54 protein-coding genes and 1 pseudogene (1 of these 55 running past the window's edge) are annotated in these 56,282 nt (G+C 64.4%); 31 read left to right on the top strand and 24 right to left on the bottom strand.

Going from position 1 to position 56,282, the window contains the following annotated elements:
* Together GRI89_RS15165 and GRI89_RS15160 are read left to right on the top strand one after the other, a co-directional pair.
* Window positions 1–971, top strand: partial view of a phosphoenolpyruvate carboxylase gene (locus GRI89_RS15165; RefSeq protein WP_159797447.1) — the 3' portion only. The gene continues 1,798 nt to the left of window position 1, outside the view; 971 of the gene's 2,769 nt are visible here — the last part of the coding sequence; its start codon lies off the left edge, out of view; it ends in the stop codon at window positions 969–971.
* 212 nt (window positions 972–1,183) lie between these two features.
* The gene (locus GRI89_RS15160; protein ID WP_159797445.1) at window positions 1,184–1,888 is read left to right on the top strand and encodes a L,D-transpeptidase family protein; all 705 of its coding nucleotides are present in this window, start codon (window positions 1,184–1,186) and stop codon (window positions 1,886–1,888) included.
* On the opposite strand, the gene tilS is transcribed toward GRI89_RS15160, so the two are convergent.
* The 5 genes from tilS to GRI89_RS15135 form a co-directional block, all read right to left on the bottom strand.
* Entirely contained in the window at window positions 1,885–2,865 is a 981-nt protein-coding gene (gene tilS, locus GRI89_RS15155) for a tRNA lysidine(34) synthetase TilS (RefSeq protein WP_159797443.1), read from the bottom strand. The genes GRI89_RS15160 and tilS overlap by 4 nt on opposite strands.
* Window positions 2,831–3,811 carry a tetratricopeptide repeat protein gene (locus GRI89_RS15150; RefSeq protein WP_159797441.1) on the bottom strand — a complete coding sequence of 327 codons (981 nt, stop codon included), beginning with the start codon at window positions 3,809–3,811 and terminating at the stop codon, window positions 2,831–2,833. Before GRI89_RS15150 ends, tilS begins: the two co-directional genes overlap by 35 nt.
* A 117-nt stretch (window positions 3,812–3,928) precedes the next feature.
* On the bottom strand, window positions 3,929–4,756 hold the full coding sequence (locus tag GRI89_RS15145; protein ID WP_159797439.1) for a helix-turn-helix domain-containing protein: 828 nt from the start codon (window positions 4,754–4,756) through the stop codon (window positions 3,929–3,931).
* A gap of 100 nt (window positions 4,757–4,856) precedes the next feature.
* Window positions 4,857–7,127 (bottom strand): phosphoenolpyruvate--protein phosphotransferase, encoded by a 2,271-nt coding sequence (ptsP, locus tag GRI89_RS15140; RefSeq protein ID WP_159797437.1) that lies wholly within the window; start codon window positions 7,125–7,127, stop codon window positions 4,857–4,859.
* A 65-nt stretch (window positions 7,128–7,192) separates the two neighbouring features.
* Window positions 7,193–7,351, bottom strand: a complete 159-nt coding sequence (locus GRI89_RS15135; RefSeq protein WP_159797435.1) for a YdcH family protein — start codon at window positions 7,349–7,351, stop codon at window positions 7,193–7,195.
* 200 nt (window positions 7,352–7,551) lie between these two features.
* On the opposite strand from GRI89_RS15135, the gene GRI89_RS15130 reads away from it, so the two are divergent.
* On the top strand, window positions 7,552–7,734 hold the full coding sequence (locus tag GRI89_RS15130) for a YdcH family protein (RefSeq protein ID WP_159797794.1): 183 nt from the start codon (window positions 7,552–7,554) through the stop codon (window positions 7,732–7,734).
* Between the two features lie 98 nt (window positions 7,735–7,832).
* Window positions 7,833–8,300, top strand: coding sequence for a DUF1465 family protein (locus tag GRI89_RS15125; RefSeq protein ID WP_159797433.1), 468 nt, complete (start codon window positions 7,833–7,835; stop codon window positions 8,298–8,300).
* Here GRI89_RS15125 and GRI89_RS15120 read toward each other — a convergent pair.
* On the bottom strand, window positions 8,297–9,760 hold the full coding sequence (locus GRI89_RS15120) for a glycerol kinase (RefSeq protein ID WP_159797431.1): 1,464 nt from the start codon (window positions 9,758–9,760) through the stop codon (window positions 8,297–8,299). The genes GRI89_RS15125 and GRI89_RS15120 overlap by 4 nt on opposite strands.
* 25 nt (window positions 9,761–9,785) lie before the next feature.
* Here GRI89_RS15120 and GRI89_RS15115 point away from each other — a divergent pair, with 25 nt between their 5' ends.
* The 5 genes from GRI89_RS15115 (at window position 9,786) to nadA (ending at window position 13,883) form a co-directional block, all read left to right on the top strand.
* Window positions 9,786–10,667, top strand: a complete 882-nt coding sequence (locus GRI89_RS15115) for an MBL fold metallo-hydrolase (protein ID WP_407924985.1) — start codon at window positions 9,786–9,788, stop codon at window positions 10,665–10,667.
* Window positions 10,649–11,314 carry a DUF4230 domain-containing protein gene (locus tag GRI89_RS15110; protein WP_159797427.1) on the top strand — a complete coding sequence of 222 codons (666 nt, stop codon included), beginning with the start codon at window positions 10,649–10,651 and terminating at the stop codon, window positions 11,312–11,314. Before GRI89_RS15115 ends, GRI89_RS15110 begins: the two co-directional genes overlap by 19 nt.
* Before the next feature lie 83 nt (window positions 11,315–11,397).
* Window positions 11,398–12,117, top strand: coding sequence for a hypothetical protein (locus tag GRI89_RS15105; RefSeq protein WP_159797425.1), 720 nt, complete (start codon window positions 11,398–11,400; stop codon window positions 12,115–12,117).
* Window positions 12,118–12,131: 14 nt separating this feature from the next.
* Window positions 12,132–12,848 (top strand): hypothetical protein, encoded by a 717-nt coding sequence (locus GRI89_RS15100; protein ID WP_159797423.1) that lies wholly within the window; start codon window positions 12,132–12,134, stop codon window positions 12,846–12,848.
* A 48-nt stretch (window positions 12,849–12,896) separates the two neighbouring features.
* The gene (gene nadA, locus GRI89_RS15095; RefSeq protein ID WP_159797421.1) at window positions 12,897–13,883 is read left to right on the top strand and encodes a quinolinate synthase NadA; all 987 of its coding nucleotides are present in this window, start codon (window positions 12,897–12,899) and stop codon (window positions 13,881–13,883) included.
* A 94-nt stretch (window positions 13,884–13,977) separates the two neighbouring features.
* Here the strand turns inward: nadA and GRI89_RS15090 are convergent, their stop codons facing one another.
* From GRI89_RS15090 to GRI89_RS15075, 4 genes are all read right to left on the bottom strand, one after another.
* On the bottom strand, window positions 13,978–15,564 hold the full coding sequence (locus GRI89_RS15090; protein ID WP_159797419.1) for a M10 family metallopeptidase C-terminal domain-containing protein: 1,587 nt from the start codon (window positions 15,562–15,564) through the stop codon (window positions 13,978–13,980).
* Window positions 15,565–15,868: 304 nt separating this feature from the next.
* Window positions 15,869–17,647 carry a DUF885 domain-containing protein gene (locus GRI89_RS15085; RefSeq protein ID WP_159797417.1) on the bottom strand — a complete coding sequence of 593 codons (1,779 nt, stop codon included), beginning with the start codon at window positions 17,645–17,647 and terminating at the stop codon, window positions 15,869–15,871.
* A 64-nt stretch (window positions 17,648–17,711) separates the two neighbouring features.
* Window positions 17,712–18,944, bottom strand: a complete 1,233-nt coding sequence (locus tag GRI89_RS15080) for an MFS transporter (RefSeq protein ID WP_159797415.1) — start codon at window positions 18,942–18,944, stop codon at window positions 17,712–17,714.
* Between the two features lie 27 nt (window positions 18,945–18,971).
* Window positions 18,972–19,901, bottom strand: a complete 930-nt coding sequence (locus GRI89_RS15075) for a DMT family transporter (protein ID WP_328598295.1) — start codon at window positions 19,899–19,901, stop codon at window positions 18,972–18,974.
* 61 nt (window positions 19,902–19,962) lie between these two features.
* Here GRI89_RS15075 and GRI89_RS15070 point away from each other — a divergent pair, with 61 nt between their 5' ends.
* On the top strand, window positions 19,963–20,829 hold the full coding sequence (locus GRI89_RS15070; RefSeq protein ID WP_201290950.1) for an HpcH/HpaI aldolase/citrate lyase family protein: 867 nt from the start codon (window positions 19,963–19,965) through the stop codon (window positions 20,827–20,829).
* 3 nt (window positions 20,830–20,832) lie between these two features.
* Here the strand turns inward: GRI89_RS15070 and GRI89_RS15065 are convergent, their stop codons facing one another.
* A complete protein-coding gene (locus GRI89_RS15065) occupies window positions 20,833–21,126 on the bottom strand; it encodes a hypothetical protein (protein WP_159797413.1) in 294 nt (97 codons plus the stop codon).
* The gene (lipB, locus tag GRI89_RS15060) at window positions 21,114–21,782 is read right to left on the bottom strand and encodes a lipoyl(octanoyl) transferase LipB (protein ID WP_159797411.1); all 669 of its coding nucleotides are present in this window, start codon (window positions 21,780–21,782) and stop codon (window positions 21,114–21,116) included. Before lipB ends, GRI89_RS15065 begins: the two co-directional genes overlap by 13 nt.
* Before the next feature lie 10 nt (window positions 21,783–21,792).
* Here lipB and GRI89_RS15055 point away from each other — a divergent pair, with 10 nt between their 5' ends.
* The gene (locus tag GRI89_RS15055) at window positions 21,793–22,674 is read left to right on the top strand and encodes a hypothetical protein (RefSeq protein ID WP_159797409.1); all 882 of its coding nucleotides are present in this window, start codon (window positions 21,793–21,795) and stop codon (window positions 22,672–22,674) included.
* Between the two features lie 12 nt (window positions 22,675–22,686).
* Here the strand turns inward: GRI89_RS15055 and GRI89_RS15050 are convergent, their stop codons facing one another.
* Both GRI89_RS15050 and arsC read right to left on the bottom strand, forming a co-directional pair.
* Window positions 22,687–23,316, bottom strand: coding sequence for a class I SAM-dependent methyltransferase (locus GRI89_RS15050; RefSeq protein WP_159797407.1), 630 nt, complete (start codon window positions 23,314–23,316; stop codon window positions 22,687–22,689).
* 99 nt (window positions 23,317–23,415) lie between these two features.
* Window positions 23,416–23,760 (bottom strand): arsenate reductase (glutaredoxin), encoded by a 345-nt coding sequence (gene arsC, locus GRI89_RS15045; RefSeq protein WP_159797405.1) that lies wholly within the window; start codon window positions 23,758–23,760, stop codon window positions 23,416–23,418.
* A 148-nt stretch (window positions 23,761–23,908) separates the two neighbouring features.
* Between arsC and GRI89_RS15040 the strand changes: the two genes are divergently transcribed.
* Window positions 23,909–25,999: a TonB-dependent receptor gene (locus GRI89_RS15040; protein ID WP_328598294.1), complete on the top strand. Its 2,091-nt coding sequence runs from the start codon at window positions 23,909–23,911 to the stop codon at window positions 25,997–25,999.
* On the opposite strand, the gene GRI89_RS15035 is transcribed toward GRI89_RS15040, so the two are convergent.
* Window positions 25,996–26,550 carry a (2Fe-2S)-binding protein gene (locus tag GRI89_RS15035; protein ID WP_159797403.1) on the bottom strand — a complete coding sequence of 185 codons (555 nt, stop codon included), beginning with the start codon at window positions 26,548–26,550 and terminating at the stop codon, window positions 25,996–25,998. The two genes, GRI89_RS15040 and GRI89_RS15035, sit on opposite strands and share 4 nt — an antisense overlap.
* 238 nt (window positions 26,551–26,788) lie before the next feature.
* Complete coding sequence (locus GRI89_RS15030) at window positions 26,789–27,547, bottom strand: class II aldolase/adducin family protein (RefSeq protein WP_159797401.1); 759 nt, start codon at window positions 27,545–27,547, stop codon at window positions 26,789–26,791.
* Between the two features lie 81 nt (window positions 27,548–27,628).
* Between GRI89_RS15030 and GRI89_RS15025 the strand changes: the two genes are divergently transcribed.
* From GRI89_RS15025 to GRI89_RS15000, 6 genes are all read left to right on the top strand, one after another.
* Window positions 27,629–28,174: a VOC family protein gene (locus GRI89_RS15025; protein WP_159797399.1), complete on the top strand. Its 546-nt coding sequence runs from the start codon at window positions 27,629–27,631 to the stop codon at window positions 28,172–28,174.
* 97 nt (window positions 28,175–28,271) lie between these two features.
* A complete protein-coding gene (locus tag GRI89_RS15020; protein ID WP_159797397.1) occupies window positions 28,272–28,817 on the top strand; it encodes a VOC family protein in 546 nt (181 codons plus the stop codon).
* Between the two features lie 31 nt (window positions 28,818–28,848).
* Window positions 28,849–30,126: an MFS transporter gene (locus GRI89_RS15015; protein ID WP_235913441.1), complete on the top strand. Its 1,278-nt coding sequence runs from the start codon at window positions 28,849–28,851 to the stop codon at window positions 30,124–30,126.
* A 78-nt stretch (window positions 30,127–30,204) separates the two neighbouring features.
* Window positions 30,205–30,750 (top strand): 2,4'-dihydroxyacetophenone dioxygenase family protein, encoded by a 546-nt coding sequence (locus GRI89_RS15010; protein ID WP_159797395.1) that lies wholly within the window; start codon window positions 30,205–30,207, stop codon window positions 30,748–30,750.
* 16 nt (window positions 30,751–30,766) lie between these two features.
* Window positions 30,767–31,309 carry a 2,4'-dihydroxyacetophenone dioxygenase family protein gene (locus GRI89_RS15005; RefSeq protein WP_159797393.1) on the top strand — a complete coding sequence of 181 codons (543 nt, stop codon included), beginning with the start codon at window positions 30,767–30,769 and terminating at the stop codon, window positions 31,307–31,309.
* The gene (locus GRI89_RS15000; protein WP_328598293.1) at window positions 31,306–32,166 is read left to right on the top strand and encodes an SDR family NAD(P)-dependent oxidoreductase; all 861 of its coding nucleotides are present in this window, start codon (window positions 31,306–31,308) and stop codon (window positions 32,164–32,166) included. Before GRI89_RS15005 ends, GRI89_RS15000 begins: the two co-directional genes overlap by 4 nt.
* Before the next feature lie 9 nt (window positions 32,167–32,175).
* Here GRI89_RS15000 and GRI89_RS14995 read toward each other — a convergent pair whose 3' ends face one another.
* Window positions 32,176–33,165: a molybdopterin-dependent oxidoreductase gene (locus tag GRI89_RS14995; protein WP_159797389.1), complete on the bottom strand. Its 990-nt coding sequence runs from the start codon at window positions 33,163–33,165 to the stop codon at window positions 32,176–32,178.
* Between the two features lie 74 nt (window positions 33,166–33,239).
* Here GRI89_RS14995 and GRI89_RS14990 point away from each other — a divergent pair, with 74 nt between their 5' ends.
* A complete protein-coding gene (locus GRI89_RS14990; RefSeq protein ID WP_159797387.1) occupies window positions 33,240–34,241 on the top strand; it encodes an alcohol dehydrogenase catalytic domain-containing protein in 1,002 nt (333 codons plus the stop codon).
* Window positions 34,242–34,277: 36 nt separating this feature from the next.
* Window positions 34,278–35,765, top strand: a complete 1,488-nt coding sequence (locus GRI89_RS14985; RefSeq protein ID WP_328598292.1) for an NAD-dependent succinate-semialdehyde dehydrogenase — start codon at window positions 34,278–34,280, stop codon at window positions 35,763–35,765.
* On the opposite strand, the gene GRI89_RS14980 is transcribed toward GRI89_RS14985, so the two are convergent.
* Window positions 35,746–36,039, bottom strand: a complete 294-nt coding sequence (locus tag GRI89_RS14980) for a winged helix-turn-helix domain-containing protein (RefSeq protein WP_159797782.1) — start codon at window positions 36,037–36,039, stop codon at window positions 35,746–35,748. The two genes, GRI89_RS14985 and GRI89_RS14980, sit on opposite strands and share 20 nt — an antisense overlap.
* Before the next feature lie 105 nt (window positions 36,040–36,144).
* Between GRI89_RS14980 and modA the strand changes: the two genes are divergently transcribed.
* The 5 genes from modA to GRI89_RS14955 all read left to right on the top strand — a co-directional run bounded on the left by modA (window position 36,145) and on the right by GRI89_RS14955 (window position 41,532).
* Window positions 36,145–36,909: a molybdate ABC transporter substrate-binding protein gene (gene modA / locus GRI89_RS14975; RefSeq protein ID WP_328598291.1), complete on the top strand. Its 765-nt coding sequence runs from the start codon at window positions 36,145–36,147 to the stop codon at window positions 36,907–36,909.
* Window positions 36,906–37,607, top strand: coding sequence for a molybdate ABC transporter permease subunit (gene modB, locus GRI89_RS14970; protein WP_328598290.1), 702 nt, complete (start codon window positions 36,906–36,908; stop codon window positions 37,605–37,607). The genes modA and modB overlap by 4 nt, the downstream gene beginning before the upstream one ends.
* On the top strand, window positions 37,597–38,208 hold the full coding sequence (locus tag GRI89_RS14965) for an ATP-binding cassette domain-containing protein (RefSeq protein WP_159797385.1): 612 nt from the start codon (window positions 37,597–37,599) through the stop codon (window positions 38,206–38,208). The genes modB and GRI89_RS14965 overlap by 11 nt, the downstream gene beginning before the upstream one ends.
* Before the next feature lie 667 nt (window positions 38,209–38,875).
* On the top strand, window positions 38,876–39,748 hold the full coding sequence (locus GRI89_RS14960) for a TIR domain-containing protein (protein WP_159797383.1): 873 nt from the start codon (window positions 38,876–38,878) through the stop codon (window positions 39,746–39,748).
* Window positions 39,748–41,532 carry a hypothetical protein gene (locus tag GRI89_RS14955; RefSeq protein ID WP_159797381.1) on the top strand — a complete coding sequence of 595 codons (1,785 nt, stop codon included), beginning with the start codon at window positions 39,748–39,750 and terminating at the stop codon, window positions 41,530–41,532. Before GRI89_RS14960 ends, GRI89_RS14955 begins: the two co-directional genes overlap by 1 nt.
* Window positions 41,533–41,535: 3 nt before the next feature.
* Here GRI89_RS14955 and GRI89_RS14950 read toward each other — a convergent pair whose 3' ends face one another.
* Window positions 41,536–43,824 carry a serine/threonine protein kinase gene (locus tag GRI89_RS14950; protein WP_159797379.1) on the bottom strand — a complete coding sequence of 763 codons (2,289 nt, stop codon included), beginning with the start codon at window positions 43,822–43,824 and terminating at the stop codon, window positions 41,536–41,538.
* Between the two features lie 91 nt (window positions 43,825–43,915).
* Between GRI89_RS14950 and GRI89_RS14945 the strand changes: the two genes are divergently transcribed.
* The gene (locus tag GRI89_RS14945) at window positions 43,916–44,629 is read left to right on the top strand and encodes a PP2C family protein-serine/threonine phosphatase (RefSeq protein WP_159797377.1); all 714 of its coding nucleotides are present in this window, start codon (window positions 43,916–43,918) and stop codon (window positions 44,627–44,629) included.
* A gap of 802 nt (window positions 44,630–45,431) precedes the next feature.
* Here GRI89_RS14945 and GRI89_RS14940 read toward each other — a convergent pair.
* From GRI89_RS14940 to GRI89_RS14925, 4 genes are read right to left on the bottom strand one after another with little or no spacing between them, the layout of a single operon-like run.
* Window positions 45,432–47,006: an alpha-N-arabinofuranosidase gene (locus tag GRI89_RS14940; protein ID WP_159797375.1), complete on the bottom strand. Its 1,575-nt coding sequence runs from the start codon at window positions 47,004–47,006 to the stop codon at window positions 45,432–45,434.
* 18 nt (window positions 47,007–47,024) lie between these two features.
* On the bottom strand, window positions 47,025–47,648 hold the full coding sequence (locus GRI89_RS14935) for a 2-dehydro-3-deoxy-6-phosphogalactonate aldolase (RefSeq protein ID WP_159797373.1): 624 nt from the start codon (window positions 47,646–47,648) through the stop codon (window positions 47,025–47,027).
* Window positions 47,638–48,507: a 2-dehydro-3-deoxygalactonokinase gene (locus tag GRI89_RS14930; RefSeq protein WP_328598289.1), complete on the bottom strand. Its 870-nt coding sequence runs from the start codon at window positions 48,505–48,507 to the stop codon at window positions 47,638–47,640. The genes GRI89_RS14935 and GRI89_RS14930 overlap by 11 nt, the downstream gene beginning before the upstream one ends.
* Complete coding sequence (locus GRI89_RS14925) at window positions 48,504–49,793, bottom strand: sugar MFS transporter (RefSeq protein ID WP_328598288.1); 1,290 nt, start codon at window positions 49,791–49,793, stop codon at window positions 48,504–48,506. The genes GRI89_RS14930 and GRI89_RS14925 overlap by 4 nt, the downstream gene beginning before the upstream one ends.
* Window positions 49,794–49,846: 53 nt before the next feature.
* Here GRI89_RS14925 and GRI89_RS14920 point away from each other — a divergent pair, with 53 nt between their 5' ends.
* The 5 genes from GRI89_RS14920 to GRI89_RS14900 are packed head-to-tail and all read left to right on the top strand — an operon-like array spanning window position 49,847 to window position 55,430.
* Complete coding sequence (locus GRI89_RS14920) at window positions 49,847–51,643, top strand: IlvD/Edd family dehydratase (protein ID WP_159797371.1); 1,797 nt, start codon at window positions 49,847–49,849, stop codon at window positions 51,641–51,643.
* A 19-nt stretch (window positions 51,644–51,662) separates the two neighbouring features.
* Entirely contained in the window at window positions 51,663–52,637 is a 975-nt protein-coding gene (araD1, locus tag GRI89_RS14915) for an AraD1 family protein (RefSeq protein WP_159797369.1), read from the top strand.
* A complete protein-coding gene (locus GRI89_RS14910) occupies window positions 52,634–53,566 on the top strand; it encodes a Gfo/Idh/MocA family protein (protein WP_328598287.1) in 933 nt (310 codons plus the stop codon). The genes araD1 and GRI89_RS14910 overlap by 4 nt, the downstream gene beginning before the upstream one ends.
* Before the next feature lie 2 nt (window positions 53,567–53,568).
* A complete protein-coding gene (locus GRI89_RS14905; protein ID WP_159797770.1) occupies window positions 53,569–54,303 on the top strand; it encodes a FadR/GntR family transcriptional regulator in 735 nt (244 codons plus the stop codon).
* Window positions 54,300–55,430 carry an aldose epimerase family protein gene (locus GRI89_RS14900; protein WP_159797367.1) on the top strand — a complete coding sequence of 377 codons (1,131 nt, stop codon included), beginning with the start codon at window positions 54,300–54,302 and terminating at the stop codon, window positions 55,428–55,430. Before GRI89_RS14905 ends, GRI89_RS14900 begins: the two co-directional genes overlap by 4 nt.
* A gap of 292 nt (window positions 55,431–55,722) precedes the next feature.
* Here GRI89_RS14900 and GRI89_RS18425 read toward each other — a convergent pair.
* Window positions 55,723–56,282: pseudogene (locus tag GRI89_RS18425) on the bottom strand (IS6 family transposase); the annotation flags it as partial.

Here is a 56,282-nt window from a genome sequence, read left to right as displayed (position 1 = left end):
TGTTCTACCGCCGCACCGACCTCAGCCTCGACTTCTACCGCGCGATCAAGGACCACCAGCGCCAGCACCTCGAAAGCCGGACCTACAGCCGCGCCATCACCGCCTTCGGGCTCGGCATGCTCAACCCGACCGGCAGCCGCGTTTCGCGCCGCCAGTCGGACCTGTCGGCCGATCGCGAGATGAGCCTGCGGCAGATCCGCGCCATCCCGCACAACGCCATCCTGCAGCAGCTCGGCTACCCGGTGAACGTCATCGCCGGGGTCGGCAGCGCGGCGGAGGGCAACTACGAGGAACTGGCAGCGCTGCTCGCCGAGAGCCCGCGCGGACGCCAGCTGATGCGGCTGGTGCGTGCCGCCGACGCGCTGGCCAGCGTCAAGACCGTCGCCGCCTTCGGCGAGCTGTTCAACTCGGCCTATTGGGCGAGCCGCCCCTATCGCGGCACCGAGAGCCACCTCGCCCGGCCGTGCGAGGCGCTGGCCGAATACCTCGTCAAGGACGACCGCAACGGCGTGTTCCGGCGCCTCGCCAGCCGGCTGCGCGTCGATGCGCTCAAGCTGCACCGGCTCTACGAGCTTATCCCGCCCGAGATCGTCCGCGAGGACCGCGAGGACGTGCGGCGGATGATCGGCGTACTCCAGGCGCTGCGCCTCGCGCTGTTCCAGCACATGTTCATCTGCGCGGTCTCGATCCCGGCTTTCAGCCGCGCCAACGACATCAGCCGCGACGACGTGCTGGAGATGGTCTTCACGCTGCGTATCGAGGAGGCGCTCGAACAGCTCAGGCGCACGTTTCCGACCGAGTTCCCGCGCCTGCGCGATTTCTCGGTCAGCGAGCCGAGCGACTACCCCGACAGCGGCGAGGAAGGCTACGGGGCGCTGCGCAGCCGCTTCATCGACCCGATCGAAGGCGCCTACGGCCTCTCGCTGCGCATCACCCGGGCCATCGCCAACCTGTTCGGCGCCCACGGCTGACAGGAGGCCGGCGCCGCAGGCGACTGACGAAGGGGATTCTCCTCACGGGACGGCGGCGCTTGCCGGGAGTCCCCTCCACCACACTGCGTGCGGTCCCCCTCCCCGTGCCTGGGAGGATCTTTCGTGTTAACCTTTGCCGCGCCCGAGTCCCGCAACGGGACGCGCCCGTGTGCGGGCTGGCAATCCGGCGGGCATGCGGCAAGGAAACCGGCATGGACAGGGCAGTCAAATGGATCGGGGGCGCAACGGGCGCCGTGGTGCTGGCACTGGGCGCGGCGGTCTTCGCCGGGCAGTCGCTCGAAGCGCAGGATACCGGCACCTCGACCTGGCTGACCTCGGAGGACGTGTTGTACGCCGATAACGGCGACACCACTACGGGGGCGCCTGCCGCGCTCGCCGCTCCCGAGCCTGAAGTCCAGCCGAGCCCGGGCGCACTGGTTCAGGACAACCCCTTCGTCATCAAGCGCGTGCTGCCGATCAGCGGCCCGATCAAGTACGGCGAGTGGTTCTGGGACGACACCGGCGTGCCCGACGGGCCGCTTGTCATTACCGTCGACCTCGACGCGCGCGTCATCAGCGCGTTCCGGGGCGGCTACGAAATCGGCGCCACCGCGGCGCTGCTCGGCACCGAGGAATACCCGACCCCGACCGGCACCTTCCCGATCCTCGGCAAGGAACGCCACAACGTCTCGGAGAAGTACGGCAACGCGCCGATGCCGTGGACCCTGCGCCTGACCGGCGACGGCGTCGCCATCCACGGCGGCCATTCGGTCCAGAACGGCTATGCCAGCCACGGCTGCATCAGCGTTCCCGACGAATTCGCCAGCCGCCTCTTCGCCATCGCCAGAACCGGCGACCAGGTCATCATCACCCGCGGCAAGAGCGCCGCCGTCGGCGACGCGCTGATCTCCGGCTAACCGGACCTGCGCGGCGGTTCGGGCCGGAAGGTCCAGCCGCCCGCCTCGACCCGCGCAACCACGCCGCCGAGCGTCCCCGCCTCACCGGCAGCCAGCGCATCGACCAGCCGCGCGACCTCTCCGCCGCGAGGGCTTGCGCCGAACCCGGCGAGGATCCGCTGCACCACCCGCAATGCGATGGCCCGGGGCGCCGACGGTTCATACCGGACACCGCCGGATGCAATCTCTACACACTCGTTCCACTCGCGTTCGAAGGCCCAATCGAGCGCTTCATTCGCATCGGCTAGGTACGCCGCGGACTGCGCGACCGCCGCGACATCGAGCCAGTCCGCATGGGCCAATGCACTGCGCATCCGCACCCGGTCGTAGCGCGGATCGGCATTGCTCGGATCGCTCACCGCCTCGATCCCCGCCGCGGAAACGATCTCGGCCAATTCAGCCCGGCGCCAGTCGAGCAGCGGGCGCAGCACCGGCAGCGTGCCGCCCGGCGCCGTCCCGCGCGCCCGCACCCCGCTGAGCCCGGCGAGCCCGCTGCCCCGGTTGAGACGCATCAGCACGGTCTCGGCCTGGTCGTCAGCATGGTGCGCCGTTGCCAGCGCGGCGAGACCGCGGTCCTTCGCCCAATCGGCAAGCGCAGCGTAGCGCGCCAGCCGCGCCTCTTCCTGCACGTTCCCGGCGGCCACTTCGACCCGCAACACTTCGTGGGCAATGCCGAGTGCGGCACAGGTTTGCGCGACGAACTCGGCCTCGGCTTTGGCTTCAGGACGTAGCCCGTGATCGACCGTCGCCACTTCGAAACCGCCTGGCATGGCGGCCCGGGCGAGAAGGAGCATCGCCAGCGAATCCGGTCCGCCCGACACCGCCAGGCCGATCTTCCAGCCTTCGGGCCACAGCCTGCCGATGGCTGCGGCAAAGCGCGCCGATTGCGCCGCGCTTACCGCGTCAGCTGCATTTGACGGCTTTGCGGTTCCGGTCATACTGTTCCTGAAGACGCCCGGTGGCGAGCGCCGGGAAGTTTTCGCCGAACGTGGCCAGGGCCCGGCACGCGCGCGGAGTATCCTTCAGCGCGATCATCGAATCGGCAAGGAACAGCAGGCTGTCGGCCCCGCGCGCGCCGTCGGGGTGCTCGGTGTAGTTCTTGTAGAAGTACGTCGCCGCGGTGCGCGGCTGGCCGTCGTCGAGATAGGCGCGGCCGAGCAGGTTGAGGCCGAAGCTGATGCGCGAATGGTTCGGGTACTTGTCGACGAACAACTGCAGCTGCTGCGCCGCCTCGGGGTAGAACTTGGCGTCCCACAGGCGGAAGCCGTAGACGTATTCGTCGTCGCCCGGATCGTCGGTCATGGGCTTCTCGATCGCCTTGACCGCCGCGACCCGCGCTGCCGACGGGGCCGAAGCGGCCGGCGTCGGCTTCGGTGCGGGTGTCGGAGCGGGGGTCGGCTTCGGCGCGGGGGTCTGCTGGCTCGGACGCGAGGCGGTCGATGTCGCCGGTTGTGCGGCGACCAGCGTGGCACCCTCGGGCGCCGGGTTTGCGGCGACAGCAGTGGCCGGCCCCATCGCATCGAGACGCGCCTGCAGTTCGGAGATCTTGTTGGCGTTCTCCTCGCTGCGCGCGGTCAGCCGCTGGAGCTGAGCTTCGAGCGCATCGAGACGGGCGAGGATATCGGTCACCGCGGTTTCGGACGGACTGCCGACCGCATTGTTCGCCGGTTGCGCTCCGTTCGGGGTAATGACTTCGGGCGTGAAGAAACGCCCGTCGCCGTTGGGGAACACGGTGCGCTGCAGGGCGCGCACTTCGGCCTCGATCTTGCGCAGGCGCGCTTCGTCGGTCGACTGCGCCGATGCAGGTGCAGAAAGCGCCAGCGCCCCGGCGAGGGCGACGCCCGCCAGCGCAATGCGCGAAACCGTGCAAAGGGTGGATTTCATCGGGATTGCTCCGTCCTTATGTTTTGCGCGGAAATGACCCGCCGCCCGCTATCCGCGGCAAATTATGCCCGCCGGTTGTGCCAAGGCGGGACTCGCTTGTCGAGTAAGGGAGGGCGCTCAGCCCGCCGGTGCGGCGGTGTTTTCCCCGGCCGGTTGGACCGGAGCGGGAGGCCGGGCCAATAGCGCCTCGGCGGTGACCGGCACGTCCTTCATGACCCGCTCACCCTCGGCCAGCTTGGGCACGGCGCGCCCGCCGATGGTGATGCCGAAGGCATCGGGACGTCCGGTCCAGACCTGCGGCCCGGTGGCGTCCTGCGGAACGGTGTAGGTTTCGCCCAGCGCCATCTGTTTCTGCATCAGCTGGCGGTTGTTGGCGTCGTAGAATTTGACCCAGATTCCTTCCTCGAGCGCCGTGAAGACGACGGCCCCGGACGGGTCGATCGCCGCGGGCTTTGCAGCAGCCTTCTGCTGCGGAGCCGGGGTGGCTTCCTTTTCGGCTACCAACGACGGCAGCTCACCGGCAGGGGTGAACATCGCGCGGAAGAAGAAGAACCCGCCGACGATCAGCAGGCCCAACGCGAAGATCGCGAACCAGCCGAGGCTGCGCGAGGGCACGCGCGCCGGATCGCCTGGCTCGAAGGTTTCCGGCGCACGAAAGTCGCGGTCGTAGTTCTGTTCGTCGAGTTCGGCCCGGACCTGCGAGACCAGGTCTTCGGGGTCGAGGTTGACCGTCTTGGCATAAGTCCGCGCGAAGCCGACCGCGTAGGTTCGGCCCGGCAGGTCGGAATACTCTCCGGCCTCGATAGTCTTCAGGTGCCGCTGCGGAATTCGCGTCTGCGCGGCGACCTGTTCGAGCGTCAAGCCCAAGGTCTCGCGCGCCGCGCGGAGCCGCGGCCCGGCCTTCTGCGGCAAATCCATTACCTCTCTCACGTCAGTATCGTCCATGTCCGCCCCTGTTGCGGTTCATGGTTCAATTGCGAACCCGTTATGCCGTAAAGAGACGGGTCCGCGCGGCACAAGTCAAGAGCGCTTCTCAGACGCATCGTCAATCCACATCGATTTCGTGGTCCGCCGCCCATAGCGCGAGCGTTTCGCGCATGTTCGGCGGCGGGCTGGCCAGCCAGCCCTGCATCGCCGCGCCGATTTCCGCGGTGTCGATGCGCCGCACCAGTTCCTTGATCGGACCGACCGAGGCCGGGGTGATCGAAAGGCGCCGGATGCCAAGGCCGATCAGAGCCAGCGCCTCGAGCCGCCGCCCGCCCATTTCGCCGCACACCCCCAGATCGATGGCGTGACCTTTCGTCCCCTGCACCACGCGGGCGAGGAAGCGCAGGATCGATGGGCTTATCCAGTCGTAGCGCTCCGCCAGCTTGGGATTGGCGCGGTCGGCCGCGAACAGGAACTGCGTCAGGTCGTTTGTGCCGATCGAGACGAACTTGAGCTTCGGGACCAGCACGTCGAGCATCTCGGCGATCGAGGGCACTTCGAGCATGACACCGTAGTTGATCGCCTCGGGCAGCGTGCGCTTGAGCCCGCGCAGGTATTCAAGCTGGCGGTCGAAGACGAGTTTGGCGGCGTCGAATTCCCACGGCTCGGAGACCATCGGGAACATGACATTGAGCGTCTTGCCGGCTGCCGCTTCGAGGAGCGCCCGGGCCTGGCCCATGAGCAGCCCTTCGCGTTCGAGCGCGAGGCGCAACGCGCGCCAGCCCATCGCCGGGTTCTCGTCCTCGTTGCCGCTATCGGTAACCGTGTAGGGCAGCGCCTTGTCGCCGCCGATGTCGACGGTTCGGAAGATGACGGGCCGCTCACCGGCCGCGTCTAGCACGTCCTTGTAGAGCCGCTTTTGCATGTCGCGCGAGGGCAGTTGTGCGGAGACGAGGAACTGGAACTCGGTGCGGAACAGCCCGATGCCGTCGGCGCCGGTCAGGTTGAGCATCGCGATGTCGTCGCGCAGGCCGGCGTTCATCATCACCTGCACGCGCTGCCCGTCGCGGGTGAACGGCTCGACGTCGCGCAGCTTGGCGTAGCCGGCCTGGCGCTCGCGGCTGCGCAGCAGGCGGCCTTCGAAGGCGTCGAGCACGCCCTGCGCCGGGCGAATCGTCAGCGTCGCCGCGTCGCCGTCGACGAGCAGGGTGTCGCCTTCGCGGATCAGACCTCGCGCGTTGCGCAGGCGGCCAATCACCGGTACGCCCATCGCCCGGGCGACAATCACCACATGCGCGGTGAGGCTGCCTTCCTCGAGGATAACGCCCTTAAGGCGGCGCTTGTCGTATTCGAGCAGCTCGGCAGGACCGAGGTTCTTGGCGATCAGGATGGAATCGTGGCGCAGCCCCTGGCTCGCCGCGGTGCCGAGCTGGCCGGATACGATGCGCAGCAGGCGATTGGCCAGGTCTTCAAGGTCGTGCATCCGGTCGGCGAGCAGCGGATCGTCGATCTCGCGCATGCGCATGCGGGTGCGTTGCTGGACGCGCTCGATCGCCGCCTCGGCGGTGAGCCCGGAATCGATCGCCTCATTGATGCGCCGGCTCCAGCCTTCGTCGTAGGCGAACATCTTGTAGGTCTGCAGGACCTCTTCCTGCTCGCCGCCGACGCCGAATTCGGCCTGCCCGGTCATGTGGTCGATCTGCTCGCGCATCTTGTCGAAGGCGAGGTAGACCCGCTGGCGTTCGGCCTCGGTGTCCTCGGCGACGGTCTGCTCGATGGTGATGCGCGGCTGGTGGAACACCGCCCGGCCGAGTGCGAGGCCCTTGACCAGTTGCAATCCGCGCAGGACTTCCTGCCCGGTCTGCGCGCCTGACGGCCCGCCGCTCGATTCCACATCGACCAGACCGGCGTTGTGCAGCAGTTCGGCCAGCACCATGGCGACCGTCTGCAGCGCCTCGATCTCGACATCCTCGTAGCGCCGCGGCTCGACATGCTGCACGGTGAGAACGCCGATTGCGCGTTCGCGCCGCACGATTGGCACGCCGGCGAAGCTATGGAACTTTTCCTCGCCAGTTTCGGGGCGGTACTGGAATTCCGGGTGGCTGGTCGCCTCGGCGAGGTTGAGCGTCTCGATGTTCGCGGCGATCGTGCCGGTGAGACCGGCGCCGACCGCGAGCTTGGTCACGTGGACCGCGCTCTGCTCGAGGCCGCGGGTGGCGAACAGCTCAAGCATTCCCTCGCGCAGGAGGTAGATCGAACAGACCTCGCTGTTGAGCGCCTCACCGATGATGTCGACCACCTGGTTGAGCTTGCCCTGCGCGGAAATCCGCGAGGCCATCAGCTCGTGCAGCTGGGTCAGGATCGAACGGGCGGCGGCGACAGCGGACATTACGCCGCGCCTATCGCATGGGACAGGTTTTGAACAGGTTTCCGCGGAGCCTACGCACCGCGGCGTCAATGCACTCCGACGATTTCCTGCTTGATGAGGAGCTTCTGCTTCTTGAGAGACTGTACAATCGCATCGTCGGGAGCCGGCCGACTGAGTTCATCGCGCAAGCGGCGATCGAGCCCCTGATGTTTCGCCTGAAGGGCGGCGACATGCGAATTGTCCATAGTGTTCTCCTGATCGAACAGGCGGGCCAGGAACCAAGCGGTTGGCTCGCCGGAAGGCGACTCAGGCTTTTTCGGCCGGAGCCGCGATTGTCATCAAAACACACAATCGTTAATTCGCCAAACCCAACCACGCCAAAACGGGCGGGAGGTTCGATACGTCGAGAAAGGCGCAGGGTGTGACTGGGGTAAGCGATGATGAGATGCGCCGGCGGCTGGCGTTGCTTCGCACTGAGCATCGCGACCTCGACGCTGCGATCTATGCCCTGACGGAAGCGGGCAGCCAGGACCAGTTGCAAATCGCCCGACTTAAGAAGCGCAAGCTCCTCCTCAAGGACCAGATCGCCGCGATCGAGGACCACCTGACGCCCGACATCATCGCCTGACGATTGATGTGCAAAGGCGGGACAATTACCATTGTACCCAAATTTCTATGGTTAAGGAACTGTTATCTTGGCGACGCGAGGAGTAGCCATGGGGCAGGATGTCAGAACCGGCCGATCTCAGTCCGACGATCATCGAAGCGCTCTACGACGAAGCGCTGGTGCTCGCCGACGAGGTGCGCTCGGCATTCGACCTATCCGGCCGGCTCGACCTTGCCGGGCGGAATGAGGACTTGGCACGGATCGTGCTGTCGTGCGAGGCGCTGCGCACCACCACGCGGATGATGCATGGCATCGCCTGGCTGCTAAACCAGCGGGCCTATTTCGCCGGCGAGCTAAGCGAATTCCAGTTGCGCCACCACGGCCGCCTGCCGCCGGGCCAGGCGACGGCCGACGAAGCTCAACTGGTGATGCTCGGTTCCGACCTCGTCGCGCTGATACGCCACACCGAGCGCTTCCATGCCCGCATTGCCCGGCTTGATGCCGCCTGGCGTGACCGTTTCGCGATGTATCCGAGCGCAATTCACCGGCTGCGCGACCGGCTCGGTAACGAGATGGCCGCACGCTAGAGCCTGGCCAGCGCCGCCCGCCAGTTGGCGAGGCGCGTGCTCCTGACACCTTCATCCATCGCCGGCTCGAACCTTTCGCCAGAGACGATCATCGCCGCAGCAGCGCTCTCCAGCGAGTGATGGAGTCCGGCTCCGACCGCAGCGAGCATCGCCGCGCCGAGCGCTGTCGTTTCGACGAAATCGGGCCGCACGACCGGCACTTGCAGCAGTCCAGCGAGGTCCTGCGCCAGCCAGTTGTTGGCGCTCATCCCACCGTCGATTTTCAGGCTGGTCCACGCCGCCCCGTCGGCGGCGAAGGCGGCGGCGAGGTCCTGCGTCTGGTGGCTGATCGCTTCGAGCGCCGCGCGCACGACATGGGCGCGGGTCGCGGCGAAGCTCAGGCCGGTGATCGCCGCACGCGCGTCGGCCCGCCAGTGCGGTGCGCCGAGGCCGGAAAGCGCAGGGATGACCACCACACCCGCGCTGTCCGGGACCGAACGCGCCAGCTCGTCGCTTTCCGCCGCGGTCACGATCATATTCAGTGAATCGCGTAACCACTGGAACAGGCTCCCGGCGACGAACACCGAACCTTCGAGCGCGTAGTGCCGCTTGCCACCAAGTTGGTGCAGCACGGTCCCGAGCAGCCGGTGCTCGGAACGCGGGACTTCCGCACCCATGTTGGCAAGTACGAAGGCTCCGGTCCCGAACGTCGCCTTGGTCTCTCCGGGAGAATTGCAGCCCTGCCCGATCGTCGCCGCTTGCTGGTCGCCGGCAATCCCGGTGACCGGGATCGGCGCGCCGAAGAGCGAGCTGGTGCCGAAGTCCCCGGCACTGTCGGTGACCCGCGGCAAAGCGGCGGTGGGGACGCCGAAAAGTTCGCACAGCCCCTCGTCCCAGCTTTCCCCTGCAAGCGGAAGCAGCAAGGTCCGGCTGGCGTTGCCCGCCTCGGTCAAAAGGTTGCCGGTCAGCTTGAAGGTCAACCAGGCATCGATGGTGCCAAACGCCAGTGTCCCGCGCTGCGCTGCGCCGCGCACGGCATCGTCGTTGTCGAGGAGCCAGCGCATCTTGGTAGCCGAAAAGTAGGGGTCGAGCAGCAACCCGGTCGCATCGCGCACCGCCGCCTCGTGACCGCCTGCACGCAGATCCCCGCAGAAACCTGCCGTGCGGCGATCCTGCCAGACGATGGCGCGGGCGAGCGGCTCGCCGCTGTTGCGGTCCCATGCCACCACGGTCTCACGCTGGTTGGTCACCCCAATGCATGCAATGCGGTCCGGACCGCTTGCCGCGGCGACCATCTCCTGAGCGCAAGCCAGGGTGCGGTCCCAAATTTCGCCAGCGTCGTGTTCCACCCAGCCGGGGCGCGGATAGTGCTGGTTCAGTTCGCGCTGGGCGGTCCCGCGCGGCACACCCGCGGCGTTGAACAGCATGGCGCGGGTCGAGGTCGTGCCTTCGTCCAGGATCAGGAACAGCGGCTCGGTCATTTCAATCCTCTCCCTAAGGGACCATATGCCGGGGATGGCGATACCTCCGCAACCCTGGCCGACCGGCAAAGTCGAACGGCTCGAGCCGCTGGTGCGCCGGGTGCTCGCCGCGAACGCCTCGCCGTTCACGTTTACCGGCACCCAAACCTACATTGTCGGCGGGGATGAAGGGCTGGCGGTGATCGACCCGGGACCGGTCGATGAGGACCACCTTGTCGCACTCGAACAGGCGATCGGCAATGCGCCGATTGTTGCCGTCATGTGCACTCACACCCACCGCGACCATTCACCCGGCGCCCGTCCGCTGGCGGAGCGAACCGGGGCGCCGATCGTCGGCTGCGCCCCGTTGGCGCTCGAAACGCTGGGCCCCCGCGCAGATGCGCCTTTCGACAAGGACTATGCCCCCGACCGTGTGCTGTCCGAAGGCGAGCAGGTCTCCGGCCCCGGCTGGACGCTGACCGCGCTCGCCACCCCCGGCCACACCTCGAACCACCTGTGCTTCGCGCTCGAAGGAACCGGCGCGCTGTTCACTGGCGACCATGTGATGGGCTGGTCGACCACCGTTGTTGCCCCGCCCGACGGCGACATGGCCGACTACATGGCGAGCCTCGACAAGCTGCAGGCGCGCGACGACCGCACCTATTACCCGGCGCACGGCCCGGCGATCGGCAACCCGAAGCAACTGGTGCGCGGAATGATCGGCCATCGCCGCCAGCGCGAGAAGCAGATCCTGCGCCTGCTCGGCAAGGCCGCGCAAGAGGTTGGAGAGCTCGTGCCACAGATGTACAAGGGCGTGCCGGAGTTTCTCTGGCCCGCGGCGGCCATGTCGGTGACCGCGCATTTGAACGATTTGGAACGCCGCGGCATCGTCGCTCGTTCGGGTGAGACATGGCAGACGACCAACTGAAGGAACGACCCGAACGTTCGCTTGCCGCGCAGCAAGCGGTGCCGTGGCTCGTCGTCATCGTCCTGCTCGCCGCGGTCGGCTTCCTGACGTGGAAGGCCTACTTTGAACATGAAGAAGGCGATCCGGTGGCCAGCGCCATGCTCGCCTTCGAGAAGCAGAACAGCCTGACAGTATTTTCCAGCCGCTTCGAGGTCCTTGCCGAAAGCACCGACGAGCGCGGGGTCATGGGTGTGCCGATCCTCAAGTCGCGCCAGGCGATGATTGTGCCCGCCACGGTCGAATACCGCGTCGACCTGAGCCGGGTCGGCCCGGACCGGATGCAGTGGGACGATGGCAAGGACACGCTGACCGTCGTCCTTCCGCCCTTGCAGACCAGCATCCCCAATCTCGACGAAAAGGACGCCCGCCTCTTCACCGACGGCAATTTCGTCATCGGCGCGGCGGCGGAGGATATGCTCAAGAACAATTCCGCGCAGGCCGAACGCAAGGCTTCCGAATTCGCCCGGACGCCGGAAATCCTCACCATGGCACGCAACGCGGCCAAGGCGGCGATTCGCCAGAACCTCGCCATCCCGCTGCAGATCGCCGGGTATGAGAACGCGAAGGTCGAAGTGCGCTTCGACGGAGAGCTGGCACCGAAAAAATAGCGCCGGGCTCGTCTCCGATTGACTCGGTTCGCGACCTGAGGCTCTTTGCCGCGGGAAGACGGGCTTATCGGGGGATCGAGCCTATGGCGACTCTAGTATCCGAGTACACTGGGATAGTGACGCGCGAGCGGCGGTGGTTCCTTTTCATGGCCCTGCTGCTGGTCGCCAACGCTGTCGTCGGCTTCGGCTATTTCAAGTACGCCGGCATCTCGACCTTCGCCTCGCCGTGGTGGGTTCACGTCCATGCGCTGACCATGGTCGGCTGGCTCGGCTTCTTCGTGCTGCAGAACACGCTGGTGGTGCGCGGTGACATCGCGGCGCACCGGCGGCTCGGCATGCTCGGCGCGCTCTATGCCTGCTGGATTGTCGCGGTCGGGATGTTCGTCGGCTGGTACGAAGTCGTCACGGAGCGAAACCGTCCGTTCGACCGGCCGGAATCGCTCGCACTCAACTGGATGAACATTCTCGCCTTCGCGGTGCTGTTCCTCGCTGCGTTCCGCCTGCGCAAGCGCAGCGACTGGCACAAGCGGCTGATGATGTGCGCGACGATCTGCCTCGCCGCGCCGGCTTATGGCCGCACGCTGATCATGTTCGGTGCGCGCACCAACACCACCTTCACGCTCTACATCATGGCCGTCATCGCGATTGCAATGACGGGCGATTACGCGATCCACCGGCGCGTCCATCCGGCCTGGCTCTTCGGTCTCGTCGCGGCGGCCCTGATGGGCTCCCTGATCGGCACGCTGCCACTTCTTGCCCCGTTCGCCGCTTTCGCGAACGGCCTTGCCCCGGCCCCCCGATAGACGGTCCGTTTCCCATGGCCACTGCAGCGATCGAGACCCCACCCATCCAGCGCGAGCGGGCGTTCTATTTCTACATGTCGCTGGCGATCCTGATGACCTGCGTGGCCGGGTTCGGGTTCTTCTTCGCCATCGGCGCTTCGAGCTTCGCCTCGCCGTGGTGGGTCCACGTCCATGCGGTCTCGATGTCGACCTGGGTCGCGCTCTACGTGGCGCAGAACTATCTCGTCTATCGCGGCGCCCTGGCCGGGCATCGCCAGCTCGGGGTGCTGGCCGCGGCGTGGAGCGTATGGATTGTCGTGGTCGGGCTGGTGGTGACGATCTGGGTCATCGCTGCGCACCGCCTGCCGCCGTTCTTCACCCCGAACTTTTTCCTGGTGATGGACTGGTTCAACATCGTTGCCTTCGCCGGCCTTGCGTGGAACGCGTTACGATTGCGCGCCCGGTCCGACTGGCACAAAAGGCTGATGTTCGGAGCGATGGTCCAGCTGATCGCGGTCGCCTGGGGCCGTCTGGTGCTGCCGATTCTGTTCGATCAGCGCGGCATGTGGCTGATTCTCGTCATCCTGCTGTGCTACATCGGCGCCGCCATGGCCTTCGACAAGCGCGTACACGGCAAGGTCCACCCGGCGCATTACTGGAGCGCGGGAACGCTGGTCGGGTGGGTCGTGCTGGCCTTCGCCGCCGCCAACCTTCCGCCCGTCGTCGCTTACGCCAACGCGCTTTCGGGTTGATTGCCGGCCTTCGCGGAGCCATCTGGGCCGCGGAAGGTTGGTAGAGTCATGAGCATCGAGACGAAGAACCCCACCGGCACCGAGCTGCGCGCCGAGATCGACCGGCTGCGCAAGGAGCGCAACGCCGTCATCCTGGCGCATTACTACCAGAAACCGGAGCTGCAGGACCTCGCCGATTTCGTCGGCGACAGTCTCGAACTGAGCCGGAAGGCGGCCGATACCGACGCCGATGTCATCGCCTTCTGCGGGGTCAAGTTCATGGCCGATACGGCGAAGATCCTCTCCCCAGAGAAGATCGTCGTGCTGCCCGACATGGACGCCGGCTGCAGCCTCGAGGACTCATGCCCGCCGCAGAAGTTCAAGGCCTTCCGCGAGGCGCATCCCGACCACGTCGCGCTGACCTACATCAACTGTTCGACCGAGGTGAAAGCCCTGTCGGATATCATCGTCACCAGCTCCAGCGCCGAGACGATCATCAGCCAGATTCCAAAAGACCAGCCGATCATTTTCGGCCCCGACCGTCACCTTGGCGGCTATCTCAACCGCAAGTTCGGGCGCGACATGCTGCTCTGGCCGGGCGTGTGCATCGTCCACGAGGCGTTCAGCGAGAAGGAGCTGCTCAAGCTCAAGGCGCAAAATCCAGGCGCTCCCGTGGCCGCGCACCCGGAATGCCCGCCGACGATCATCGACCACGCCGATTACGTCGGCTCGACCAGCGGCATCCTCAACTACGCCAAGACGATGCCCGGCGACACGCTGATCGTCGCGACCGAGCCTCACATCATCCACCAGATGGAAAAAGCGCTGCCGATGAAGCGCTTCATCGGGGCGCCCGGAGCGGACGGAAACTGCAATTGCAACATTTGTCCGTACATGGCGCTCAACACGATGGAGAAGCTCTACGCCTGCCTCCGCGACCTCGAACCGCGCATCGAAATCGAGGAGGGGCTGCGGCTGAAAGCCAAACAGAGCCTCGACCGGATGCTGGAAATGGCCAGCGGCACCGTCGGCAAGGGCGACCTGGGGCGGATTTGATCCATCGGCACCGTAAGTTGCTTCGATTACCGACGTCGAAACAAAAGGCACCGCCGAAGCATCGGCGGTGCCCTATATTCAAGCCGCGATCGTATCAGACGTAGATGTCGCCAAACGGCACACCCGCCAAGTTGGCGAAGGCGATGGACTGGTCGATCGAACCGTCCCCGTCGATAACGATGCCGAGGACATTCCCGGACACGTAAACGTCGGAGTCGACGTTGAACCCGAGGTATCTCAGGTCAACGATATCCACCCCCACATCGAAATCGGTGATCGTGTCGAAGCCGCCGTTCTCGAACGTCTCGGTCACGTAGTTGTGGCCGTCCTGGAAAATGAACACGTCCGCGCCGGCGTTGCCGGTCAGCACGTTGTCCTGCTCGTTGGTGACGATGATGTCGCGATAAGCAGAGCCGATCGCGTTCTCGATCTCGGCGCCGTAGGCAATCGAGATGTTGTTGTACTCGGTAGCGAGCACCCCGCCCCATCCGAAGTCGCCGCCGATCTTCGCGGCCGCATTGGCCTGGAAGGCGGCCAGCGTGGCGGTGATCGAAGCGTCGGTAGTCGGCGGTGCGTAAAGGCCGGTCCTGTCGTAAAGATCGACACGAGCCGCATTGACCTCGGCCGCGCTCGGCGCGCCCATTCCGCCCGACGAGAACTGGCCGTCGTTGAGGTTGATGACCGTGCCGCCGTAGAAGTCGGAGAAGTCGAGCGTGTCGTTTCCGCCCGCATCCCAGATGGTCACGTTTGGCCACTCGTTGAGGTCGAAGTGGAACACGTCGCGGTCGGCATTCGAGTTGAAGCCGTAGACCGTGTCGCCCGTGCGCGTGGTCAGGTCCGCACCGTACTTCTGCTGCGCCACGTACACGTCGTGCAGCATCGGGGTCTGCGCGTTGCCGTAGAACAGCAGGCCCCAGTTCAGCACGTTGGCGCCCGTCTCGGCCGGAGCCCAGTACGACATGATCGAATACTGCTCCGAATCCTGCGCGTATTCGGCCTGGCCCAGATAGGTTGTGGCAGCCGCGCCGTTGTAGGCGCCGGGGTGGCTCAGGCCGATCGTGTGGCCCAGTTCGTGGATTAGCGTGGTGGCGCCGTAGCCGTTGAATTCGAGCCATAGGTTCGAACCGTTGTAGGCCGGATCGGCGATCCACACGTCGCCCGAGATGCGCGCATACTGTTGCGAATACCCCGGGTAATAGGCCCAGGCCTGTGCCGGCCCCGTCGAGGTGTTGGCGAGCCAGATGTCGGCGGCATTCTGCCCCCACGTGCTCGCGCCGGGCCCGGGTTCGACTTCGACGAATGTCGGCGCAATCAGATCATCCCACTGGCCCACGCTGTCGCGGGCGGTGTCCTTCTGCGCCTCGCTGAACGGCGTGTAGCCAGCACCTTCGCCGAGGTGCGGATTGTTGTTCTGGCCGAGCGCATGGACATGATCGAAGAACGCGTAGGTGATTACGCCGTCGGAAACGTCCTGCGACGCGCCGCTGTCGATGTGGTCCACGACGCCGGCAAGGTCGGCGACTGGCTTGCCGCGATAGAAGTAGCCCAGTCCGCCATAGTCATCGAGATTGTAGTCGACCGGACCCACGCCGAAGTCGGTCGGGTCGGATAGGCTCAACTGCGGTCCGGGACGGACCACCTGCTTGCTATCCTCGATTGCTGAATCCACCTTCTTCGCCATGTGTGCCCCTTTGCAATTGGTGGCCGGAGCGGCTTTGCCAAACCCTCATTCAGTGGAACGAGGTGCCCCGGCGGGTTCCCAAGAAGCAAAGGGGTAACCGTGACTTGCCCCCGGTCAATGAGCCAAAGGGACTAGTCGGACAGGCTTTTTGAGACATGCCGCAATTTAATTTCAATTCTTACTATCTTCCCGGATTGGATCATGCGCGGCCTGTCGATGCGGTTCCGCTTAAGCCGCTGGTTGACGGTCCAACCCCAGGCGAATCCTTCTGATGTTCTGCGGCAGCGGCTTGTCCGTGATTCTCCTACTGCACCGGAATATCGAACAGTAGCGCCCGCGCGTACTTCACCGGAGGGGTGCCGAAGCTCAGCACGGCGTCGTGGTACTTGCGCTCGTCGTAGTTTGCGCCCCAGCGTTGCTTGGCCTCTTCGCGCAACGCCAGGTGTTCCTCGTAGCCGGTGAAGTAGCTCAGCAACTGGACCGAGGAGAGCTGCGCGCGGACCCATTTGCCGGCCGCCTCGCGCTCCTGCTGGAAGGCGCCTTCCATCATTAGCTTCATCGCCTCGTCGCGGTTCATGCCTTCGGTCTGGATGCCGATGTCGAGCAGCGTGTTGACGATCGTGCGGAGCCGCATCTTGAGCATCGTCAGCTCGAACAGCCGCCCCTCGACCGTGGCCCGCCCGCCGAGGTAGTCATGCTCGGCCATCAGGCGTTCGGTGTAGACCGCCCAGCCCTCTGCAAACGGGCTCGACTGCAGCACGGCGCGCAGGACGTCGGTGTTGCGCCCGGCGTGGTCGCCCTGCAGGTAATGACCCGGCACACCCTCGTGGATCGAGAGTTCGTGCAGCATGTAGGTGTTGTATTCCCTGAGGAAGCTGTCGGCCTGCTCGTCGGTCCAGTCGTCGGGGATCGGGCTGATGGCGTAGAAGTTGGGCTGGTCGCGCTCGAGCGCGCCGGGAGCGCTGTCGTAGGCCACCGACACGCCCTGCTCGAACTTGGGCATTGCGATGACCTTCACCGGTCCGGTTGGCATTCCGACGAGGCCTTTTTCGCGGGTGAATTCGGTCGCCGTGGCCAGCGTCTCGCGTGCCGCGTCGAACACCGCATCGCGCGCCGGGCGATTGGCATAGGTCTTGGCGAGAGCGCACTCAATCACCGCCTGCTGCGAGCCGGTCGCGCAGTCGGGGAAGGTCCGCGCGACGTCCTCCATCTGCGAGCGTGCCTCGCCATAGGCGGCCTGCGCCTTGGCCTTGAGCTCGGTGCGGGTCATGTCACTTTGCAGGCTGAACTTCATCTTCCGGTCGTAAAGATCAGGCCCGAGGCGGAAGTCGCCCTTGGCGTTCGGCACCAGCACGTCGTCGATCCACTTCTGCTGGTCGGCCACCGCCGTTTTCAGCGCGCCGAGCGCGGCGTCGAAGCGGCTGCGCGGAACGCCGCTGCGCTCGACTTCCGGCAGCAGCGCGGCATCGACGATATCGAGGATGCCCGAGTTCTGCCGCGACAGCGTTTCGGCGCTGATCTTCGAAACGCGCGATGGATCGATCTGGTCGCGCGATGCCCTGAGGTACGCCGGGATCTTCTCCATCCGCGAGACGATGTTGTCGAACCGCTCCGGCCACGGAGCGAAGTCGCGGGCGATCAGGAAGTAGATCGAGTTTGTCGCGGTGTCGTTGTAGCGGCGGGGGTCTGACGCCCAGGTCCGCAACACTTCGATCAGCCACAACTGGTATTCGAGCTCGTTCTTGAGCATCGCATAATCGACCTGGTTGTCGCGCGTCAGCCCGGCAGGGTCGATCCTCGCCAGGTCGGCAAGCAGTCCGCGATAGACCGACGCTTCGTAACTGCGCGCCTCGGGGCCGATCGCCGGCAATTCGGCATCGTGCGAGTGCTCGCCCAGCGCGGTGGCGGCGACCGGGTCGAGCGCGGCGTAGGCGTCGATGTAGCGCGTGCCGATTTCCGCGAAGGCGGCATTGGCATCGCTGGCGGTGGCAGTGGCGGCAACGTCCGGCGAGGCGCCGGGAACGGTGCTGCATCCGGCGAGGAGGGCGGCAGCGAAACCGGCGGCGAAGGTCGTGGATTTCATTCGGGATCTCCCTGATCCCCACGGACTACCAGCGCCGGCCTGTGCCGTCACCTCCCCCAGATGGCTAAACCGCGCCGGTCTTGCGCGGCGCGGTCTCGCGCAGGAACAGCGCAATCACGAAGCCGAGCACGAGGCTGGCGATCACGAACGGGAACACGTTCTGGATTCCGCTCGAACCGGCGATTTGTCCGGCGATTGCCGGGGCCACGCCGCCGCCGAACACTTCGCCCGCGCCAATCACCAGCCCGGCTACCGAAGCGATCATTCCAGCCGGGGCCGCTTCCGCCGCGACCGGCCCGGCGAGCGTCGCCAGCGCGGAGAAGTTGAACAATGCGGCGAAGAACAGCAACCAGAACAGCGTCGTCAGGTCGTCCGCCCCGGCCTGCGCGAACAGGTAGGTGAAGACCGCGGCGAGGATATAGGACAGCAGCGTCGAGAGCTTGCGGCCGATGAAGTCCGACACGGTGGGCATGGCGAACTGGCCAAGCGCGCCGCCGAAGCCGATCGCCGAGGTGACGAAGCCCATGTCCTGGATCGACAGCTTGAGGTAGTCGGTGAGGTAGCTGGGCATCATCGCGCCCATCACGAATATTCCGCCCATGGCGCACATCAGCGTGAGCATGGCGAGCGGCACGTTGCGGTGCCGGAACAGGTCGACGAAGCTCGGCCGCGCCACCAGAGGTGCGCCCTCCACGGCGACGGTGCACGCGGGCTCGCGAACGAGGAAATACATCACCGCGGCCATGATCAGGCCGGGAACGCCGACGAGCATGAACACCGCCCGCCAGTCGGTCACGAGGAGCAGTTGGGTGGCGATGATCGGACCGACGGCATTGCCCATTAGCGAGATCATGCACTGGAAGATGCCGTTGTTCATGCCGCGCCGCTTGGGGTGGCTGGCCTCGACTGCCACCGCGACGCCGATCGAGGCGACCGGTCCTTCCGCCAAACCCATGATCGCGCGGACCAGCAACAGGCTGACGAGCCCGCCGACCACGCCCGAAAGGGCGGACATGAGCGAAAAGACGATGACCGCAGGGATCAGCACCTTGCGCCGCCCGACCTTGTCGGAAAGGAAGCCCATGGCGAAGGCCGAAACGCCCCAGAACACCGCGAGGATGCCGACGAGGTTGCCGAGGTCGGCGTAGGTCAGGCCGAGCTCGTCCATGAAGGCGGGGAAGAGCACCGGCAGGATGAACCGGTCGAGCCCCACGAGGCCGAACGTCAGGCTAAGGACAAGGATGATCTTCCATTCGTAGCCGGTATCCCAGCCCGCGGACTTGGCGTCTTGGTGCATGATTTCCCCCCCATTGTCCGGGTACGACTATCGCCCGGATTCTCGCTCCTGGGCCGCCGATTTATCAGGCGCTTCGGACGGCGTCGATTCCCCTGCTGCACGGGCAACCGCGAGCGCCGCAGCCAGCAGTGCCATACCGAACACGTCGATCGGTGCCAGCGTCTCGCCGAAGGCCAGCCACCCGGCGAGGGCGGCCACCGCGGGCTGGGTCAACAGCGCCAGTCCGATGGCCAGTGGCGGGAAGTGCCGCAGCGAAAACACCAAGAGTCCCTGCCCGACGACCTGGCTCGAGATCGCCAGCGCGACCACCGGCCCCCAGTTGTGCGGCCAGACGGGCTCGCCGTGCAGCAGTGCGACCACGAGCAGCACCGGCGCGCTGGCCAGCGTCGAACGTGCGAGCAGCCGCCACGAACCCATTCCCTTGCGTGCATCCTGCAGCAGCAGCAGGTACCCGGCGTAGAGGATTCCGGCGATCAGGCAGAACAGGTCGCCGGTCAGCGTCTCGAGCGAAATCTCGAAGCTGCGCCCGAGCAGGATCGCCGTCCCGGTCAGGGCAGCGAGGATAGCCGACCACTCGCGCCCGGCGGGCCAGCGGCGGAACAGCACGAAACCCCAGACCATCAGGATCAGGCTGCCCGAATTGCCGAACAGCGCAGAGTTGCCGAGCCGCGTGAAGCCGATACCGATGTGCCAGCTGGCAATATCGAGCGCGAACAGGATACCGCCGAGCGCGATGGCCAGCGCGATTTTGCGCGGCACCGGCGGCGGCTTCGGCCCTTCCTGCACCCGGGCGAAAAGGAAGAGCAAGGGCAGCGCCAGCGTGACGCGCCAGAACCCGGCCGAGACCGGACCGGTATCGGCGAGACGCACGAAATAGGGGCCTAGCGCCAGCGCGGCATTGCCCGCGAGCAGCATGGCGAGAAGGAGCCAGGGGGCGGGTTTGCGCAGCGATTCCACGCGCCAGCTCTAGCGGCCCGTTGCGGCAACGCTATAGGATGACGGCAAAGGAGTGTGGACGATGGCGATGCGATCCTGGTTGTTCGTGCCCGGTGACAGTGAACACAAGCTGGCCAAGTCGGCCGACCTGGGCGCTGACGTCGTGATCGTGGACCTCGAGGATGCGGTTGCGCCGCAGGCCAAGTACTACGCCCGGCAGACCGCCGGAAGCTGGCTCGAAGAGCGCGCCGGGACCGCACAGCGTTGGGTGCGGATCAATGCCATCAGTAGCGGACTGTGGCGCGACGACCTTGCCGCGGTCATGCCCGCCGCTCCCGCCGGGATCATGCTGCCCAAGGCCGCGGGGCCGATCGAACTGCAGACGCTTGCCGCGGAACTCTACGAACTCGAAGGGCGCTACGGCGTGCCCCACGGATCGACGCGAATCCTACCACTGGTCAGCGAGACCCCCGCCGCCGCGCTCGGCATTCCCGGGTATGCCTCGGTCCAGCTGCCGCGCCTCGCCGGCCTGACATGGGGCGCGGAAGACCTTTCGGCTGCGCTTGGCGCGAGCCGCAAGCGCGACGCGCAGGGCCGCTGGACCGATACCTTCCGCATGGTCCGCTCGATGGTCCTGCTCGCTGCCCATGCCAGCAAGGTGCTGGCGATCGACACGCTGCACGCCGACTTCCGCGACCTCGACGGGCTCAGGCGGGTCGCGGGGGAAAGCCGTGCCGACGGGTTTGCCGGGATGCTGGCGATCCACCCTTCGCAGGTCGAGGTGATCAACGAAGCCTTCACCCCGAGCGACGAAGAGATCGCCGAAGCGCGGGCGATTGTCGCCGCTTTCGCCGCCAACCCCGAGGTCGGCGCCCTGCAGCTTGACGGGCGGATGATCGACCAGCCGCACCTCGAACAGGCGCGGCGCCTGCTCGCAAGCGCAGTTTAGAGCTTACTCTTCGGGAGTAGCCGCAGCTTCCGGAACGGGAGCGGCTTCTTCTTCGTCGGGCGCAGTCTCATCATCGCCTTCGGCGCTGCTTGCGCCCGAAACCGCTGCACTCGGCTCGGCGAGCGGGGCGCGCGACTGCAATTGTTCGAGCGGCAGCATGTCGTCGCTGATCGTGCCCTGGAGCACTTCGCCTGAGGCATCGCCTTCGGCCGGTTGTTCCTGCTCGCCCCCGCACGCGGTCAAGCTTGCGGCAAGGACGGCGGCGGAGGCGAGGTAACGGATCTTCAAGCGGCGCACTGCGAACTCCCTAGCGCGGCGAGGAATCCGTCCGCGTGGGCGAGCAATGCCCCATCCCACTCCTCCGGCGCAACCGCGATTCCGAGCCGTTCGAGGCTGGTAACGCCATACTCGGCGATGCCGCAGGGCACGATGCCGCCGAAGTGCGACAGGTCGGGCGCGAGGTTGACGGCGAAACCGTGCATCGTGACCCAACGGCGGATGCGCACGCCGATCGCGCCGATCTTCGCTTCGCTGCCGTCGATGTCGCGGGTCCAGATGCCGATGCGCCCCTCGGCGCGCCAAGCCTCGACCCCGAAGTCGGCTAGCGTGGCGATGACCCAGCCTTCGAGCGAGTGGACGAAGCAGCGCACGTCCTTCCCGCGCTTCGCAAGGTCGAGCAGGACATAGCCCACGCGCTGGCCCGGACCGTGATAGGTGTAGCGCCCGCCGCGGCCGGTCTCGACGACCTCGAAACGCGGGTCGATCAGCTCGGCCGCGTCGGCGCTGGTCCCGGCGGTGTAGACCGGCGGGTGTTCGAGCAGCCAGACCAGTTCGCGCGCCTCGCCGGCAGCGATGGCGGCATTGCGCGCTTCCTGCTCGACCAGCGCCTGGCGATAGGGCACCGGCCCATAGTTCCGGCGCAATTCGAATGCGGATGGGGAAGCGCTCGTCATCGGCGATTGCGTGGCGACGATTGCCGGGTTTATCAAGAGGCGAGAGGGGCATAGCACTAGTGAGGGGGAGCAGACCATGAAGCTTGAAATGAACCGGGCCTGGAACGATGCCATGGCGCTCGTCGGCGCGAACAAGGACGTCGTCTTCGTGGTGGCGGGGGTGTTCTTCTTCCTGCCCTATCTCGCCTTCATGCTGATGATGCCGGATCTGGCGACATCCATGACCGATCCGGCCGCAGACGAACAGGCTTTCGAGAAAATGGGCGAGTTCTATGGCCGGATGTGGTGGTTGATTATCCTTGTATCGCTCCTGCAGGGTATCGGTATGCTCGGCATCCTCGCACTGCTTACCGACCATCGCCGGCCAACCGTGGCCGATGCGCTCAAGATCGGTGTCAGGAAGGTGCTGTCGTATATCGCCGCGTACCTGATCGTCGGATGCGGCTTCGGCCTGCTGGCAGTCGTGCTTGTCGGATTGACCGCGGCGGCGTCAACGGCTCTCGCGACGATCGGCTTCGTCATCCTGATTCCACTGCTGTTCTACGCGTTCACGAAGTTCTCGCTGGTCCCGGCGGTGCTCGTGAAGGAAGATGTCGGCAACCCAATCACCGCCCTGTCACGCTCGTGGCAGCTGACCAAGGGCAATTCGTTTCGGCTGTTGGGGTTCTACTTCCTGCTGGGCCTCGCGCTGGTCGTGGTGATGATCGTCATTTCCCTGGTGGTGACGTTTGTGTTCGCGCTGCTTGGGCCCGAAGCCATGCTCTTCGGTAACGGCCTGATCTCGGCACTGATGAATGCGGTCTGGGCGACGGGGTTCCTCGCCGTGCTCTCGGCGGTGCACGACCAGTTCGCCGGTACCAGCGGCTCGAAAATCAGCGATACGTTTGAATAGGTGCGGTGGAGCTCAGCCCTCCTGCCAGCCAAAGGCAAGCAGGCAGGGCGGGATGTTCCACCATGTGAAACCGGTATCGACCCGCGCGAAGTGCCGAGCGGTCAGGTCGCGCGCGGTGGTGCTGAACTGATAGGTCAGGAACGCGCCGCCCTGGCGCACCACGCGGTGCGTGGCCGCGGCGATCGCCGGGCCGACGCCTTCGGGCAGGGTCGAGAAGGGTAGGCCTGACAGGACGTAGTCGGCCTTGTCGTGACCCAGCGCAGCGAGAATCGCTTCGACGTCCGCCGCCGATCCGAGCACCGGGTGGAAGCGGCTGTCCCCGATGGTGCGCTGGAGGTAGTCGATGAACAGCGGGTTGGTGTCGATTACCACCAGCACACCGTCACGCGGCAGGCGGTCGAGGACCGGGCGGCAGAAGGTACCCACGCCGGGGCCGTATTCGACGAAGACCTTGCACCTCTCCCAATCGACCGGGGCAAGCATCTTGCGGATCGTGTGTTCGGACGAAGGAATGATTGAGCCGACCATGCGCGGGTGCTCGAGGAAGCCCTGGAAGAACACACCGGCCGGCCCGAGCGCCCGGGTGATCCGCCGGGCCAGCTTCGAGCCGCGGCGTTCCGTTGCCAGTTCGCTTCCATCCATCGACTTCACGCACCCTCTGCGACCGGCTGCGCCCGGCCAGAATATGCTTCGCGGCCTCGCAGATAAGCCCGTCCGATGCAACCCGCGCGGGTTAACCGATCAGAGGATTTCGCCGATGACCTCAGGCGGGCGGCAAAGGCGGACCCCCTTTTCGGTTTCAACCAGTGGTCGCTCGATCAGCTTGGGATCGGTCGTCATGGCATCGAGCACGGTGTCGTCGTCGGCCTCGGTTAGGCCGCGCTCCTTCGCATCGGTGCCCTGCGTGCGGAGGCCCTCGCGCGGGGCGATGCCTGCGGTCATGTAGAGCTGGGCGAGCTTTTCACGGCTCGGCGGGTGCTTGAGGTACTGCACCACGGTCAGGTCGATGTCGTCGCGGCCCTGCAAGGTCTCGAGCGCGGCGCGAGATTTGCTGCAACCGGGATTGTGCCAGATCGTCGCCTTCATGTGCTGTTCCTCTCGGTTGCAACATAGGCCAGCCCTAGCGGTCGGAAAAAACTACGCCAACCCTGACTTTGTCAGTTGCAACTGCGAATGCTTCGCAATAGAGGCGTTGTTGCGAATCAATTGCAACATAACTCGACAGGGAGTTTTCGTGACCATTTCCACGTCTCTTCGCCGTGCCGCCCTTCTCTCCGCCACCGTCCTTGCTGGTACCGCTTCGCCGGCGCTGGCGGACATGGCGCCGGAGCGCGATTACCTGGGTTCGGAAATCGTCGTGACCGCGACTATCGGCGGATATGCCAGCGACGACGGCTCGACCGCGACGAAGACCCCGACTCCGCTGATCGACGTGCCGCAGACGGTGACCACGATCACCCAGGACCAGATCGAGGACCAGTCCCTGCGCGGGCTCAACGAGGCTCTGCGCTACGTCCCCGGCGTCTCACTCGACACCGGCGAGGGGCACCGCGACGCGGTCTACCTGCGCGGCCAGTCGACCACCGCGGATTTCTACATCGACGGGCTGCGCGACGACGCCCAGTACTACCGCCCGCTCTACAACATCGAGCGCATCGAGGTGCTCAAGGGTGCCAACGCACTGATCTTCGGCCGCGGCGGCGGTGGCGGGGCGATCAACCGGGTCAGCAAGTCGGCCGATACGATGCAGAACTTCGGCTCGCTATCCGCCTCCGTCGACCAGTTCAGTGCCTTCTCGCTGGGTGGCGACGTCAATGCCCCGCTCGGGCAGGGCTTCGCTGCCCGCCTTAACGCGACCTACGAGGAGTTCGACAGCAACCGCCAGTTCTACGAAGGCCGCTTCATCGGCGTGAGCCCGACGGTCACTGCCGAACTCGGCCCCGACACCCGGCTGACCGCGACCTATTCCTACGACGACGAGCGGCGCTTGACCGACCGAGGCATCCCCTCGCTCAATGGCGAGCCGCTGCGCGGATACGACGATACGCTGTTCGGCGATCCCGACTTTAACCACTCCGAAACCACCGCGCACATCGCCCGCGCCCGGCTGGTTCACGAGTTCTCCCAAGGCCTGAGCGCCAACGCCACGGTGCAGTACGCCAATTACGACCTGTTCTATTCGAACATCGTGCCCGCCGGTGCGACCGCCACGACGGCCACGCTGTCCGGCTACCAGAGCGGCACCGAGCGCGAGAACCTGATCGGCCAGGCCAACCTTGTTGCCCAGTTCGACACGGGCGGCGCGGGTCACACCGTGCTGCTCGGCGTGGAAGCGATGAGCCAGGAAAGTTCCTCGCTGCGCAACCAGGCGACTTTCGCCGGCGGCGCCTCGCGCGTCGACGTCCCGCTTGCCGAGACCATTTTCGTACCGGCCTTCACGGTCGCCCCGCAACGTGCGTCAATGTCGGACCTCTCGGTCTTCGCGGCATACGTCCAGGAACAGCTCGACCTTGGGATCGTGCAACTGGTCGGCGGCGTGCGGTATGAGCGCTTCGACCTGACCAGCGAGGACCTCGTCACCAATACTCCCGGGGCGCGCCTCGACGAACGCTGGAACCCGCGCCTCGGGGTGATCGTCAAGCCGAGCACGTCAATTTCGCTCTACGCCAGCTATTCGGAGAGCTTCCTGCCGCAGTCCGGCGACCAGTTCAGCCTTGTCGACCCGCAAGAGGAACTGCTCGATCCCGAGGTGTTCCGCAACTACGAGGTCGGACTCAAGTGGCTGCTGCAGCCCGAACTGTTCCTCACCGCGGCCGTGTTCCGCCTCGACCGCAGCAACACTCAGGCGGCCGACCCGCTCAATCCGGGCTTCATTGTCCTCACCGGATCGACCCGGGTCGAAGGTTTCGAGGCGAGCCTTGCCGGTTCGGTCCTGCCCGGCCTCGATGTCAGCCTGGGCTACACCTATCTCGACGGCGAAATTCGTGACGACACTACCCGCGCCGCCGCCGGTACCCGCTTGCAGCAGTTGCCGAAGCACCAGGCCAGCGCCTGGGCGCACTACGACCTGACGGAGCGTTTCTCGCTCGGCGCAGGGCTCGTCCACCAGTCGAGCCAGTTCGCCTCGCTAAGCCATACGGTGACGCTTCCGGCCTACACCCGGATCGACGCCGCGGCCTACTACAACCTGACCGACAACGTCGCGCTGCAGCTCAACATCGAGAACCTGTTCGACGCCGGCTATTTCGCCAGCGCGCATGGTGACAACAACATCCAACCGGGCAAGCCGTTCACTGCCCGGATAGGCGCGAAGGTCAGCTTCTAGTCGCCCGAGGGCGCCGGCGCAGGGCGCATCGCCGGGACGGCAACCGCGGCGTCCGCCGGGTCAATGCCCGGCGCGGGCGCGGCGCTGATCCGTTCCTGCCGCCGCGCCACTCGCCCGGCGCGCTGGATGGCCCTGACCAGTCGCGGATAGACCCCGCAGCGGCACAAGTTGGGAACCGCCTGCTTGATCTCGTCCTCGCTCGGCGCCGGGTTGCGCGCCAGCAACGAAGCAGCGGCGATGGCGATGCCCGGAGTGCAGTAGCCGCACTGGATCGCCTGCTCGGCGACGAGCGCCTGCTGCACCGGGTGGCTGCGGTCACGGCTCAGGCCCTCGATCGTGGTGATGTAGCGCCCCTCGGCCTCGGCCAGGGTGATGAGGCAGGAGCGTAGCGCTTCGCCGTCGACCAGCACCATGCAGGCGCCGCAATCGCCGACCCCGCAGCCGTACTTGGTGCCCGTCAGGTTGGCCGCGTCGCGCAGCGCCCAGAGCAGCGGCGTTTGCGGGTCGATCTCGATGCGTACGGGGCGTTCGTTGACGGTAAGCGCGGTCATGAATTGCAGTCTTTCACTGCCCCGGCCTGACTTGCAAGGAGCCCACACGTCTTGCAGCGGTACATCGACATGCCTTCGACAGCTCTCCCTTCAAGCTCCAGCCCGGTCCACATGTCCCTGCTTGCCCCTCCCTCAGTCCATTGAGCGGGGCAGTACCAGCCCACTGCGTCGGCGGTCAGCATGACACTGGCTACCGGTCTGCCGCACTTGGGGCAGGAGGTCCGGAGCGCCGCTGCTCTCAGTCGCGCCAGCTGCGGTCGATGGTGTCGATCTTGCGCTTCCACGCTTCGAAATCGAGCTTGCCGAAATCGGTGGTCAGCTGCTTGTCGCGGTCGCGCTGGTGGGTGTCGATGACCTCGGGCGGGACCACGATCGGCTTGCCGAGGCTGGCGGTCTTGACCTGCACTTCGCACGCGCGCTGCAGCATGTAGTACATCAGGAACATTTCCTGGATCGTGCGCCCCATGACCACTGGGCCGTGGTTGCGCAGCATCAGGATGAAGTGATTGCCGATATTCTTGACGAGCCGCTCGCCCTCTTCCGAGCGCACCGTGATGCCTTCGAAGTCGTGGTAGCCGATCGCGCCCTCGAAAAAGCACGAATAGAAGTTTGACGCCTCGAGCCCGCCTTCGGTCGAACACACCGCCATCGTATCGGGCGTGTGCGTGTGGACGATGGCGTGGGCGTAGGGCAGGCTCTTGTGGAACACGGAGTGCTGGGTGAATCCGGCGAGGTTGACCGGGTAAGGGTTGTCGCCGACCTTGTTGCCGTCGCCATCGATCTTGACGAGGTTCGATGCGGTGACTTCTTCCCACAGCAGGCCGTAAGGGTTGATGAGGAAGGCATTGTCCTCGCCCGGCACGCGCAAGGTGATGTGGTTGTAGATGCTTTCGCACCAGCCGAGGTGCGCGAAAATCCGGTAGCAGGCGGCGAGGTCCTGCCGCGCCTGCCATTCGGCTTCGCTGCATTTGACTTCGAACTTGAGCTGCGTCGCCATGGTATTCTCCAATCGGGGGAAGCCTTAGCGATTGACTCCGGTTCCGCCAATGGCGAGCGATGGGACGAGGGAGACGTTGCGATGGGACGAATGCTCGGATTCGGCCAGCCGACCGGGGCGATCATGCAGGTGGCCTATCTGGTCCCCGACCTGAAAAAGGCGATCGAGTTCTACACCCGCGACGGCGGTGCCGGGCCATTCTTCATCATCGAGCACGCCAAGGGACCCAATCGCACCTACCGCGGCCGCATCTCTCCTACGGAAACGAGCCTGGCCATGGGCTTTGCCGGGCACTTCCAGATCGAGCTCATCCAGCCGCATGATTCCGCGCCCTCGATCTTTACCGAGGCGATCCTCGAACACGGCTTCGGCTTCCATCACTTCGGCGTCGCTTACGACGACGTCGAGACGGCCCGCGCCGAGCACATTGCCCGCGGCTACGAGGAAGTGAGCCGAAACCCGGTGCCGACCGGCGGCGAGGTGGTGTTCCTCGGACCGAAGAACCCGGTCCACCCAGGCTATCTCGAACTGCTCCCGGCAACGCCGCAGATGGACGAGACCTTCACCCGCTTCTGGCAGGCGGCACAGGACTGGGACGGCAGCGATCCGATCCGCCCCTTCGCATGAGGTAAATGGCGCATGCGACGAGCAAGCCGATTGACTTTGTCCCGTTGATTGGCGAGCCATGGTGAATGACCGGCTAAGCCGGCGAGGGGAGAGGCAAATGGCAGACGAGCTTGGCTACGGCCAGCCAATGGGCGGGATCGCGCAGACCGCGTTCGTGGTCGAAGACCTCGAATCCGCCATCAGGCACTGGATCACCAACACCGGCGCGGGACCGTTCTTCGTGCTGCCGCACTTCCTCGTGCCCGGGCAAACCTATCGCGGCGAGGAATCGACCGCCGACATCGCCATCGCCATGGGCTTCGCCGGGCACATGCTGATGGAACTGATCCAGCCGCTCGACAACAATCCCAGCGTCTACCGCGAGACCATCGCCCACCGGGGCTACGGCTTCCATCACTTCGGCCTCGCCTGCGCCGACGTCGATGCCGACAGCCTAGCCTACCAGCAGCGCGGCTATGTCGAGGCATTTCGTGCCGCCGTGCCGACCGGTGGCGAGGTGGTCTACCTCGACGACGGCAACGGGCCGCAATGGGGCTTTCTCGAACTTTTGCCTGTGACCCCGGGCATGGACGAAACATTCACCCGCTTCTGGAAGGCATCGCAAGGTTGGGACGGTAGCGACCCCGTCCGCTCCTTCCTTTAGAAAGTCCCAAACGTCTGAAAGTCCCAAAAATATGGCAATGTCGTCCGCTACAATCGTTGATCGGCCAGAGGGCAACTGGCTGAAGAATTCCGCCGGATACCAGATGCTGCTGGTCTTCCTGCTCAGCCTCAACTTCGGAATCGTCTTTTTCGACCGCCAGGCGCTCAACGTGCTGATGCCCTCGGTCCAGCCCGAACTCGGGCTCACGCAGACCCAGATCGGCCTAATCGCGGGCGGCCTCAGCTTCACCTGGGCGATCGCAGCGTTCTTTTACGGGCGGCTGTCGGACTCGATGGGCAAGCGGAAGATCCTGCTAGTGATGGCGACACTCGCCTTCTCGCTCTGCTCGTTTCTCACCGGCCTCGCTTCGAGCTTCGCGCTGCTGCTCGGCGCGCGGCTGCTGATGGGCGCAGCCGAAGGCGGCGTCATGCCGATTAGCCACGCGATGGTGGCGAGCGAAGTCGACCCGCGACGCCGTGGCCTGGCGATGGGCGTGGCGCAGAACCTCGGCTCGAACCTGCTTGGCAGCTTCGCCGCTCCGGTCGTGCTGGTCGCCTTCGCCACCGCTTTCGGCTGGCGCGAGTCGTTCTACCTCGCCGGTGTCCCGGGGATCATCAGCGCGGTGCTGATCTGGTTCCTGCTCAAGGAGCCGGCCCCGGTCCGCAAGTCCGACAACGCCGCCGACCAGTCCATGACCATCGCCGAGGCCATGAAGGTCCGCAACATGTGGATCTGCGTCGTCGTCGGCGTGCTGATGGTCGCCCACTTCGTCATCACCTGGGCGTTCATGCCGCTCTACCTGGTGCAGACCAAGGGCTTCGACGAGATCACCGGCAGCTGGGTCATGGGCTCCCTCGGCATAGCCGCGGCGATCTACAGCTTTGGCATCTCGGGGCTGTCGGACTACATCGGGCGGAAGCCGGTGATGGTCTGGTTGCCGTTCCTTTCGGTCGTCGGTCCGCTGGCGGCGATGTACTTCGACGGCTCCCCGACGGTACTCGGCATGCTGTTCTTCGTCGGCTGGGCAGTCAACGGCGTGTTCCCGATCTTCATGGCGACGATCCCTTCGGAGAGCTTCCGCCCGCTGCATCACGCCACCGTGCTCGGCCTGGCGATGGGCAGCTGCGAGATCCTCGGCGGCGTGTTCGGCCCGCCGCTCGCCGGGTACCTCAACGACATGCTCGGGGTGAACTCGTTCCTGTGGATGCTGATGGTGCTCGCGGTGATCAGCGGATTCGTGTCGATGGGCCTTGTCGAAACCGCACCCAAGGCCCTCGCCCGCCGCGGGCTGACGCACGCCGCAGCCTGAACTTGCCCGCCCTGCGGGGCAGCGGCAGACTGGACCAACCGAGTCCCCGCTTCGGCGGGGACCGAAGGAGAGAGACGAATGCCCGAAGCACCGACCACCGAACCCTGGGCCGGCACTCCGCCTGTCCCGCACAGCCTGCGCCCCGGCGCCAAGCCCGAGGCCTACATGGCCAAGATCGCCGAGGGCGACGAGCGGCTGTGGGTGCCGATCGGCCGCCCGCAGGTGGAGGACGTCTATTCGAAGCCGGTGTGGATCAGCCCGACGCTCAACATGTGGGCCGACGTGCTGATGGCCAAGAAGCCGTGCATCGTGAACCGGCACTACCACCCCAAGCCGATCTGGGCCTACACCATTAGCGGCAAGTGGGCCTACCTCGAGCACGAATGGACCGCGACCGCGGGCGACTTCATCTTCGAGACCCCGGGCGAGAGCCACACGCTGGTCAGCTATGCCCACGAAGACCCGATGAAGGTGTTCTTCGTCGTCTCCGGCCCGCTGATGTGGCTCGACGAACATGGCAATTCGGTCGGCCACTACGACGTGTTCGACTACATGAAAGACGCGCGCGCCCATTACGAGAGCAACGGCATTGGCGGTGCCTACCTCGATTCCCTGATCCGCTAGGAAGGACCATCCCCCCATGGCCAGCAACAAGATGAAAGCCCCGGCATCCGACACCAAGGAAATCGTTGACGTGCCGTGGGCCTACCGTGACACCGTCGCGCGGCTCAGCCCCGGCGGGCGTTACATCGACATGGAGAGCGACGTCGATAGCCCGTGGGTCCCGTTCGGCGAAAGCGCGGCGATCAAGCACCTGATGTTCGACGTGCGCACCAACACCTATTCCAATATCCTCTGGATGAAGGGCCCGGGCACGATCGGCACCCACCTGCACCGCGGCAACGTGACCATGGTCACCATCACCGGCAGCGTGCGCTATCTCGAATACGACTGGCTCGGCACGCCGGGGGGCCTCATCCTCGAAGTTCCGGGCGAAGCGCACACGCTAGTCACCGAGCATCCCGAAGGCTGTAAGCTGTTCGGCTGGATGCAGGGCCCGATCGAGTTCTACGACAACCAGGGCAATTACGCCGACACGGTCGACGTGTGGTGGATGATCACCCACTACGAGACCTATTGCAAAGAGAACGGCATCCCGATCAACGCGAAGCTGTACCTGTGAGCGACCCCAGGACCCTCGACCAGTTCGACATTTCCGGCCGCTCGGCGCTCGTCACCGGCGCGGCTTCGGGCATCGGGCTCGCCTATGCCGAGTGCATGGCCGAAGCCGGGGCGAAGGTAACGCTGACCGACATCGACGTCGAGGGCGTGGCGCGCGAGGCCAAGCGGCTCAAGGAGCTGGGTCACGACGTGCGCTGGGCGGTGTGCGACGTGACCGACATCCTCGAAGTGTCGAGCGTGTTCGACGAGCACGTCGCGGCCTACGGCGGGTGCGACATTGCCTTCGCCAACGCCGGGCTCGACGTCGGCAACGGCTTCTGGAGCCCCGAGGACAAGCGCAATCCCGCCGGGCAGATCGACGTCTACGAGAAGGCGCGCTGGGATCGCTCGATCGACATCAACCTGACCGGCGTGTTCCACACCGTGCGCGAGGCGGCGCGGGTGATGAAGCGCAACGAGGGCCGGACCGGGCGGCGCGGCGGCAGCATCGTCATCACCAGCTCGAACGCGGCTGAGGTCAACGAAGCGATCGTCGGCGTGCCCTACATGGCGGCCAAGGCGGGTGTGAAGCACTTCATGCGCCACGCCGCCTACGAGCTTGCCGCCTACGGCATCCGCGTCAACGCCATTGCCCCGGGCCCCTTCGTGACCAACATCGGCGACGGCTGGGTCAAGAAGAACCCCGCCGCCAAGGCTGCTTGGGACAAGCTGGTGCCGGTCGGTCGCATGGCCGAAACCTACCAGATCAAGCCGCTCGCGCTGCTGCTGGCGAGCGACGCCGGCAGCTACATGACCGGGGCGCACGTGATGATCGACGGAGGGATGCAGCTGGGGCCGGTGAAGCCGCTGAACGATTGATCGCGCGGCTCAAATCACCGTGACGTTCGCCGAGTAGATCGCGTTGCGCGCGCCATCGGCGGGCTGCGTGTCGCCCGTTATTGCGGTTGCGCGGCACTGCAGCACATGATCGCCGCCAGAAGCTCGCCAATCGAACGTGAAGCCATGCCAGCCGCGCTCGTGACGCTTGCCGAGCTGCGCCTCGTGCCACGTCGCCCCGCCGTCCACACTGACCCCCACGGCGACAATCTCGTCGCTGCCCCAGGCCCGACCGCGAATTGTCACGCTGCCGGCATCGATCGTCGCGTCCGGCTCGGGCCAGTAGATTATGCTCTCCGGCGCGATCTCGCGCACCGGCCGGGTTCCGCCGCCCGCGACGGGATCGTTGTATAGCTCGGTGGTGAAGAGGCTTTCGGGACGGTGGTCGGCCAGCTCAAGTCGGCAGAGCCACTTGACGCTGTTGGTGCCGTAATAGCCCGGGACCACCAGTCGCACGGGAAATCCGTTCCGCACGGACAAGGGTTCGCCGTTGAGAGCATGCGCCAATATGACGTCGCCTTCATTGACCCGCTCAAGCGGAATGTCCTTGAGATAATGGACGAAGGACCGGCCGACGAAATTGCCGCCATCCAGACCCCAGGCCCACAGCAGTGCCGCCTCAGGCCGCACGCCTGTCAGCGCCAGCACATCGAGTAGGTCGACGCCTCGCCAGGTGACGTTCGCAACCTGGCGAGCCGGCACAGTCGGGTCTAGCGGGTTGCCCGCGCATTGGTGGACCGAGACAAGTTCTCGCTGCGGCAGGTCGAGCAGGTCGGCGAAGGTCAAGCTAATTGCCGTTTGGATGAGGCCGCAAACTTCCAGCGCCCATTCTGCCGCGGGGACATCCGGTACATCGCCGTGGGCAAGGACATGAAGATCGAGAGTGTTGGTACAGTCGTCGGCCAGCGTGGCCGGCGTAATCGGCAGGTGGATGACCGGACCCGCCTCCGCCATGGGCAAAGGGGCAGCTATCCGTTCCATCCGCGATCTCCTCCCGTTCGCACGAAACACTTTCCCCTACAGCACATCGCGATGACGCGATATGGCACGCCCCCATGAGAGCCGTAACTTTCCAGGCATTGCATGCCCCGCTTGCCTTCGAGACCCTGCCCGACCCCACGCCCGATGCCGGGCAGGTGGTGGTCAAGGTCGGCCGCTGCGGCATATGTGGCAGCGACCTGCACATGACCGAGGACGCCGCCTACGGCTGCAAGCACGGCGACGTACTGGGCCATGAATTCGCCGGCGAGGTGGTCGGCATGGGCAAGGACGTGACTGGTCTGAAGACCGGCGACCTCGTCTCGGTCATCCCGCTCAAGAGCTGCGGGCACTGCGAACATTGCCGCAAGGGCGAGGTGCGGTGGTGCGAGGGCTTCGGCCTGCAGGGCGGCGGCTATGCCGAATACGCCGTGACCCGGCCAAACCAGTGCGTGAAGCTCGGGACCGACCTCAGCCTCGCCGACGGGGCGATCATCGAACCGCTGGCGGTGGCGCTGCACGGGGTCAACCTTTCGGGCATCCAGCCGGGCGACAAGGTGCTGGTGCTCGGCGCCGGACCGATCGGGCTCGCGACCGCGTTCTGGTGCAAGCGGATGGGCGCATCTAAGGTCGCGGTGCAGGATATCGCCGACTTCCAGGAACAGCGAGCGCTGGACATGGGGGCGGACGTCTTCGTGGTCGATCCCACCGATCCGGTCGGCAGCGCCGAGCGCGGTCTCGGCAGCAAGGCCGATATCGTGTTCGAATGCGTCGGCGTGCCGGGCCTGATCGCGCAGGGGGTCGAACAGGTCCGCAACCGCGGGACGATCCTGCTGCTCGGCCTCTGCACCAAGCCCGACACGCTCAACACCTTCGTGATGCTGACCAAGGAGGTGAAGCTGGTGACCAGCGCCTTCTTCACCGTGTCCGAATACGAGGCCTCGCTCGAAGCGCTCGCTTCGGGGGCGATCGAGCCGCGGCTGCTGGTTACCGACACGATTTCGCTCGACGCGACGCCGGAGGTGTTCGAGAGCCTCAAGCACCGCACCAGCCAGTGCAAGGTGCTGATCGCGCCCTGATTTGAAACGGCTGGCGCGCTGGTTCGTTCGAACCGCATGACCGATACTGTGACCAAGGACCGACCCATGACTGCCACTCGCGGCAAGCTCGACGAACCCGACCTGCTGATCTCCAAGGCCCTCGTTGGCGGCAAGTGGATCGGCGGCGCCGGCAAGCCGGTCGAGGTCGACGATCCCTACACGCTCGAGGAAATCACCGAGGTGCCCGGTCTCGGCACCGAGGCGACCGGCAAGGCCATCGATGCGGCGAGCGACGCCTTCCCGAAATGGGCGGCGATGCCCGCCAAGGACCGCGGCGCAATCCTGCGCAAGTGGTTCGAGCTGATCGCGACGCACGGCGAGGACCTCGCCCGGATCATGGTTCGCGAGAACGGCAAGACGCTGGCCGACGCGCGCGGCGAAGTCGCCTACGCCAACGGCTTCATGCAGTTCTTCTCCGAGGAAGCGACGCGGGCGCGGGGCGAGATCATCCCGCCGCACGAGGCCGGTCGGGCGATCTACGCCACCCGCGAACCGGTCGGGGTCTGCGGGCTCATCACGCCGTGGAACTTCCCGCTCGCAATGCTGACCCGCAAGGTCGGACCGGCGCTGGCGGCGGGCTGCACCGTCGTCGCCAAGCCGGCTAGCGCCACCCCGCTGACCGCGCTGGCCTTCGCCAAGCTGGGCGAGGAGGCGGGTCTGCCAGCGGGCGTGCTCAACGTCGTCACCGGCAGTGCGCGGCTGATCGGCGAAGCGCTGACCTCGTCGAGCGTTGTGCGCAAACTCAGCTTCACTGGCTCGACCGAAGTCGGCGTCGAGCTCTACCGAGCCTGCGCGGCGACAATGAAAAGGATCTCGATGGAGCTCGGCGGCAACGCGCCGATGATTATCTTTGACGATGCAGATCTCGACATTGCGGTCGAGGCGGCGCGCGTCGCCAAGTTCCGCAATTCGGGCCAGACCTGCATCGCCGCCAACCGTTTCTACGTGCAGGCGGGGATCAGGGACGCCTTTCTCGAAGCCTTCGGCAAGGTCGTGGCGAACACGAAGCCGGGCGACGGCTTCGACGAAGGTTCCGCCATCGGCCCGATGATCGACGATGCGGGCAAGGACAAGGTGCTCGAACACCGCGAACAGGCGCTCAAGGCGGGCGCCCGGTTGGTGGCGGGTGGCGGCGACCTCGACGGACGCATGGTGGCGCCGACGCTGCTCGCAGACGTCCCGCAGGGAGCGCTGCTGACCACCGAGGAGACCTTCGGCCCGCTCGCCGGCGTGGTGACCTTCGACACCATCGAGGACGCGATCCGCATGGCCAACGACACTCCGTTCGGCCTCGCCGCCTATTTCTGCTCGCAGGACCCGAAGACCATCGCCCGCATGGGCCGCGCCATCGAGAGCGGCATGGTCGGTATCAACACCGGCCTGATCTCGACCCCTTACGCCCCGTTCGGCGGGGTCAAGATGTCGGGCCTCGGCCGCGAGGGTTCGCACCTCGGGATCGAGGAATACTTGAACGTGAAATACCTCAGCGAGGCGAACCTCTGATCGCGCGCTGCAGCCGCTCGTAGGCCTCGCCGCCCGCCGCGGTTTCGACCTGCTCTGCGAGCGCGAGATAGTCCGCCAGCGCCGCCCCGCCCGCCTCGGTCACCCGCGCCCCGGAGCCCGCCGTGCTTTCGACTAGCGCTGCATCGAAGCAGCGGTTCATGGTGTCGACCAGCAGCCAGGCTCGGCGATAGCTCATCCCGAGCGTGCGCCCGGCGGCGGAGATCGAACCGGTTTCGGCGATGGCCTGAAGCAGCTCCGCCTTGCCCGGCCCCATGGCGATCTCCTCACCGCAATAGAGCTGAAGCTTGAGTTTCAACCGGGCGATTTCGCCTCTCCCTCACGCTGGACCAATCTATATCCCCTTGTATATAGCTGTCCCGTGACCTTCCGACCAGCCGCTGTCCTGATCGCCACGCTTAGCGCCCTGCTCCTCGCCGCCTGCAGCAGCGAAGAAGATGCAGCACCTATCGTGCTTGCACCCTCCAGTATGCAGGAGGCGATCGGCGAAGCGGCCGATGCCTTTGCCCGCGGAGTCCACGCGCATCCGGTCGTCTCCTTCGCCGGAACACCCGCGCTAGCCCGGCAGGTCCTTGCCGGGTCGCCGGCCGACCTCTTCATTTCTGCCGACGAGGAGTGGATGGACCGGATCGAAGCGGCGGGAAAGATCGACACTACCAGCCGCGTCGACCTCGCCGGCAATCGGCTGGTGCTGGTTGAACCGATTGTGCGCGCCGAAACGCTCGTTCTGGACCGCACATCAGTGGCCAGGGCGTTGGGCAGCGGCCCGTTTGCAATGGCGGATCCGGCAAGCGTCCCCGCTGGCCGCTACGGCAAGGCCGCCCTCGAACACCTCGGCCTTTGGCCCCTTTCTGCCCCCGTCAGCGCCAGCGAAAATGTCCGCGCCGCACTCGCTCTCATCGAAAGAGAACAGGCTCCGCTCGGCCTCGTCTACGCCAGCGACGCCCACGCCTCGGCCAAGGTCGCGGTGGTCGCCAGCCTGCCACCCGAGAGCCACGCGCCGATCCGTTACCCGATGGCTCTCATTGCCGGATCGACCAACCCGGCGGCGCGGGAGTTCTACGCCTTTCTCAGGTCGGACGAAGGGCAGGCCATCCTGCGCGCCCACGGGTTTACCGCGCCGTGACGAGCTGGCCAACCGCGACCGAATGGGCGGTCGTCGCCCTGTCGCTCAAGGTCAGCGTGGTCGCCGTGCTGCTGACCCTGCCGGTGTCCTACGCCATCGCCTGGCTGCTCGCCCGGCGGCAGTTTCCGGGGCGCGTCCTGCTCGATGCGCTGGTCCACCTGCCGCTGGTGGTCCCACCGGTGGTGACGGGGTGGCTCCTGTTGCTCGCCTTCGGGCGGACGGGGCCCATCGGTCGGTTCCTCGAGAATACATTCGGTATGATCCTCGTCTTCCGCTGGACCGGTGCAGCGCTCGCCGCCGCGGTCATGGCCTTGCCGCTGATGGTGCGCGCAATGCGGCTGTCGATCGAGGGGGTCGACCAGCGTCTCGTCGGTGCGGCGCGCACGCTGGGTGCGACGCCTTGGCGTGCTTTCCTGACGATCACCCTCCCACTCAGCCTGCCCGGGGTGCTGGCCGGGACGATGCTCGGCTTCGCCCGTTCGCTCGGTGAGTTCGGCGCCACCATCACCTTCGCCAGCAACATCCCGGGCCAGACGCGCACCCTGCCGCTGGCGATCTATTCCGACCTGCAGGTACCCGGCGCCGAAGCGGCGGTCGCGCGGCTGGCGATCATCGCGGTGCTGCTGTCCATCGCCGCATTGCTGGCGAGCGAGATGCTGGTCCGCCGCAGCCATGGCAGGGGCGCGCATGTCCTTTGACCTCGACCTGACCTACCTCGCCGGCGAGCGTGAGCGCCATGTCCGCCTGGTGAGCGAGGCGCGTACGGTCGCGATCACCGGTCCATCGGGCAGCGGAAAGACCAGCCTGCTCGGCTGCATCGCCGGACTGCGTAGACCGCTTTCCGGCCATGTCCGCATCGGCGACGCGACGCAGTTCGATGCTGCCGCAGGCGTCGACCTGCCGCCTGAGGAGCGCCGTGCCGGTTACGTCTTTCAGGACCTGCGCCTGTTCCCGCACCGGACGGTGGCGGCGAACCTCACTTACGGACATCGCAGCGGCGCCGTCATGACCCCGGCGGAGGCGATGGACTTCCTCGGCATCGCCGCCCTCGCGAGCCGCATGCCGGCCACGCTCTCGGGCGGCGAGGCAAAACGCGTCGCAATCGGTCGCGCCCTCGTCAGCGCGCCGCGCTTCCTGCTGCTAGACGAGCCCCTCACTTCGCTCGACCCACAGCGCGCTGAAGAAGTCTTGTGGTTGCTCGAACGCATTGGTGCTGAACTCGGTTTACCCACTCTTCTGGTGAGCCATTCCCCAATCGAGGTCGAATGGCTGGCCGAAGTAGTCGTTGCTTTGGACTAACAGCGTCGATTGGCGAAACAAGGTAGCCTAACAGCATTTCACTGACGACTTCGGCCGTAACGTCTTTACTGTATTATCCAGTTACCGGATTGAAAAGGAGAAAGATTTGCGTGAAGAAAATGCGCGTGAAGTGGCTATGTTCGGCCATTCTTGTGCTTGGTTCTAACACCTTCACGACTGCTCTGCTCTGACCGATGACCAATTTGAGAGGGCCGAGTAGTACCGGCCGGATGCCAAATAAGTACTCAGCCAGCTCGAACAACTCGTCGCCCCGGTCGACCAGGCGGAGCGCAGTATTAGGACAACAACTAGGCAAGACGCCTTTATGAGCCGTTGGGTTGTCGAGGCAACTGCTTGTGAAGTGTAACAAATCGCTGCCGCTGATCGACGTGCAGCGGGCTAACATGTGATGAAAGACATGGTGATAGGAGGCAACAGTAACTAACGAGTGTTTCGTAATGTCAGCATCCCATCTTCCCGTTGATATGGCCCGACATTACCTGCTCGCGAGCGACCGGAATCGCTCTCATTACTTGGAAACGCCGCCGACAAAGCAATTGGGTTTGGCCGGATGGATGTACACTTTTGGGATTCAATCAATCATTGAGCACATTGCATCCAGAAACAAATTGTTGCACTTTGCACATCCTCTTCGAGAAACGGACAATTGAGCGAAACGGACATCTTTGTCTCATATAGTAAGGAGGATCGCGCGAAAGCGCGGCTTGTAGCTCACTGTCTGGAGCGCGAAGGGTTCCACGTCTGGTGGGACGTCGAATTGCAATCCGGAGAGAGCTTTGACCTCATCATAGAACGTCACTTGGCCGAGGCGAAAGCCGTCGTCGTATTGTGGTCGCCAAGGTCCGTTTCGTCTCGTTGGGTCCGGGCCGAAGCATCAAATGCCGACAGAGCCGGCAAACTTGCCCCCGTAATCATCGAACCATGCGTCAGGCCGATTATCTTCGAATTGCTGCACACGATCGACCTTAGCCACTGGGATGGTGACATCTCAGATCCCACATGGCAGAATTTTCTGCTCGACCTGCATCGGACTGTTCAAAAGGGTGCTAATGGGTCTGGTCAAGCTGACCAGACTTCGCATGCACCCGGCGTGCACCCATCTAGATCTGCGTTTCCTGCATTCTCAGATCCGCACAAGAACGCCGTCAGCGATCATAATGAAACGTGGGAAGCCACTCAGTTTTCAATTTTGCCGAAGGCAAAGCAAGAGTGCGTGCATTATCTCCAACTCATCGTAGATGGACGCGTCGAAAGACAATTCCCCGTCAATCCGCTAGGCAGCGATATCGGACGAATTACACCTGCGGACATTACGTTGTCAGACAAACAAGTCTCGCGACGCCATTGCAGGATCGAACAGAACGGTGATGAACTTCTCGTCGTTGACCTAGGCTCAACCAACGGGACTTTCATCGATGGCGTGAGAGTCAGCGATAAGACAACACTTCCGGTCGGATCCACACTCATGATCGGGGCGTGCCGCCTCGTCCATAAATTGCTCACGCCTGTCGACAGTTAATGGACAGCTGCACGGGCATGCACCCGCCCCGTCCGAGACTGACTCTCAACGTCGGTGTGACCGGGCATCGGGCTCAGGCGATTGACGAAAGCCTTATTGCGGAATTGCTTAACTATTTTGACAGCGTATTTTCCAACCTGGCTGTTGCCACGCACGCCACCTTCAATAAAGCAGGCGGACATTTTACACGCGAGCCGCCCCTGATGCGACTCCATACTGCACTTGCAACTGGAGCTGATCAATTGGCGGCGACCAGCGCACGCAAGCATGGCTACGAACTTCGCGCTATGCTTCCATTTCCACCCAAGGAATATGAGCGGGATTTTCCAATAGGGCAAGAGCATACGGATTACCGTCAGCATTTCGACAAAGTAGATGGATTCTTCGCGCTTCCCGGTACAAGGGAAGCGGAAGAAGATGCCTACGTACTGGTAGGTAAGGCTATCATTGCGGCCGCGGACATCGTTATAGCCGTTTGGGACGGAAAAGGTGCGAGGGGACCGGGTGGAACCGCTCATGTAGTAGATCTCGCGTTGAGGGGCGGCATCCCTGTTATTCACATACCATTGAACCGTGATCATGCGACTTTGGGAAAGATTCGCCTCTTAGCGGGAGGAGATGCAGTTGAACCGGTAATTGCGCCACTAGTAGATTCAATCGACCTAGAAGAGGTTGTTAGTCGTTTGCTCCTGCCGATCGATGTGATCGGCGTAGACGAACTGGATGTGTTCCTTGAAGAGAACTCTTCCTCCTTTAATCCAAGGATCGAATTTCCGCTAATGTTGGCGATGCTCGGTGTGAAGAGGGTTTCGACCCGTCCTTGGCGCCAACCTTCGTTGGCCGACGCGATTAAGAATCACGCAGCCGCCAACCACGTCAAATTCAAGACGCAGTCCCTAGCATATGAATGGGCAAACTTTCTGGCGATCCGCTACGCCCAATTGTTTCGTAGCAGTCATGTCACGAACTATCTTCTTTCAGCGCTTGCAGTTCTTATTGCTCTTGCCGGTCTGATGGTGCCGAGCCTTAAATTCTTTCTTGTATTGGGAGAACTGTGCATCCTTTCCTTACTATATATTAATACGCGGATCGGAAGCCAAGGCGCCTGGCATCGTAAGTGGCTGCAATACAGACATCTTGCGGAATCTTTGCGGTCGCTGTCTTACCTCAAACAAACAGGATTGATAGGCCCACCCTCTCGCCGGGAAAACGTATTCGCGGTTCGGGGCCGCGAGGCTGTGGGAGACTGGACACGATGGTACGCAGCGGCCATTTGGCGCGAAATGCCCAGCACTCGCGGCTTGCTTGACGAGCCCACTATTAGAGAGTTGGCAGAAGAGGTGCGCAACTGGCACATCAAAGATCAGATCTCTTACCACCGTAGCAATGCGGCACGGATGCATGACTTAGATCACCGCCTGCACCTGGTCGGCGAACTCATTATGACCTCGGTCATAATTGCTTGTTGCCTTTACCTACTACTAAGTGTGTTTGCACATGGTCTCGTTATCAGGCTCACACCTTTTTTTGTGTTTGTGACGGCGGGTTTCCCGGCTCTAGGCGCGGCAGTCTTCGGATTGCGGGGCCATGGCGAACATCTGCTCGCTTCGAGCAGGTCAGCGAGTACCGCCAAAGAACTTGCCGCCAACTCGGAAGAACTTGCTGTCGTGACGAACATCGAGGATCTTGCACGCGAATTGGAAAACACTGCACAGATCATGCTGTCGGATCTGAATGAGTGGACCGTCGCCTATAGCGAGCGCTCGTTGCAGGTTCCCGGTTAGGATCTACTTCAGGCTCAGCTGCGAGCGCTGGCGCAAATCGGTGAGATATGCGCGTGTCTGGTATGCCTTGGTAATTGATTGCTTGGCCTCGACTGCGCCCGTCGTCCCGCGCATCGACGCGTCGAGACTGTCAAGGTACCTTTGGTAGTCTTTCGCCGCTTCAGCGGCGCTGTGGCGAATGCTGTAGCTTGCCTTTTCTTCCTCACTTGCATTCGAACTGGGACGCTTGCGTCCAAGTTGAATGACTTCCCTAGCAACATCACGCGCGCCAGCCAGCACCGATGCGAATTCCCGTTTCTGTGCATCCGTCACATTCCCATCCGGAGCCGGGCTCGGGGCTGTCGTGCCAGCAGACGTGATAGTCTCGACTGTCGTTGCGACTACGACCGATCCCGGTTTCTCTACCTCGGAAGGTTTCGCCGCCCCCCGATTCGCAGCGGCCTTTGTATCGCTAAGTGCGCGCCGCAGGTCGCCGTAGTGGCCCACCAAATTCTGAGCTGACGCAATTGCGACCGGGAATTCGCTACTTTGATCAACAAGCAAGCTGTCTCGGCGTATCAACTCGAGCTTCGACCAGATTTCCTGTACTGGGCGAGGCGTACGTTTCGCGCCGACCTCGTTGTCTGCTGCGGCGAATGCCGCTTTCGCGAATCTGCCTAGACGCCGGAGTGGATTGGTCGAGTTGCCGCCCGCATCGTTGAGAAGACTCACGACGGTGGCAGGGATACCTGCTGCTCCCGCTGCATCAGCAAGTCCGTCCAAGTCTTTTTCGTAAGCATTAATAGCATCTTGCGAGCTCGACGAAACGTTGGATTCGTCCACCAACAGAGCAGGGTCGGGCTTCGCGCCGATTTCATTAAAGCTTGCCCACACACTAATGATTGCGACTACTAACGCAGCCACGCCCCCAAAAAGCAGAGCCTTCTTGGGCTCTCCCTTCAAAACGCCCGACTTCTTGTTTTCGCTATTCGACATCGCTGTGCCGCCATATTCATTCGCTGCGTTGTTGCCTCCCTGGAGGAATTCGACCTTGGCGGCCTGACTGACACGGCCTTCGGACCTGCCGCACCCATTCTCACCATCGTTGTCTTTCCTAAAGATAGTGGAGGGGGAAGGAGCCACAGGCGCAGCATCTGACTTAGCTGCGAGCGGCAACTCCGCCTTAGCCTCCTGCTTGTCTCGAGTATCGGTCGTTGCCCTCGCGTCAGACTCCTCACCTTCACTATAAACTTCCTCGCTGAGAAACGTCGCATCGCTCGGGGACTTGGGCACGCCCGTTTCAATAATCATATCTAGTCCGCCGAACGCCATCCTGGGCGAAGAGACGGGGACGATGTCGGGCGTTTCAGTGTCCCAGCCGCCCAGCCTCGTCCTGTCTTCATCCTCGACGCGAGCTTCGGCCAAGTCCTTTTCATCGAGCATATTGAGCCATTCGGAAATGGACTGCGGACGATCCTCGGGCTTGATTAGCATCGCCGTATCGATTGCCTTCAGGAAGCCCAGGCTGAAGCCGGGAAGGTTGCGATGAGCCAGTGGGACTCCGGCGTTCCCGTGAATCCGCTCGAGTGCTTCGGCCGGCTTTTCTCCTATGATGCAGATGTAGAGGACGACGCCGAGGGCGTAGATGTCCGTCCACGGACCTTGCGGAAAGGTCCTCACGTACTGCTCGACCGCCGCGTATGGCGGAGTATGGAAGGTGACCTTTGTGCTCGTCGCTTCTCCTGATTCAAAACGGGCGGAGCCGAAATCGATCAGAACGGAATGGCCGTCGTCGTTCAGAATGATGTTGGGCGGTTTGATGTCGCGGTGAAGCACGCCGACCCGGTGCGCCAGCTCAAGCCCCTGTGCAATTGGAAGGATCATCGCCCGAAGGCTGGACTCGTTGAATTTCCGTCCTTTCTTAAGAGCTTTGGACAGCGGAGTGCCGTCCTCGAAGTCCATGACCATGTAGGCCGTGCCGTGAATCTCGAATAGGCTACGAACACTGACAATGTTTGGATGGCGTGTCGGCGTGGAAAGATTCCATAGCAACTTTGCTTCTTCGACGAACTTCTTGAGACCCAGGGCGTGAACTTCCTCGGCATGGGAATCGATGGGAACAACCGTATCGTCGTCATCCCGCTCACTGATCGAGGAGGGGAAGTATTCTTTAATTGCAACCAGTTCGTTGAAATAGATTCCGCGCGCCTTGTAGACAATGCCGAAACCTCCGACGCCCAGTACCTCTTCGAGTCTCCATTCTCGAAGCACAGTTCCTGCCGGCAATGCCCTGTTACTGTACGCCTTGGTCAAAATTCCAAGCCCCCTGTGCCTTCAAGAATCCGATTGCGATGTTAACCGCGATGCCATCTACTCTGCCAGTCGTTTTTGGAAGGGGACCGTGATGTATTTTTCGAGCGCCTCAGCATGCGACTTGGGGAAGAAGCGAATTTCCAACGAAGACGCGCTACTCGACCGAACCGACCTTGCCATCTGGGCGGTGGCCGACGGAATGGGCGGTCATGAAGCCGGCGAAGTTGCATCAGCTCGGATTGTCGAGGCTCTTGCGGAGTTGGGCTCGGAAGGGACTCTAGAAAGCGTTGCGGCCGAAACCGACCGCTTGCTTCACGAAGTCAACGGCGAACTGCTGGAAATGGCCTGGGGATGCGGCCGGCCCAGCACGATCGGCAGCACAGTCGTAATGCTCGCCATAAGAAACGGAAGATACGTCTGTCTCTGGGCCGGCGATAGTCGTTGCTACCTGATCCGCGGGCATTCAATCACCCAAGTTACGCAGGATCACAGCCTTGTCTGGGATCTCGTGCGTTCAGGGATGCTGGATGAAGCCGAAGCAGCCACCCATCCCGACGCAAACGTGATCACAAGGGCGATCGGCGCGAAAAGGGACCTCAAGATTGACGTGACGTCCGGAAGCACCGAGGCAGGCGACCACTTTCTGCTCGTCACCGACGGGGTTTCGCGAATGCTGAGCGATGATGAACTTTGTCGGATCATTGCCTCGAGAAATCCGGGGCAAGCCGTCGACGAAATCACCGAGACGGTTCTCGCTCGGGGCGCTCCTGACAACCTGAGCACTATCGTCGTGAGAGTGTATTAAACGTTCGGAAGAAGCGTCATGTCGGAACGGCATGTGCTGAAAATCATGCTCGCCCACTCCAGTCTCGTCACCTATGAGGATTCCTTGCTCGGCCGCCCGTGCGTCGCAACTCTCGTAACAAATCCGTGGTCTCCGACAACGAGTCCTCGAAGTTGGAACGCTACGCCGTACGCGCCGAACAAGTCCCACCTAAGGAATCATAGCTATTTTCGAATTTTCGCGCCAAATCCCGCCCGTCAAACCTAGTTCGGGCACCCAAAACCAAAGGATTGCGCGAGTTTCCCGTCTATCAGCAGAGCGATTGAGACTCGTAATAACGGGGAGCCGTTTGGGCGACAACAAGGAAAGAGAGGGGAAACTGCAAAGGGCCCTTTCCGGTCCGTCGGTGACTTAACTGTTGTTCTTGACCCGGCCTTATTCCGTCCTAGGTCGACGCGGCCATGAGTCTGGCGGCCGACAACCGCTCTCGTCCAGTGCGTCTTAGCCAAGGATCGCATGGATAAACGGGGCGGTGTGGAGAACCGCACAGACGCAACGTCGATTGCACTCACCTTAGTGCCCTTAGCACTGAGATTTGCGACGAGGGACAGCAGCACAGTCCTCTTTTCCATTAGACCAGCTGAAGTGCAGACAGTAAACCATTGGCCGCTTACGATCGGCTTCATACTCGGGCGTTGCAATCCCTGCAGTGGTCTTCTTTTGAAGCAGTTCAAGCCTCCTTGAGACTATCCTGCGGTCTAGTGGTGGCAGATCTTTACCTGCCGGCCTTGGACGATCGAACAAAATAGCTTCCAGCCCGTTCTCATTCGCCTAACGCGATCACCACCACCGACTTGGCAGGCAAAATCATGCTGACTTTGCCGCTATTGAGGATTCCCGCGATCGGCTTCGGCACGACCGTGTTCGGCGCGTCGAACGTGTTGATCGAACTTACGTTGGCGGCGGTCAGGACTTCGCCTGTCGCACTTTTGGCCTTTAGGCCTTCGATGGCGATAGTGCGCGACTTGTGCGGGTCGAGATTGACCAGCGAGAGCCACAGCTTGCCGTCCTTCGCCCGCATCGCTACCGCATCGACCGCCGGCATGGCGATAGCGCCGCGGGTATAAGTGCCCGCGTCGAAGCTCACCGGGACAAAGGTTGCGTCCTGCATCGGCAGGTACATCTGGTGCACCCAATAGGTCGGGGTGCGGACCATTTTCGGCCCGTCAGTCAGGATCAGCGCCTGCAGCACATTCACCATCTGCGCGATATTGGCCATCCGCACCCGGTCGGCATGGCGCGCGAAGATGTTGAAGTTGAGCGCGGCAAGGATCCCGTCGCGAAGCGAGTTCTGCTGCTGCAGGAAGCCCGACGGCGTGCCCGGCGTTTCGCGCAGCCACACGCCCCATTCGTCGACCGCCAGCGGCACCACCTTCTCGGGATCGTATCTGTCCATGATCGCCGCATGCTTCGCGATCCGTGCGTCCATCTTGAGCGTGGTCGCCAGGATAAGCGCGTAATCATCCTCGCCGAATTCGGTGCTCGGCAGCGAGGGCGGCCATTGCGGCACGGTGTAGCTGTGCAGCGAGAGCCCCTCGATCGACCAGCTCCAGTCGCGCTCGGCCCAGGCCTTCATCACCCCTTCGGTATAGGCAGTGTCGTCATCGGTCGGCCCGACCGCGATCCGCTGCATGGTATCCGGGTTACCTTCACCCTGCTGGGCGGGATTGTAGTTGCGGCTAAAGCGGGCGTAGCGTTTGAGCAGGTCGGTATAATATTCGGGGCGCATGTTGCCGCCGCAGCCCCAGCTCTCATTGCCAATCCCGAGATATTTGACCCTGTAGGGCGCGGCATGGCCGTTCTTCGCCCGGTCCGCCCCGGCGGCGCTACGCTGGTCGGCGGTCATATAGGCCATCCATTCGGACGCTTCCTCGAGCGTGCCCGAACCGACATTGACCGAGACATAGGCCTCCGAGCCGATCTGGCCGATGAAGTCGAAGAACTCGTCGGTCCCGAAGCTGTTGGGCTCGATCGCCCCGCCCCAGTTCGCATTGACCGTCGCCCGCCGTGCCGAGGCCGCGCCAATCCCGTTCTTCCAGTGGTACTCGTCGGCGAAGCAGCCGCCCGGCCAGCGGACGTTGGGGACCTTGATCGCCTTCAGCGCGGCAACCACGTCGCTGCGGATGCCGCGGACATTGGGGATCTCCGAAGCCGGTCCGACCCACACCCCGCCATAGATGCCGGTGCCGAGATGCTCGGCGAACTGACCGAAGATGTTGCGGTCGATCGTCGCACCCGGATGGGCGGTGTCGATCGTCACCACCGTATCCTGCGCCTGTGCGGCCAGCGGCAGCATGGCCAATGCAAGTGCCGCAGCCGAAGTGAAGTACCGATTCATCGCATGTCCTTTCCCGTATCAGCCGGCCAGTGCGGCGACGATTTGTTCCGCTCGCTCGCGAACCTCGGCCGCGCTGTGGCCGGGGCGGTAGAGCGAACTGCCCAGCGCAACGCCTTCGGCGCCTGCAGCCGGCCACTCCCGGATATTGCCCGCGTCCACCCCGCCCACGGCCCAGACGCCGACTTCGGGCGGCAGCACGTCACGGATCGCTCCCACGTATGCAGGCCCGAGCGTGAAGGCGGGGAACAGCTTGAGCCGCCGGGCCCCCGCCGCAATTGCGGCGAACGCCTCGCTCGGGGTCATGAAGCCGGGCATCAAATCGAGCCCGCGCTGGGCGCCGCGGGCGATCACCTGCGGATCGGTGTTCGGGGCCACCAACAGCCCGGCGCCTGTGTCGGCGAGCCGATCGACCGAGGGAACATCCAAAACGGTCCCGGCGCCGGTCAGGGCGCGGTCACCAAAGGCGTCCTGCAGCGCGGCGATCGAGGCGAAGGGTTCGGGCGAATTGAGCGGGACCTCGATCATGCGAATGCCGGCTGCGATCAGCGCCGCGCCGATCGCGGTTACTTCACCCGGTCGCACGCCGCGCAGGATCGCGACCACCGGCGGTGCGCCGCCTGCGAGCAATTGGTCAATCGTCATCGAGCAACTCCAGTCCGGCCATCGCGCAAAGCTCCCCATCCAGGGTACGGGACTCGATCCCGAAATAGGCCAGTGCAGCGGAATAGCGTGTGGCGAGCTCGGGCTCGCCGACAATCACCACCTGTCGCTGCGCAGGGGCCAGTTCACGCACTTCGCCGCCGATCAGCAGGCCCGAGAGAAAGCCGCGTGCCCAGCCGGCGGTCCTGCCGTCGCAAAATTGCGCGGCGCGGGCCTCGAACAGGCTCGACATCGCGCTTGCCATGTCTGCCGCGCGCGCCAGTCCGGCGGCGAAGCCTTCCGCTTCGCCGGCCGGGTCCTTGCCGGCGGAAAGCAGGCTCGATCCTGCAAGCAGCGCAAACATCTCGCCCGTGATGAAAGTGCGGAATGACGCGATCCGGCCGTCCTTGACTTTGGCCCACTTGCTGTGGGTGCCGGGCAGGACGAAGAGAGGCTCGCCCCTCGCCAGGTCCGGATCGAAACCGAGCGCGCCGAAGACCTGCGTCTCCTCGCCGCGCATGACGTCCGGTCGCCCCTTCTCGTCGCGGCAGCAAACGCCGGGCGCAATCGCGACCGACAGGCCTGCCAGCTGTATCTCGACCAGGCCGGCCTTCCAGGCCTCGGACGTCGCGGGGCATTCGAGATAGGGCACCTCCCGCAAGCCGGCGCGCGACCCGGCCATACCGCAAAGGACAATTCTGGCGGCGTCCCATCCTTCGACCGCTTCAACCAAGGCGAGTTCGCTGTCCGCCAGCCCGGCAATTCCAGGCCCGTCACGCCGCTCGACAACCTTGCCGCCCGCGCGCAGCCAGAGCCGCAAATGACTACCGCCCCAATCGCCAAGGATGGTTTCCCCGCTCACTCCGGGGCCGGCTGCAGCTCTTCGGGCGGCAGGGCATTGGTCGGCTTCGATCCCCACAGCGCGAAGAACAGCACGTAGAGGCAGCAGGCGGCGGTGATCAGGAAGCCCCAGTTGAGGCCATAGCTGTCCGCCACCCGGCCCTGGATGAACACCAGCGCACCGCCGGCAATCGCCATAATCAGCAGGCCCGATCCTTCCTCGGTCAGCGGGCCGAGCCCGCGGATCGAGAGTGCGAAGATGGTCGGAAACATGATCGAGATGAACAGGCCGATCGCCATCAGCGCATACATTGCGACCGGTCCGCTGGCGAAGACGGCGACCAGCGCACATAGCGCGGCCCCCAGCGCGAATGCCGCCAGCACCTTTTCCGGCGCTATGCCGCGCATCAGGAAGGCCCCGGCGAAGCGCCCGACCATCATCCCGCCCCAGAAGAAGGCAAGGTAGAAGGCGGCATCCTCATGGGTGATATTGGCGACGTCGGGCTGAGAGGCGAAATTGATGAACAGGCTCGAGACCCCGATCTCGGCATAGACGCACAGCGCGATCGCGCCGCAGCCGAACACCAGATTGCGATGGCTCCACAGCGAGTGCTTCTTGCGTTCCTCGGCATTGTGGCGGAGGGTGGCATCGCTCAGCGCGGGGAGGTTGGCGCGCGCGATCATCACCGCCAGCACGGCGAGGACGCCCGCGACAATCAGGTATGGCAATTGGGTCGCCTGTGCGTCGGCCATCCGTTCGGCATAGGTCAGCTGGGTGCCTTCGAGCGTGGTCCCGCCGGTTGTGCGGCTGAGGATCAAATATTTGCCGAAAACAATCGCCAGCACGTCCCCGGTGGTATTGAAGGCCTGAACGAGCGTGAGCCGGGATTCGGAGCTTTCGGGCGGGCCGATCACCGCGACATAGGGATTGGCGGCGACCTGCAGCAACGCGATCCCGCAGGCGACGGTGAACAGCGCGACCAGCGTGATCTCGTAAGAAGGGAGGCGCGCCGCCGGAACCATCATCAATGATCCCAGGGTCATGACCGCCAGCCCGGTCACGAGCGCGCGCTGGTAACCGATCTTTTCGATCAGCTTCGCCGCCGGGATGGAGGCGACGAGATAACCGATGAACCAGGTCGATTCGATCAGTGTGGTCTGGAAGTAGCTGAGCTCGAACACGCTCCGCAGGTGCGGCAGCAGCGTGTTGTTGATGACCGTGATGAAGCCCCACATGAAGAACAGGCTGGCGAGCAGCGCGAGCGCCCTGCCGTATGGTGCCGGTGCGGCCGATCCCGATTGCGTCACGCGCTTCCCCTCCACGGTTGCCTATCTTTTTGTATGAGTATATCTGAGCTCATATGCCGTCAACACCGGACAGGAAACTGCGCTCCACCGCCTGGTTCGATAACCCGGCGAATGTCGACATGACCGCGCTCTATCTCGAGCGGTACCTCAATTTCGGCATCAGCCTGGAAGAACTGCGCTCGGGCCGGCCGGTGATCGGGATCGCCCAGACCGGCAGCGATTTGTCGCCCTGCAACCGCCACCACCTCGTGCTGGCCGAGCGGCTGCGCGAGGGGATTCGCGAAGCGGGCGGGGTGGCGCTCGAATTCCCGGTCCACCCGATCCAGGAAACCGGCAAGCGCCCGACCGCGGCGCTCGACCGCAACCTTGCCTTCCTCGCGCTGGTCGAAGTGCTTTACGGCTATCCGATCGACGGGACGGTGCTCACCATCGGCTGCGACAAGACCACGCCCGCCTGCCTGATGGCGGCGGCGGCAGTGAACATCCCCGCCATCGCGCTCTCGGTCGGGCCGATGCTCAACGGCTGGCACAAGGGCGAGCGGACCGGATCGGGCACGATCGTGTGGAAGGCGCGCGAGATGCTCAGCCGGGGCGAGATCGACGAGACCGGCTTCATCAAGCTGGTCGCCAGCTCTGCGCCTTCGACCGGCTATTGCAACACCATGGGCACGGCGACGACGATGAACAGCCTGACCGAGGCGCTCGGCATGTCGCTGCCCGGCTCGGCGGCGATCCCGGCGCCCTATCGCGACCGGCAGGAATGTGCCTATCACACCGGCAGGCGGATCGTGGAAATGGTGCGCGAGGACCTCAAGCCCTCGGATATCATGACCCGCGAGTCATTCCTCAATGCGATTGCGGTGAATTCGGCGATCGGCGGTTCGACCAATGCTCCGATCCATCTTTCGGCGATTGCCCGCCACATGGGCGTCGAACTCGATATTCGCGACTGGCAGACGCATGGCCACAAGGTTCCCTTGCTGGTCAATCTCCAGCCCGCCGGCGAGTATCTGGGCGAGGATTACTATCATGCCGGCGGCGTTCCCGCCGTGGTCGCGCAGCTGATGGGCGCAGGGCTGATCCACGAGGATGCGCTGACCGTGACGGGCACCTGCCTGGGCGAGAATTGCCGCGGCGCGACGATCGAGGACGACAAGGTCATCCGGCCCTTCGAAGACCCGCTCAAGCCCGATGCGGGCTTCATCGTCCTGTCCGGCAATCTGTTCGACAGCGCCGTGATGAAGACCAGCGTGATCTCCGAGGCCTTTCGCGCGCGCTATCTCTCTGATCCCGACGATCCCGAGGCCTTCGAGGGACGGGTCGTGGTGTTCGACGGACCGGAAGACTATCACGCAAGGATCGACGATCCCGCGCTTGGCATTGACGAGCGGACCCTGCTGGTGATGCGCGGGGCGGGGCCGGTCGGCTATCCCGGCGGGGCCGAAGTGGTGAACATGCGCGCGCCGGCTTATCTGTTGCGCGAAGGCGTGCGCGAGCTGCCCTGCCTCGGCGACGGGCGGCAGTCGGGCACTTCGGGCAGCCCCTCGATCCTCAACATCTCGCCCGAAGCCGCGGTCGGCGGCGGGCTGGCGCTGCTCAAGACCGGCGACCGGCTGCGGATCGATCTCGGCAAGGGGACGGTCGACGCACTGATGGATGACGCAGAACTGGAACGCCGCCGGGCCGAACTCGAAGCGGCAGGCGGCTATGCCTATCCCGAGGCGCAGACACCCTGGCAGGCGATCCAGCGCGGGCTGACCGGCCAGCTCGGCACCGGCGGCATTCTCGAAGGCAGCGAGGCGTTCCAGCGCATCGCGCAGACGCGCGGGCTGCCGCGCGACAATCACTGAGGCGGAAATGGCAGCGGACATGGTTTCACTGGTACAGTTCGAACGCGGCGGTGTGCGCGGACTGGCTGCGCTCGATGCCGAGGGCACTGCGCGCGCAGTAGGCGGGGCAGAGACGACGCTTGAATTGGCACAGCAGGCGCTGGCGGAGGGGACGGCACTCGCTGCACTCGCCGGGGAGCGTGCGGGTGAGGCGGTCGATCTCGCGGCTGTCAGCCTGCTGCTTCCGGTCGACCATCCCGATCCCGCCCATGTCACCGTCAGCGGAACCGGGCTGACCCATCTCGGATCGGCTGAAGGCCGCGACCGGATGCACAAGGCCGCCGCCGCCGGGCAGGCGACCGATTCCATGCGGATGTTCCTGATGGGCGAGGCGGGCGGCAAGCCCGCGCCGGGCGAAGCCGGGGTCCAGCCCGAATGGTTCTACAAGGGCGACGGCAGCATTCTCGCTGCGGCAGGCGAAGAGCTCGCCATGCCCGCCTTTGCGCAGGATGGCGGCGAGGAGCCCGAAGTCGCCGGAATCTACTGGATCGCGGATGACGGCGCGGTGCTGCGGCTCGGCTATGCGCTCGGCAATGAATTCTCCGATCATGTCATCGAGCGCGAGAATTATCTCTGGTTGGCCCATTCGAAGCTGCGCCGCGCGGCGCTGGGCGCTGAATTGCTGCTTGGCGAATTGCCGGCCGATGTGCGCGGCACCAGCCGCATCCTGCGCGGGGGCGCGGTGCTGTGGGAGAAGCCCTTCGCCACCGGCGAGGCGAACATGACCCACAGCCTTGCCAATCTCGAACACCACCATTTCAAATATGCCCGCTTCCGCCGTCCGGGCGACGTCCATGTCCATTTCTTCGGCACGGCGACCGCCAGCTTCGCCGACGGGATCGAAACCCGGCCGGGTGACGAGTTCGAGATTGCCGCCAACTGCTTCCGCCTGCCGCTGCGCAACCGGTTGGCGCAGAAGGCTGGGACGGGCCTCGTGGAGGTGCGCGCGCTGTGAACGAGATCGCGCTCGGGATCGTCGGATTCGGCAAGATCGCGCACGACCAGCATGTCGCCGCGATCGCCGCGACGGAGGGCCTGGCGCTTGCTGCCGTGGCCGATCCGGTTGCACAGGCAGAGGGCCTGCCCTGCTATCCCGATCTTGCCGCAATGCTTGCCGCGCAGCCGAACATTGCCGCCGTCGCGCTCTGCATGCCACCGCGATACCGCGCTGCGGCCGCGCGCGAAGCCATTGCCGCCGGGCGCCATATCCTGCTCGAAAAGCCGCCCTGCGCCAACCTCGCCGAGGCGGAGGAACTGGTGCAGTTGGCCTGGCAGGCGGGCATCACCCTGTTCACCGCCTGGCATTCGCAGGAGGCTGCGGGCGTAGCCGCCGCGCGCGACTGGCTGCGCGGCAAGGCGATCAGCTCGATCACGGTGACATGGAAAGAAGACGTTTGCGTCTGGCACCCGGGGCAGGAGTGGATCTGGCGGGAGGGCGGCTTCGGCGTGTTCGATCCGGCGATCAATGCGCTCTCGATCCTGACCGCGATCCTGCCGGGCCCGCTTGCGGTTACCGAGGCCGAACTTTCCGTTCCCGCCAATTGCGCCACGCCGATCGCTGCGATCCTGCGGCTGGAGGGGCGGGCTGGCCTGCCGATCGCCGCCGAATTCGACTTCCGCCAGACCGGCCCGCAAAGCTGGGATATAGCGATCGAAACGGACCAGGGCAGCATACTGCTCTCGCATGGCGGCAACCGGCTGGCGCTTGACGGAAAGCCGGTCGAACTGCCGCCAGAGGCCGAATATCGCGCGCTCTATGCCCGTTTCGCCGAGCTGATTCACGCCGGGGAGAGCGAGATCGACCTGACCCCGCTGCAACTGGTCGAACAGGCACTGACGCTGGGCCAGGTCGTGCCGGTCGAGCAGTTCGAGGAAACGGCGTGAAGTTGGGCGCGGGCGCAACGGCCGGGAAGGGCCGGAACCTGCGCATCCACCAGGCGCTCGCCCGGCAAATCGGAATCGCGATCCTTTCGGGCGAGCATGAGCCCGGCGAGGCCTTCGGCGGGGAGATCGAGCAGTCGGAGGCCCTCGGCGTCTCGCGCACCGCCTATCGCGAGGCCATGCGCATCCTCACCGCCAAGGGCCTGCTCGAAAGCCGGCCCAAGGCGGGCACGCATGTCACGCCCAGGCGGCGCTGGAACCTGCTCGACCCCGACATGCTCGAATGGATGTTCTCCGGCACGCCGGACGAGCGCTTCATTCGCGACCTGTTCGAACTGCGCGGGGTGATCGAACCGGCCGCCGCCGAACTCGCCGCCACTCGCCACTATGCGGATGACCTCGCACGGATGGACGAGGGGCTCTCCGGCATGCGCCGCCACGGCCTCGCCAGCGCCGAGGGGCAGGCGGCCGACCACGATTTCCACACCGCACTGCTCGATGCGACCCGCAACGAGGCGCTCGCCTCGCTGGCCACTTCGGTCGCGGCGGCGGTGCAATGGACCACGCGCTTCAAGCAGCGTTTCCATAAACAGCCGCGCGATCCGCTGCCCGAGCATGAGGCGCTGCGCGACGCGATCGCGAGCCGCAAACCCGCGCGTGCGCGCAAGGCAATGGAAGAACTGCTGCGGCTCGCCCTGGCAGACATGCCCAATATAAACATGGAGGATCCCAGATCATGAGAGGCCCGATTACACTTGTCGCCCTGCTGGCGGCCTGCGCTACCCCCGCATTCGCCGCCGAGGCGAGCCGCGAGACTTTCGGCACCCTGCCCGACGGGACGGCGGTCGAGGCGGTCGTGCTGACCAATGGCAGCGGGATGAAGCTGAGAGTGATTGCCTGGGGCGCAATCCTGCAGCAGCTCGACGCTCCGGGGAGGGACGGCGTGGCCGATGTCGTGCTCGGCTATGACGGGATCGAGGGCTATCTCGAAGCGCCGAACTATTTCGGGGCCTCGGTCGGCCGCTATGCCAACCGCATCGCCGAAGGCCGCTTCACCCTGGACGGCGAGACCTACCAGCTCGCTCTCAATGACGGGCCCAACGCGCTCCACGGCGGGCTTGAGGGCTTCGACAAGCGGCTGTGGACGATCGCGGAGGTGAGCGGCGGCGCGGACATGGCGAGCGTGACCCTGACCTATGTCAGCGCCGACGGGGAAGAGGGCTATCCCGGCGCGCTGTCGGTGAGTGCGACCTATGCGCTGACCGAGACCAACGAGGTCCGCATCACCTATCGCGCGACCACCAGCAAGCCGACCATCGTCAACCTGACCAACCATTCCTATTTCAATCTCGCCGGCGCCGCCTCGGGCGTGTCGATCCTCGACCAGGTGCTGACCATCCCGGCAGACAGCTACACGCCGGTCGACGCGAACCTCATCCCGACCGGGGAGTTCCGTTCCGTTTCCGGCACGCCGTTCGACTTCCGCGCGCCGATGCGGATCGGCAACCGTATCCGCGACGGCAAGGACGAGCAGATGCGCTTCGGCCGCGGCTACGATCACAACTGGGTGGTCAGCCGCGCCCCGGTGCCGGGCGAACAGTTGCTGGCGCGAATGGAAGACCCTGACAGCGGGCGGGTCATGGAAGTGCTTTCCAACCAGCCCGGTGTGCAGTTCTATACCGGCAATTTCCTCGACGGCACGGTGACGGGCAAGGGCGGCACGATTTACCGCATGGGTGACGCTCTGTGCCTCGAACCGCAAGTCTTTCCCGACACGCCCAACAAGCCGAACTTCGGCTCGGCTCGGCTCGATCCCGGCGAGAGCTACGAGAACAGGATCGTCTATCGCTTCTGGGTTACACTTTAGCGAATGGAGAATGTCCAGCTTAGGAAAGGGGCGATCGCTCGTCCGACGATATGCATTCGAGTTCCGCCGCAAATGAAGCATTTGTGCGTACGTTGAATCGCGGATGATAGCACAGGTGGCGCCTGGACCGTATGAGCCGAGGGGGTTTTGGGTGATGGTGTTCCAGTCCACGAGACTCTCCATGACCGAACGAACTTCGGAAGAGTCCAAGGAGGCTGTCAGTTTGATCGCAACTCGTCTCCGATTGGCAGATCTCTCCTCTGCTCCAACAAGCCTTAGCCATGGGGCTCTGCTACTCGGCCAGTGCGGCCGAGCAGCGGGTCTTGTAAGTCTGTCTGTCGACGAGGTGGTGTTCTGCGTTGAAGTGGTTGTGGACGTTGGCGTGGAGTGAGACGAACTTCTGCAGGCTCTTCATTCGCCTGAACCGCAGCATGGCTCCTTCCCGACTTCGGAACGACAAGTGCGAGTTCTCGATCCGGTTATTTGCCCAGCAGCCGACCTCCTGCTTGTCGGCATTGCCGCAATCGCTCATCGCCGCCTTGTACGAACGCAGACCATCGGTGGTGATCGCCTCGGGTGAGCCGTGGCGCTTCAGCGCCTTCTTCATGAAGGTCAGCAATGCGGACTTGTCTCTTGTCTTGGTGACGTAACTCTCTGGGGGATTTCACCTTGCTGGTCGACCGCCTGCCGCAGGTAGACCATCTCGCCTCCCAGCTTCACGTACATCTCATCGAGCTGCCAGCGCCACTGGCGGAAGCCTCGCATCCGACTGACCCGCTAATGGCGGATGTCGGCAGCGAATAGCGGACCGAACCTGTTCCACTAGTGCCGCTCGGTCTCATGGCAAATGTC

It is taken from the genome of Croceibacterium salegens, from assembly GCF_009827435.1.
GTDB lineage: Bacteria > Pseudomonadota > Alphaproteobacteria > Sphingomonadales > Sphingomonadaceae > Croceibacterium_B > Croceibacterium_B salegens.
Note: the sequence above shows the minus strand (reverse complement) of the source record. Positions and strands in the feature narration are given on the sequence as shown.

Bases quoted from the DNA above. Each gene is read 5' to 3' on its own strand.
- GRI89_RS15160 (WP_159797445.1), top strand. From the start codon at position 1,184: ATGGACAGGGCAGTCAAATGGATCGGGGGCGCAACGGGCGCCGTGGTG.
- tilS (WP_159797443.1), bottom strand. From the start codon at position 2,865: ATGACCGGAACCGCAAAGCCGTCAAATGCAGCTGACGCGGTAAGCGCG.
- GRI89_RS15150 (WP_159797441.1), bottom strand. From the start codon at position 3,811: ATGAAATCCACCCTTTGCACGGTTTCGCGCATTGCGCTGGCGGGCGTC.
- GRI89_RS15145 (WP_159797439.1), bottom strand. From the start codon at position 4,756: ATGGACGATACTGACGTGAGAGAGGTAATGGATTTGCCGCAGAAGGCC.
- ptsP (WP_159797437.1), bottom strand. From the start codon at position 7,127: ATGTCCGCTGTCGCCGCCGCCCGTTCGATCCTGACCCAGCTGCACGAG.
- GRI89_RS15135 (WP_159797435.1), bottom strand. From the start codon at position 7,351: ATGGACAATTCGCATGTCGCCGCCCTTCAGGCGAAACATCAGGGGCTC.
- GRI89_RS15130 (WP_159797794.1), top strand. From the start codon at position 7,552: ATGCGCCGGCGGCTGGCGTTGCTTCGCACTGAGCATCGCGACCTCGAC.
- GRI89_RS15125 (WP_159797433.1), top strand. From the start codon at position 7,833: ATGTCAGAACCGGCCGATCTCAGTCCGACGATCATCGAAGCGCTCTAC.
- GRI89_RS15120 (WP_159797431.1), bottom strand. From the start codon at position 9,760: ATGACCGAGCCGCTGTTCCTGATCCTGGACGAAGGCACGACCTCGACC.
- GRI89_RS15115 (WP_407924985.1), top strand. From the start codon at position 9,786: ATGCCGGGGATGGCGATACCTCCGCAACCCTGGCCGACCGGCAAAGTC.
- GRI89_RS15110 (WP_159797427.1), top strand. From the start codon at position 10,649: ATGGCAGACGACCAACTGAAGGAACGACCCGAACGTTCGCTTGCCGCG.
- GRI89_RS15105 (WP_159797425.1), top strand. From the start codon at position 11,398: ATGGCGACTCTAGTATCCGAGTACACTGGGATAGTGACGCGCGAGCGG.
- GRI89_RS15100 (WP_159797423.1), top strand. From the start codon at position 12,132: ATGGCCACTGCAGCGATCGAGACCCCACCCATCCAGCGCGAGCGGGCG.
- nadA (WP_159797421.1), top strand. From the start codon at position 12,897: ATGAGCATCGAGACGAAGAACCCCACCGGCACCGAGCTGCGCGCCGAG.
- GRI89_RS15090 (WP_159797419.1), bottom strand. From the start codon at position 15,564: ATGGCGAAGAAGGTGGATTCAGCAATCGAGGATAGCAAGCAGGTGGTC.
- GRI89_RS15085 (WP_159797417.1), bottom strand. From the start codon at position 17,647: ATGAAATCCACGACCTTCGCCGCCGGTTTCGCTGCCGCCCTCCTCGCC.
- GRI89_RS15080 (WP_159797415.1), bottom strand. From the start codon at position 18,944: ATGCACCAAGACGCCAAGTCCGCGGGCTGGGATACCGGCTACGAATGG.
- GRI89_RS15070 (WP_201290950.1), top strand. From the start codon at position 19,963: ATGGCGATGCGATCCTGGTTGTTCGTGCCCGGTGACAGTGAACACAAG.
- lipB (WP_159797411.1), bottom strand. From the start codon at position 21,782: ATGACGAGCGCTTCCCCATCCGCATTCGAATTGCGCCGGAACTATGGG.
- GRI89_RS15050 (WP_159797407.1), bottom strand. From the start codon at position 23,316: ATGGATGGAAGCGAACTGGCAACGGAACGCCGCGGCTCGAAGCTGGCC.
- arsC (WP_159797405.1), bottom strand. From the start codon at position 23,760: ATGAAGGCGACGATCTGGCACAATCCCGGTTGCAGCAAATCTCGCGCC.
- GRI89_RS15035 (WP_159797403.1), bottom strand. From the start codon at position 26,550: ATGACCGCGCTTACCGTCAACGAACGCCCCGTACGCATCGAGATCGAC.
- GRI89_RS15030 (WP_159797401.1), bottom strand. From the start codon at position 27,547: ATGGCGACGCAGCTCAAGTTCGAAGTCAAATGCAGCGAAGCCGAATGG.
- GRI89_RS15025 (WP_159797399.1), top strand. From the start codon at position 27,629: ATGGGACGAATGCTCGGATTCGGCCAGCCGACCGGGGCGATCATGCAG.
- GRI89_RS15020 (WP_159797397.1), top strand. From the start codon at position 28,272: ATGGCAGACGAGCTTGGCTACGGCCAGCCAATGGGCGGGATCGCGCAG.
- GRI89_RS15015 (WP_235913441.1), top strand. From the start codon at position 28,849: ATGGCAATGTCGTCCGCTACAATCGTTGATCGGCCAGAGGGCAACTGG.
- GRI89_RS15010 (WP_159797395.1), top strand. From the start codon at position 30,205: ATGCCCGAAGCACCGACCACCGAACCCTGGGCCGGCACTCCGCCTGTC.
- GRI89_RS15005 (WP_159797393.1), top strand. From the start codon at position 30,767: ATGGCCAGCAACAAGATGAAAGCCCCGGCATCCGACACCAAGGAAATC.
- GRI89_RS14995 (WP_159797389.1), bottom strand. From the start codon at position 33,165: ATGGAACGGATAGCTGCCCCTTTGCCCATGGCGGAGGCGGGTCCGGTC.
- GRI89_RS14990 (WP_159797387.1), top strand. From the start codon at position 33,240: ATGAGAGCCGTAACTTTCCAGGCATTGCATGCCCCGCTTGCCTTCGAG.
- GRI89_RS14985 (WP_328598292.1), top strand. From the start codon at position 34,278: ATGACCGATACTGTGACCAAGGACCGACCCATGACTGCCACTCGCGGC.
- GRI89_RS14980 (WP_159797782.1), bottom strand. From the start codon at position 36,039: ATGGGGCCGGGCAAGGCGGAGCTGCTTCAGGCCATCGCCGAAACCGGT.
- GRI89_RS14965 (WP_159797385.1), top strand. From the start codon at position 37,597: ATGTCCTTTGACCTCGACCTGACCTACCTCGCCGGCGAGCGTGAGCGC.
- GRI89_RS14955 (WP_159797381.1), top strand. From the start codon at position 39,748: ATGGACAGCTGCACGGGCATGCACCCGCCCCGTCCGAGACTGACTCTC.
- GRI89_RS14945 (WP_159797377.1), top strand. From the start codon at position 43,916: ATGTATTTTTCGAGCGCCTCAGCATGCGACTTGGGGAAGAAGCGAATT.
- GRI89_RS14940 (WP_159797375.1), bottom strand. From the start codon at position 47,006: ATGAATCGGTACTTCACTTCGGCTGCGGCACTTGCATTGGCCATGCTG.
- GRI89_RS14935 (WP_159797373.1), bottom strand. From the start codon at position 47,648: ATGACGATTGACCAATTGCTCGCAGGCGGCGCACCGCCGGTGGTCGCG.
- GRI89_RS14920 (WP_159797371.1), top strand. From the start codon at position 49,847: ATGCCGTCAACACCGGACAGGAAACTGCGCTCCACCGCCTGGTTCGAT.
- araD1 (WP_159797369.1), top strand. From the start codon at position 51,663: ATGGTTTCACTGGTACAGTTCGAACGCGGCGGTGTGCGCGGACTGGCT.
- GRI89_RS14900 (WP_159797367.1), top strand. From the start codon at position 54,300: ATGAGAGGCCCGATTACACTTGTCGCCCTGCTGGCGGCCTGCGCTACC.